The organism is Candidatus Pacearchaeota archaeon, from assembly GCA_038874355.1.
Classification (GTDB): domain Archaea; phylum Nanobdellota; class Nanobdellia; order Pacearchaeales; family GW2011-AR1; genus JAVZCO01.
Genome location: JAVZCO010000001.1, coordinates 383,761 through 441,126, shown reverse-complemented (window position 1 = coordinate 441,126; position 57,366 = coordinate 383,761). Strand labels below are relative to the sequence as shown.

At 25.9% G+C, this 57,366-nt stretch carries 64 protein-coding genes, 5 tRNA genes, 2 rRNA genes and 2 pseudogenes (2 of these 73 cut by a window edge); 34 read left to right on the top strand and 39 right to left on the bottom strand.

Annotation, left to right across the window (positions count from 1 at the left end):
- Positions 1-162: the final stretch of a hypothetical protein gene (locus QW117_02710; GenBank protein ID MEM3405855.1), read on the top strand. It extends 519 nt beyond the left edge of the window; only the last 162 of its 681 coding nucleotides appear in the window; its start codon lies off the left edge, out of view; it ends in the stop codon at positions 160-162.
- 10 nt (positions 163-172) lie between these two features.
- Here QW117_02710 and QW117_02705 read toward each other — a convergent pair whose 3' ends face one another.
- From QW117_02705 to QW117_02685, 5 genes are all read right to left on the bottom strand, one after another.
- Entirely contained in the window at positions 173-1,531 is a 1,359-nt protein-coding gene (locus QW117_02705) for a radical SAM protein (GenBank protein ID MEM3405854.1), read from the bottom strand.
- 33 nt (positions 1,532-1,564) lie between these two features.
- Complete coding sequence (locus tag QW117_02700) at positions 1,565-2,032, bottom strand: iron-sulfur cluster assembly scaffold protein (protein MEM3405853.1); 468 nt, start codon at positions 2,030-2,032, stop codon at positions 1,565-1,567.
- The gene (locus QW117_02695; protein MEM3405852.1) at positions 2,029-2,259 is read right to left on the bottom strand and encodes a DUF1858 domain-containing protein; all 231 of its coding nucleotides are present in this window, start codon (positions 2,257-2,259) and stop codon (positions 2,029-2,031) included. Before QW117_02695 ends, QW117_02700 begins: the two co-directional genes overlap by 4 nt.
- 73 nt (positions 2,260-2,332) lie before the next feature.
- A complete protein-coding gene (locus tag QW117_02690; GenBank protein ID MEM3405851.1) occupies positions 2,333-3,019 on the bottom strand; it encodes a polysaccharide deacetylase family protein in 687 nt (228 codons plus the stop codon).
- Between the two features lie 21 nt (positions 3,020-3,040).
- A tRNA-Ile gene (locus QW117_02685) sits at positions 3,041-3,162 on the bottom strand.
- A 64-nt stretch (positions 3,163-3,226) separates the two neighbouring features.
- Between QW117_02685 and QW117_02680 the strand changes: the two genes are divergently transcribed.
- Together QW117_02680 and QW117_02675 are read left to right on the top strand one after the other, a co-directional pair.
- Positions 3,227-4,405: a redox-regulated ATPase YchF gene (locus QW117_02680; GenBank protein ID MEM3405850.1), complete on the top strand. Its 1,179-nt coding sequence runs from the start codon at positions 3,227-3,229 to the stop codon at positions 4,403-4,405.
- A 66-nt stretch (positions 4,406-4,471) separates the two neighbouring features.
- Positions 4,472-4,762 (top strand): hypothetical protein, encoded by a 291-nt coding sequence (locus tag QW117_02675; GenBank protein MEM3405849.1) that lies wholly within the window; start codon positions 4,472-4,474, stop codon positions 4,760-4,762.
- Here QW117_02675 and QW117_02670 read toward each other — a convergent pair.
- The 6 genes from QW117_02670 to QW117_02645 form a co-directional block, all read right to left on the bottom strand.
- Positions 4,759-5,625 (bottom strand): hypothetical protein, encoded by an 867-nt coding sequence (locus QW117_02670; protein MEM3405848.1) that lies wholly within the window; start codon positions 5,623-5,625, stop codon positions 4,759-4,761. The two genes, QW117_02675 and QW117_02670, sit on opposite strands and share 4 nt — an antisense overlap.
- Before the next feature lie 105 nt (positions 5,626-5,730).
- Positions 5,731-7,014, bottom strand: coding sequence for an LUD domain-containing protein (locus QW117_02665; GenBank protein MEM3405847.1), 1,284 nt, complete (start codon positions 7,012-7,014; stop codon positions 5,731-5,733).
- Between the two features lies 1 nt (position 7,015).
- Entirely contained in the window at positions 7,016-7,573 is a 558-nt protein-coding gene (locus QW117_02660) for a GNAT family protein (protein MEM3405846.1), read from the bottom strand.
- On the bottom strand, positions 7,570-8,298 hold the full coding sequence (locus QW117_02655) for a (Fe-S)-binding protein (GenBank protein MEM3405845.1): 729 nt from the start codon (positions 8,296-8,298) through the stop codon (positions 7,570-7,572). The genes QW117_02660 and QW117_02655 overlap by 4 nt, the downstream gene beginning before the upstream one ends.
- 43 nt (positions 8,299-8,341) lie before the next feature.
- Positions 8,342-9,466: a hypothetical protein gene (locus QW117_02650; GenBank protein MEM3405844.1), complete on the bottom strand. Its 1,125-nt coding sequence runs from the start codon at positions 9,464-9,466 to the stop codon at positions 8,342-8,344.
- A 69-nt stretch (positions 9,467-9,535) separates the two neighbouring features.
- Entirely contained in the window at positions 9,536-10,015 is a 480-nt protein-coding gene (locus QW117_02645; GenBank protein MEM3405843.1) for a hypothetical protein, read from the bottom strand.
- A gap of 73 nt (positions 10,016-10,088) precedes the next feature.
- On the opposite strand from QW117_02645, the gene QW117_02640 reads away from it, so the two are divergent.
- A complete protein-coding gene (locus QW117_02640; protein ID MEM3405842.1) occupies positions 10,089-10,850 on the top strand; it encodes a thermonuclease family protein in 762 nt (253 codons plus the stop codon).
- A gap of 32 nt (positions 10,851-10,882) precedes the next feature.
- Here the strand turns inward: QW117_02640 and QW117_02635 are convergent, their stop codons facing one another.
- The 4 genes from QW117_02635 to QW117_02620 are packed head-to-tail and all read right to left on the bottom strand — an operon-like array spanning position 10,883 to position 14,352.
- Positions 10,883-11,626, bottom strand: a complete 744-nt coding sequence (locus QW117_02635) for an NAD(P)-binding protein (protein ID MEM3405841.1) — start codon at positions 11,624-11,626, stop codon at positions 10,883-10,885.
- 54 nt (positions 11,627-11,680) lie between these two features.
- Positions 11,681-13,060 carry a hypothetical protein gene (locus tag QW117_02630; GenBank protein MEM3405840.1) on the bottom strand — a complete coding sequence of 460 codons (1,380 nt, stop codon included), beginning with the start codon at positions 13,058-13,060 and terminating at the stop codon, positions 11,681-11,683.
- 45 nt (positions 13,061-13,105) lie between these two features.
- Positions 13,106-13,606, bottom strand: coding sequence for a hypothetical protein (locus tag QW117_02625; protein ID MEM3405839.1), 501 nt, complete (start codon positions 13,604-13,606; stop codon positions 13,106-13,108).
- 47 nt (positions 13,607-13,653) lie between these two features.
- Positions 13,654-14,352 carry an ABC transporter ATP-binding protein gene (locus tag QW117_02620; protein ID MEM3405838.1) on the bottom strand — a complete coding sequence of 233 codons (699 nt, stop codon included), beginning with the start codon at positions 14,350-14,352 and terminating at the stop codon, positions 13,654-13,656.
- 103 nt (positions 14,353-14,455) lie between these two features.
- On the opposite strand from QW117_02620, the gene QW117_02615 reads away from it, so the two are divergent.
- The gene (locus QW117_02615; GenBank protein MEM3405837.1) at positions 14,456-15,319 is read left to right on the top strand and encodes a hypothetical protein; all 864 of its coding nucleotides are present in this window, start codon (positions 14,456-14,458) and stop codon (positions 15,317-15,319) included.
- Complete coding sequence (locus QW117_02610) at positions 15,319-16,536, top strand: ABC transporter permease (protein ID MEM3405836.1); 1,218 nt, start codon at positions 15,319-15,321, stop codon at positions 16,534-16,536. The genes QW117_02615 and QW117_02610 overlap by 1 nt, the downstream gene beginning before the upstream one ends.
- On the opposite strand, the gene QW117_02605 is transcribed toward QW117_02610, so the two are convergent.
- A complete protein-coding gene (locus tag QW117_02605; GenBank protein ID MEM3405835.1) occupies positions 16,537-17,787 on the bottom strand; it encodes an SLC13 family permease in 1,251 nt (416 codons plus the stop codon).
- Between the two features lie 105 nt (positions 17,788-17,892).
- Positions 17,893-18,483 (bottom strand): CBS domain-containing protein, encoded by a 591-nt coding sequence (locus tag QW117_02600; GenBank protein MEM3405834.1) that lies wholly within the window; start codon positions 18,481-18,483, stop codon positions 17,893-17,895.
- A gap of 138 nt (positions 18,484-18,621) precedes the next feature.
- On the opposite strand from QW117_02600, the gene thsA reads away from it, so the two are divergent.
- On the top strand, positions 18,622-20,217 hold the full coding sequence (gene thsA / locus QW117_02595) for a thermosome subunit alpha (protein MEM3405833.1): 1,596 nt from the start codon (positions 18,622-18,624) through the stop codon (positions 20,215-20,217).
- A gap of 1 nt (position 20,218) precedes the next feature.
- Positions 20,219-20,629 (top strand): hypothetical protein, encoded by a 411-nt coding sequence (locus QW117_02590; GenBank protein ID MEM3405832.1) that lies wholly within the window; start codon positions 20,219-20,221, stop codon positions 20,627-20,629.
- Positions 20,630-20,647: 18 nt separating this feature from the next.
- On the opposite strand, the gene QW117_02585 is transcribed toward QW117_02590, so the two are convergent.
- The 3 genes from QW117_02585 to QW117_02575 form a co-directional block, all read right to left on the bottom strand.
- A complete protein-coding gene (locus QW117_02585; protein ID MEM3405831.1) occupies positions 20,648-21,016 on the bottom strand; it encodes a putative metallopeptidase in 369 nt (122 codons plus the stop codon).
- An 83-nt stretch (positions 21,017-21,099) separates the two neighbouring features.
- Positions 21,100-21,237: a hypothetical protein gene (locus QW117_02580; protein MEM3405830.1), complete on the bottom strand. Its 138-nt coding sequence runs from the start codon at positions 21,235-21,237 to the stop codon at positions 21,100-21,102.
- A 46-nt stretch (positions 21,238-21,283) separates the two neighbouring features.
- Positions 21,284-21,604 carry a hypothetical protein gene (locus QW117_02575; protein ID MEM3405829.1) on the bottom strand — a complete coding sequence of 107 codons (321 nt, stop codon included), beginning with the start codon at positions 21,602-21,604 and terminating at the stop codon, positions 21,284-21,286.
- Between the two features lie 53 nt (positions 21,605-21,657).
- On the opposite strand from QW117_02575, the gene QW117_02570 reads away from it, so the two are divergent.
- Together QW117_02570 and QW117_02565 are read left to right on the top strand one after the other, a co-directional pair.
- A complete protein-coding gene (locus QW117_02570; protein MEM3405828.1) occupies positions 21,658-21,909 on the top strand; it encodes a DUF357 domain-containing protein in 252 nt (83 codons plus the stop codon).
- A gap of 9 nt (positions 21,910-21,918) precedes the next feature.
- Entirely contained in the window at positions 21,919-22,362 is a 444-nt protein-coding gene (locus QW117_02565) for an NUDIX domain-containing protein (GenBank protein MEM3405827.1), read from the top strand.
- On the opposite strand, the gene QW117_02560 is transcribed toward QW117_02565, so the two are convergent.
- Positions 22,354-22,737, bottom strand: a complete 384-nt coding sequence (locus QW117_02560; GenBank protein MEM3405826.1) for an NFACT RNA binding domain-containing protein — start codon at positions 22,735-22,737, stop codon at positions 22,354-22,356. The genes QW117_02565 and QW117_02560 overlap by 9 nt on opposite strands.
- 1 nt (position 22,738) lies before the next feature.
- Positions 22,739-23,098 carry an HTH domain-containing protein gene (locus QW117_02555; GenBank protein ID MEM3405825.1) on the bottom strand — a complete coding sequence of 120 codons (360 nt, stop codon included), beginning with the start codon at positions 23,096-23,098 and terminating at the stop codon, positions 22,739-22,741.
- Positions 23,099-23,632: 534 nt separating this feature from the next.
- Here QW117_02555 and QW117_02550 point away from each other — a divergent pair.
- The 4 genes from QW117_02550 (at position 23,633) to QW117_02535 (ending at position 28,134) form a co-directional block, all read left to right on the top strand.
- Complete coding sequence (locus QW117_02550) at positions 23,633-25,972, top strand: hypothetical protein (GenBank protein MEM3405824.1); 2,340 nt, start codon at positions 23,633-23,635, stop codon at positions 25,970-25,972.
- A 126-nt stretch (positions 25,973-26,098) separates the two neighbouring features.
- Positions 26,099-26,236, top strand: a tRNA-Tyr gene (locus tag QW117_02545).
- Between the two features lie 134 nt (positions 26,237-26,370).
- Entirely contained in the window at positions 26,371-26,655 is a 285-nt protein-coding gene (locus tag QW117_02540) for a hypothetical protein (protein MEM3405823.1), read from the top strand.
- 225 nt (positions 26,656-26,880) lie between these two features.
- On the top strand, positions 26,881-28,134 hold the full coding sequence (locus tag QW117_02535) for a hypothetical protein (GenBank protein ID MEM3405822.1): 1,254 nt from the start codon (positions 26,881-26,883) through the stop codon (positions 28,132-28,134).
- Between the two features lie 5 nt (positions 28,135-28,139).
- Here QW117_02535 and QW117_02530 read toward each other — a convergent pair whose 3' ends face one another.
- The 3 genes from QW117_02530 to QW117_02520 all read right to left on the bottom strand — a co-directional run bounded on the left by QW117_02530 (position 28,140) and on the right by QW117_02520 (position 29,917).
- Positions 28,140-29,066, bottom strand: coding sequence for a matrixin family metalloprotease (locus QW117_02530; GenBank protein MEM3405821.1), 927 nt, complete (start codon positions 29,064-29,066; stop codon positions 28,140-28,142).
- Positions 29,067-29,096: 30 nt separating this feature from the next.
- Positions 29,097-29,537 carry a hypothetical protein gene (locus tag QW117_02525; GenBank protein ID MEM3405820.1) on the bottom strand — a complete coding sequence of 147 codons (441 nt, stop codon included), beginning with the start codon at positions 29,535-29,537 and terminating at the stop codon, positions 29,097-29,099.
- Positions 29,538-29,833: 296 nt separating this feature from the next.
- Positions 29,834-29,917 (bottom strand) — tRNA-Leu (locus QW117_02520).
- 98 nt (positions 29,918-30,015) lie between these two features.
- On the opposite strand from QW117_02520, the gene QW117_02515 reads away from it, so the two are divergent.
- From QW117_02515 to QW117_02470, 10 genes and pseudogenes are all read left to right on the top strand, one after another.
- Positions 30,016-30,207 carry a protein translocase SEC61 complex subunit gamma gene (locus QW117_02515; protein MEM3405819.1) on the top strand — a complete coding sequence of 64 codons (192 nt, stop codon included), beginning with the start codon at positions 30,016-30,018 and terminating at the stop codon, positions 30,205-30,207.
- A gap of 60 nt (positions 30,208-30,267) precedes the next feature.
- Positions 30,268-30,735: a transcription elongation factor Spt5 gene (locus QW117_02510; GenBank protein MEM3405818.1), complete on the top strand. Its 468-nt coding sequence runs from the start codon at positions 30,268-30,270 to the stop codon at positions 30,733-30,735.
- A 9-nt stretch (positions 30,736-30,744) separates the two neighbouring features.
- Positions 30,745-31,239 (top strand): annotated as a pseudogene (locus QW117_02505) (50S ribosomal protein L11).
- 240 nt (positions 31,240-31,479) lie between these two features.
- Positions 31,480-31,553 (top strand) — tRNA-Pro (locus tag QW117_02500).
- Positions 31,554-31,578: 25 nt separating this feature from the next.
- On the top strand, positions 31,579-31,794 hold the full coding sequence (locus tag QW117_02495) for a 50S ribosomal protein L37ae (protein MEM3405817.1): 216 nt from the start codon (positions 31,579-31,581) through the stop codon (positions 31,792-31,794).
- 46 nt (positions 31,795-31,840) lie between these two features.
- The gene (locus tag QW117_02490; protein ID MEM3405816.1) at positions 31,841-32,047 is read left to right on the top strand and encodes a hypothetical protein; all 207 of its coding nucleotides are present in this window, start codon (positions 31,841-31,843) and stop codon (positions 32,045-32,047) included.
- 8 nt (positions 32,048-32,055) lie between these two features.
- On the top strand, positions 32,056-32,193 hold the full coding sequence (locus QW117_02485; GenBank protein ID MEM3405815.1) for a DNA-directed RNA polymerase subunit P: 138 nt from the start codon (positions 32,056-32,058) through the stop codon (positions 32,191-32,193).
- A gap of 2 nt (positions 32,194-32,195) precedes the next feature.
- Complete coding sequence (locus QW117_02480) at positions 32,196-32,519, top strand: prefoldin subunit beta (protein ID MEM3405814.1); 324 nt, start codon at positions 32,196-32,198, stop codon at positions 32,517-32,519.
- An 88-nt stretch (positions 32,520-32,607) separates the two neighbouring features.
- The gene (locus tag QW117_02475) at positions 32,608-32,997 is read left to right on the top strand and encodes a cell division protein SepF (GenBank protein MEM3405813.1); all 390 of its coding nucleotides are present in this window, start codon (positions 32,608-32,610) and stop codon (positions 32,995-32,997) included.
- A gap of 64 nt (positions 32,998-33,061) precedes the next feature.
- Complete coding sequence (locus tag QW117_02470; GenBank protein ID MEM3405812.1) at positions 33,062-33,685, top strand: diphthamide synthesis protein; 624 nt, start codon at positions 33,062-33,064, stop codon at positions 33,683-33,685.
- A 79-nt stretch (positions 33,686-33,764) separates the two neighbouring features.
- Here the strand turns inward: QW117_02470 and QW117_02465 are convergent.
- The 4 genes from QW117_02465 to QW117_02450 form a co-directional block, all read right to left on the bottom strand.
- Positions 33,765-36,601 (bottom strand): 23S ribosomal RNA (locus tag QW117_02465).
- Between the two features lie 68 nt (positions 36,602-36,669).
- Positions 36,670-36,740: transfer RNA gene (locus QW117_02460), tRNA-Ala, on the bottom strand.
- A gap of 70 nt (positions 36,741-36,810) precedes the next feature.
- Positions 36,811-38,253 (bottom strand): 16S ribosomal RNA (locus QW117_02455).
- The 16S and 23S rRNA genes sit together here with 1 tRNA gene alongside, the layout of an rRNA operon.
- Positions 38,254-38,484: 231 nt before the next feature.
- Positions 38,485-39,306 (bottom strand): 30S ribosomal protein S2, encoded by an 822-nt coding sequence (locus tag QW117_02450; GenBank protein MEM3405811.1) that lies wholly within the window; start codon positions 39,304-39,306, stop codon positions 38,485-38,487.
- A 323-nt stretch (positions 39,307-39,629) separates the two neighbouring features.
- Between QW117_02450 and QW117_02445 the strand changes: the two genes are divergently transcribed.
- From QW117_02445 to QW117_02430, 4 genes are all read left to right on the top strand, one after another.
- Complete coding sequence (locus QW117_02445) at positions 39,630-39,803, top strand: hypothetical protein (protein MEM3405810.1); 174 nt, start codon at positions 39,630-39,632, stop codon at positions 39,801-39,803.
- Complete coding sequence (locus QW117_02440) at positions 39,793-40,572, top strand: hypothetical protein (protein MEM3405809.1); 780 nt, start codon at positions 39,793-39,795, stop codon at positions 40,570-40,572. Before QW117_02445 ends, QW117_02440 begins: the two co-directional genes overlap by 11 nt.
- Before the next feature lie 290 nt (positions 40,573-40,862).
- Positions 40,863-41,939: a nucleotidyltransferase domain-containing protein gene (locus tag QW117_02435; GenBank protein ID MEM3405808.1), complete on the top strand. Its 1,077-nt coding sequence runs from the start codon at positions 40,863-40,865 to the stop codon at positions 41,937-41,939.
- A 4-nt stretch (positions 41,940-41,943) separates the two neighbouring features.
- Complete coding sequence (locus QW117_02430; protein MEM3405807.1) at positions 41,944-42,696, top strand: hypothetical protein; 753 nt, start codon at positions 41,944-41,946, stop codon at positions 42,694-42,696.
- A gap of 54 nt (positions 42,697-42,750) precedes the next feature.
- Here the strand turns inward: QW117_02430 and QW117_02425 are convergent, their stop codons facing one another.
- The 9 genes from QW117_02425 to QW117_02385 all read right to left on the bottom strand — a co-directional run bounded on the left by QW117_02425 (position 42,751) and on the right by QW117_02385 (position 50,109).
- Entirely contained in the window at positions 42,751-43,269 is a 519-nt protein-coding gene (locus tag QW117_02425) for a response regulator (GenBank protein ID MEM3405806.1), read from the bottom strand.
- 2 nt (positions 43,270-43,271) lie between these two features.
- Positions 43,272-44,147 carry a hypothetical protein gene (locus tag QW117_02420; protein MEM3405805.1) on the bottom strand — a complete coding sequence of 292 codons (876 nt, stop codon included), beginning with the start codon at positions 44,145-44,147 and terminating at the stop codon, positions 43,272-43,274.
- Between the two features lie 229 nt (positions 44,148-44,376).
- Positions 44,377-45,567, bottom strand: a complete 1,191-nt coding sequence (locus QW117_02415) for an enolase C-terminal domain-like protein (protein ID MEM3405804.1) — start codon at positions 45,565-45,567, stop codon at positions 44,377-44,379.
- A 205-nt stretch (positions 45,568-45,772) separates the two neighbouring features.
- Positions 45,773-46,174 (bottom strand): DNA-directed RNA polymerase subunit K, encoded by a 402-nt coding sequence (locus QW117_02410; GenBank protein ID MEM3405803.1) that lies wholly within the window; start codon positions 46,172-46,174, stop codon positions 45,773-45,775.
- 225 nt (positions 46,175-46,399) lie between these two features.
- Entirely contained in the window at positions 46,400-47,209 is an 810-nt protein-coding gene (gene rrp42 / locus QW117_02405) for an exosome complex protein Rrp42 (protein MEM3405802.1), read from the bottom strand.
- Between the two features lie 2 nt (positions 47,210-47,211).
- Positions 47,212-47,913, bottom strand: coding sequence for an exosome complex exonuclease Rrp41 (locus QW117_02400; protein MEM3405801.1), 702 nt, complete (start codon positions 47,911-47,913; stop codon positions 47,212-47,214).
- A 14-nt stretch (positions 47,914-47,927) separates the two neighbouring features.
- Entirely contained in the window at positions 47,928-48,674 is a 747-nt protein-coding gene (gene rrp4, locus QW117_02395) for an exosome complex RNA-binding protein Rrp4 (protein MEM3405800.1), read from the bottom strand.
- Between the two features lie 16 nt (positions 48,675-48,690).
- Positions 48,691-49,371 (bottom strand): ribosome assembly factor SBDS, encoded by a 681-nt coding sequence (locus QW117_02390; GenBank protein MEM3405799.1) that lies wholly within the window; start codon positions 49,369-49,371, stop codon positions 48,691-48,693.
- A gap of 9 nt (positions 49,372-49,380) precedes the next feature.
- The gene (locus tag QW117_02385; GenBank protein ID MEM3405798.1) at positions 49,381-50,109 is read right to left on the bottom strand and encodes an archaeal proteasome endopeptidase complex subunit alpha; all 729 of its coding nucleotides are present in this window, start codon (positions 50,107-50,109) and stop codon (positions 49,381-49,383) included.
- A 395-nt stretch (positions 50,110-50,504) separates the two neighbouring features.
- Here QW117_02385 and QW117_02380 point away from each other — a divergent pair.
- The 6 genes and pseudogenes from QW117_02380 to QW117_02355 all read left to right on the top strand — a co-directional run bounded on the left by QW117_02380 (position 50,505) and on the right by QW117_02355 (position 53,906).
- A pseudogene (locus tag QW117_02380) lies at positions 50,505-51,074 on the top strand (class I SAM-dependent DNA methyltransferase).
- A 76-nt stretch (positions 51,075-51,150) separates the two neighbouring features.
- Positions 51,151-51,699: a nucleotidyltransferase domain-containing protein gene (locus tag QW117_02375; GenBank protein ID MEM3405797.1), complete on the top strand. Its 549-nt coding sequence runs from the start codon at positions 51,151-51,153 to the stop codon at positions 51,697-51,699.
- Positions 51,696-52,148, top strand: coding sequence for a hypothetical protein (locus QW117_02370; protein MEM3405796.1), 453 nt, complete (start codon positions 51,696-51,698; stop codon positions 52,146-52,148). The genes QW117_02375 and QW117_02370 overlap by 4 nt, the downstream gene beginning before the upstream one ends.
- 81 nt (positions 52,149-52,229) lie before the next feature.
- Positions 52,230-52,742: a nucleotidyltransferase domain-containing protein gene (locus tag QW117_02365; protein MEM3405795.1), complete on the top strand. Its 513-nt coding sequence runs from the start codon at positions 52,230-52,232 to the stop codon at positions 52,740-52,742.
- Position 52,743: 1 nt separating this feature from the next.
- Entirely contained in the window at positions 52,744-53,148 is a 405-nt protein-coding gene (locus QW117_02360) for a hypothetical protein (protein ID MEM3405794.1), read from the top strand.
- Complete coding sequence (locus QW117_02355) at positions 53,145-53,906, top strand: hypothetical protein (GenBank protein ID MEM3405793.1); 762 nt, start codon at positions 53,145-53,147, stop codon at positions 53,904-53,906. Before QW117_02360 ends, QW117_02355 begins: the two co-directional genes overlap by 4 nt.
- A gap of 93 nt (positions 53,907-53,999) precedes the next feature.
- Here QW117_02355 and QW117_02350 read toward each other — a convergent pair whose 3' ends face one another.
- Positions 54,000-57,366, bottom strand: partial view of a hypothetical protein gene (locus tag QW117_02350; protein MEM3405792.1) — the 3' portion only. 50 nt of this gene lie beyond the right edge of the window; only the last 3,367 of its 3,417 coding nucleotides appear in the window; its start codon lies off the right edge, out of view; its stop codon occupies positions 54,000-54,002.

Below are 57,366 nucleotides of genomic sequence, written 5' to 3'. Positions count from 1 at the left end.
GCTCATGAAATAGGACATGTTTTAGGTTTAACAGATAAAAGAGAAGATAATAAATTTAATCTAATGAATGACAGATGTAAAATTTCTAAACCTTATTTCCTAAATCAAGAACAAGTTAATAAAACAATATTAACAATTAAAAGTTTAAATAAAGAAAATTAAAAATCTAAGTTTATTTTAAATATTCTTCCCAAATTTTAGAAAATAATTTTTCACATTCTTTATTATATTTTTCCATTAATCCTGTTTTAATTATTTTTTCCCTGTATTCTTTTGTTGGAGAATCATATTTTCCGTATTTTTCAATAATTTCCGAATAAATATTACTTCTATCTCTAATTGTGCAAGGCAAACATAAATTACATTTATTTTTTTGTGTTGCTTTAATTTCTCTTATTTTTTTATGAAGAACTGTATCAAAAGCATCTTTTAGATTATATTCGTTTTTGTATAAATTATAAACATTATTTTTTGTTTCATCTTTATCTTGATCAGGCATAAAAACACAAGAGTAAATATTTCCCGTCCAATCTATATAACCATAACTTCCTCCATCACCTCCAGAAGCCATACAACCAGCAACTGTTCCTAAATCCCAAAAATCTGCAATAAAATATCCTTGTTTTAGTAATTCTCTTATTCTCTTGAAACTCCATAATCTTTGTTCTGGTGTTATTAATAAATCAAAAGAAGGATTTTTTCCTATAGGCATATAATGAAAAGACCAAGCATAAACGGCTCCTCTTTTATCAAACATTTCTTTAATAAATTCGTCACTTAATAATTCTTCTATATTGTATTTATTCATTGTTAAAGAAATCCCAAACGGAATTCCTTCTTTTCTTAAATTATCCATTGCTTTAATTATTTTTTTATACATTCCTTTTCCTCTTCTTAAATCCGTTTTTTCTTCAAAACCTTCTATGCTTATAGCAGGAGTTAAATTTCCTAACTCACTTATTCTTTTAACAAAAGAAAAATCTTCTGCAATTCTTCTTCCATTAGTATACATTAAATGATAAATATCTTGATTTTTTTCTAATAAATCTTCTAATACATATTTTTTTCCTTTTTCTTCATACTCGTATAAAGTAGGCTCTCCTCCAGAGATAACCATAAAATTAGTTTTAAAAATATTTTTTATATCCTCCCATATTCTTATTAGAATAGAAAATGGTAAAGTTTGTTTATTTTTTATAAAGCCTGCATAACAATCTTTACAGGATAAATCACATATATTTGTTGGGCTAACTGTTAAAAATCCAATCTGATAATCTTGATAAGGCAATTTTCTTTTTTTTATAACTCTTAAAAATTGCTTTTTTATGAAGATATTTTCTAATTTATCTTTACATCCTTTAGAAATCCCTTGATTATATTGTTTATCAATTGCTTTTAAAACAGAAGAAGTTATAAGATATTTATCTTCTGCAATTTTTTTTGTGTTATTATCAAGATTATAAAATTTAAATTTTATAGTTTTATCTAATGTGTAAAAAATAAGTTTTCTTATTAATTTATTTTCTAACATAATATAAATAAAAAAATAAGGAATATTAAAAATTTATCGATTAGAAAATTTCTTTTTATAAGCTTGTTTTTCTCTCATTATTAATTTATGTTTTTTTTCTAAAAATTTAGGAATTTTCTTTTTATTTTTCACAAAGTAATTATATATTGCTTCAGTAAGAGCTTGCTCTCCTAAAATAGAACAATGAATTTTAATTGTTGGTAAATTACCTAATTTATTTAATATATCTTTATTTGTTATTTTAATAGCTTCGGTTAATTTCTTTCCAATGGCGATTTCTGCTAAAGCAGAAGAAGAGGCAATTGCCGCGACACAGCCAAAAGTTTTAAATTTTATATTTTCAATATATTCTTCTTTATTCTTTTTACCAACTTTTATATAAACTTTCATTATGTCGCCACATATTATATTACCCACTTCACCAACACCATCTGCATTTTTTATTTCTCCTACATATTTCTTCTTAGTAAAATATTCTATTACTTTTTTATTATAATTCATTTTTTCTTTTTGTTTTTGTTTAATTCTTTAATTAATTCTTTTATATCAATATTATGTGATTTAGCACCTTGTTCTAAAGTTTCTTTTGAAGCAAGAGGACAAAAAGCACAATTCATTCCTTTTTCAAAAAAAATTTTAGCAGCTTTGGGATTTTTTTCAATTAATTCTGAAAAAGTCATATTTTCTATTTTTTTATTTTTTCTTTTTCTCTTTTTGTTTTTTTTCATTATATCTTAAAATAAATTATATTTTTAAATTTACTTAATTAATTAAATTACAAATTTTTTAATTTTATAAAAATTATTTTTCAAACATTTCATTTATTGTAACTAATTCGTATCCTTTTGATTTTAAAAGATCAATTATTTCTGGAAGAATCTTATAGGATCCCACTATTGTTTTTGTATGCATTAAAATTATACTACCACTCCCTTTTTCATTATTAGTTTGTTCATTAATCATTTTTATAATATTTTCTCTTGCTTTTTTGTATTCCTCTTTTTTATATTCCCAATCTCTTGTATCTATTGTCCAAAAAATAGATTTTTTTCCTAATTTTTCTATTGTTTCTAATTTTTCATTATTTGCCTTTCCGTATGGAAATCTAAAAAATCTTGGAATATAACCAGTTATATTATAAATTTCAGAATCTGTTATTACTACTTCATTAATCAAAGAATCTAATGATATATTAGTACAATTAGGATGAGTATAAGTATGATTTTCTATTTCATGGCCTTTTTCATATGCTCTTTTTACTTCTTCTTTTCTTTTCATAATATAATTTCCTGTTAAGAAAAATGTTGCTTTAACATTTTTTTCTTCAAGTACTTTTATCACACTTTCTAAATTATCTCCATCATCAAAAGTTAATGCTATTTGTTTCTTATCTTTTGGTCCTCTTACTATGTGTTGTGGTTCTGCGTATAAATTTAATTGCAAAAAAAACAAAAATAATCCACTATATATTAATTTTTTTAACTTCATATTAACAAGATAAATTTTATATGAGCCCGCTCGGATTTGAACCGAGGACCCCCGCCTTTCCTAGCATTTAGCCTGGAAATGAAGATTCTATTGAATCTTCTTCATATAAGAGCGGTGCTCTAACCGGGCTGAGCTACGGGCTCTATTAATATTTTTAAAAAATATTGATTTATAAAAGTTTTTATATATTACCCTTTTAATTAGAATATGTTAATAGGAATAATTGGAAAACCAAATGTAGGAAAAAGCACTTTTTTTAAAGCAGCAACATTAGCAAATGTTTTAATAGCAAATTATCCCTTTGTTACAATAAAACCGAATCATGGAATTGGTTATGTAAAAATAGATTGCATTGATAAAGATTTTAATGTCAAATGTAATCCGAGAGAAGGATATTGTATTAATAGTAAAAGATTTGTTCCTATTGAACTCTTAGATGTTGCTGGGTTAGTACCTGGAGCTTCAGAAGGAAAGGGTTTGGGTAATCAATTTTTAGATGATTTAAGACAAGCAGATGCTTTTATACACATAGTTGATTTATCTGGAAAGACAAATGCCGAAGGTAAACCAACAAATAATTATTATCCCGGAGAAGATATAAAATTTTTAGAGAAAGAAATTGATTTATGGTATTCTAATATATTAAAAAAGGTTTGGAAAACTTTTTCTAAGCAAATAGAATCAACAAAAGAAAATTTTATACAAGCAATAACAAAACAGTTTTCTGGATTAAAAGTAAAGGAAGAGGATGTTAATAAAATTGTATTAAAATTAAAATTGGATATTGAAAAGCCTACACAATGGACAGAAGAAGAAATTTTTTATTTTGCAAGTAATTTAAGAAAAGAAACTAAACCAATGATTATTGCTGGAAATAAGATAGATTTAGAAGGAGCTGAAGAAAATTTAAAGAAAATAAGAGAAGAATTTAATTATCCTATAATACCTTGTTCTACTGATGCAGAATTAGCTTTGAGAGAAGCTTCAAAAGCTGGATTAATAGAATATATACCTGGAGAAAATAATTTTAAAATTTTAAAAAATTTAAATGAAAATCAAAAAATTGCTCTAGAAAAAATAAAAAAAATATTAGAAAAATACGGTTCTACTGGAGTTCAAAATATTTTAAATTATGTTGTTTTTGATTTATTAAAATATGTAGCAGTATTTCCAGCAGGAACATCTAAACTTACAGATAGTCAAGGTAGAGTCTTGCCTGATTGTTATTTAATGCCCCCTAACAGTACAGCGTTAGATTTTGCTTTTAGATTACATACCGATTTGGGAAATAATTTCATTAAAGCAATAGATGTAAAAACTAAAAAAGTAATAGGAAAAGATTATATTTTAAGACATAAAGATGCTATAGAAATTTTAACAAGATAGCAGTATTTTTTAAAATATATATACTAAAATATAAATTCTTTTATATTTCCTTATACTTTTTTATATATGAAAAAAATAAGAGAAGTTGTAATAACCAGCGATATAGATAAAGAAGAAATGATTTATAATGCAATAACTTTGTATAATGGAAGTAGAAAAAGAATTAAAATAAAGCTTGATCCAACAGTATATAAAACAAAAGTCCCTAAAAACGAAAATATAGATAATTATATTACAGACTATATAAATAAAACAAATAAAAGATTATATCAAGAATATGATGTTTTTGTTGAAATTAATAGAAATGGAAAAAATCTTGAATATAAATTAGGTAAAATATTAAATTGCAATTATTAAAACTCTTTATTTTTAAGAATAGTATTAATACTTTCTAGTTTATATTCTTCTGAATCTTCTCTTTGTTTTCCTGAGATAATGTATTCATTAATTTTATTTAAGAATGGGTTGCCTACAAAAAAAATTCCTCTTAATAAATGAGATTTTATATCTAAAATATTTTTTTCTATTTCTGCCTCACTATAAGATATTAAAGGCATCTCTATATATGGATAAAATATATCTTCTTTTATTTCTGAAATAGGGTTGTATAAATAAACATTTAATATATTTTTATTCTCTCTATTATTTATATTCTTCATTTTATTTCCAAAATTTTCCCATTTATATACAATATAATTATCTTTTAAATTAAAAAGATGATTTCTTTTTTCAACTATATTTTTTTGTGAATCTGTTTGAAAAAGAAAATCAATAAGGTTTTCTGATATAAATTTGTAAAAATTTATGTAATGTATATCTAGTGGATAAGGAAACTCTCCTTTTTTTATAGAATTAAATAAAGTGTAACATGTAGGCATACATAAAATTGCTTCAGGAATATTTGAGAATATATTTAATTTAAGATTATTATTTTCTTTTATTAATCCCGCTTTTAATTTTATTTTATCTTTTAAAGCATGATCCATAATTCTTTCCAATTCTAAAACTTTTTCTTCTAATCCTATCTTTTCTCTACTTTCTAATTTATCATACAAATCAAAAAATTCTTTTTTACAGAAAGTATCATTACATGTTAAATTAAAAAAATAAGAATTAGCATATGGGAGTGGGAAAAAGTTATAAGATTCTAAACCGTACTTTCCATTCCTTAAATTTTCATTGATTTGTCTTAAGATTGAAAATATTTTTTCTCTTTCCATTTTTCTATTTATCTTTATTATTTATAATAAATTAGGGTTTTTAAATCTTTCGTTTTTGTTATTACTATAAAGTTATAAAATAATAGAAATTTATTTTGTAAAAATTTAACAACAATATAATTTTGTTGGTTTTTTTCCTTTTTGTATTTTACCAAAAGGATTTCCATAATTTGAAATATTAATAATCATTTCTTTAACTGAAGGAGGTTCTAATTTTCTTTTAACTAGTTCTTTTCTTATTTTTTTTATTAAATCTGATAAATTAATCTTAACTGGGCAATTTTCATAACATTGTTTACATGTAGTACAAAAGAAAGCTCCATTTTCATATGCTTTTTTAGGATATTCCTGAAAATAAGAAGAAATTACTCCTTTTGCACCTAAGAAATAATTTGAACCATATCTTGAAAATATTTGATGATATACAGGACAAAAATTTAAACAAGCACCACAATTTATACAGTATAATAATTCTTTAAATTCTGAATTTAAAATTTCATTTCTTTTATTATCTAATAAAATTAAGTAAACTTCTTTTGGCCCTTGTGCTCCTTTTATTATTTTATTTTGTATATCAGCAGTTTTGCTTGGTCCAGAAATAATGCTAACATAAGATGAATATTCTTGTGCTGTTCCGAATATTGTTGAAGCTTTAATTATATCCAACGCTTGTTCTTTAGTTTCAACAATCTTATCAAAACCTACTAATATTATATGTTTATCCACAATCCTAGAAACTAAAGAAATATTTCCTTCATTTTCTAAAATAAAAATGCTACCATCACTAGAAATAACATTCGCTCCGCTAATCCCTATTTTAGCTTTGTAAATTTTTTCTCTTAAGTACTTTCTTATAAATTTTATAATTTCTTCTTCTTTTTTTTCAACATTTACTTTAAATTTTTCATTAATTTTTTTAGAAATATTATCTAAAGTTAAATGCAAAGATGGCAAAACAGGATGAATTTCTTTCTCTTTATCATCTTTAAATAATTGAATTAAAAAATCTCCTAAATCGGTTTCAATAATTTCTTTATTCTTAAGAAATTTTTTTAATTCTATTTCATTACAAGTATTAGATTTTGATTTTATTATTAATTTTTCTTTTCCTACAATTTTTTTTATAATTTTTATTGCTTCTTTAGAATCTTTGGCCTCAATAACTCTAATTTCATTTTTTATTAAGTTCTTTATTGTTTTTTCTTTTAATTCTTTTATGTTATTTATTGTTTTTTCTTTTATTTCTCTAACTTTATTTCTTAATTTTTCTTTTTCTTCTTCATTTAGTATTTTATCCCTTTTTTCTTTATAAGAATAAATAATTGGCAAGATTATTTTTTGCTTTTCTTCATTCTTTTTTATTTCTTTTTTTAAGTTGATATTTTTCATTTTATTTTTTATTTGAAAAAAATTCTTCTTTTAATAAACCATAAACATATTCATCTTTAATCTTTTTATCTGCTTTGCATATATAAGATTTCCTTCTTATTCCTTCAATTTTTGCTCCAAACTTCTCAAGCAATTTTTTAGAAGGGATATTCCCAACGAAGACTCCCGCTTCTATTCTTCTTAATTTTAGTTTTTTGAAAGCAAATTCTAAAACAGCTTTAAGGGCTTCACTTCCATATCCTTTATTCCAATATTTTCTTCCTAACCAATACTTAACCTTAGCTTTTCTTTGAAACCTATCAACTTTATGAATTCCTATACCACCAATTACTTTTTTTTCTTCTTTAAGTTCAATCCCAAAAACATATTCTTTTTTATTTCTTTTTTTCCACTCACATTGTGTCTCCTTTATCCACTTTTTTGCATCTCTTAAATTATAAGGGTAAGGAACAACCAATAACCATTTACTAACTTTCAAATCATTTATATTTTCGACTATGCTTTTTGCGTCTGAATTTTTTAGAGGTCTTAAAATCAATCTTTTTGTTATTATTCTCATTTTTTCTCTAAACTAATTAATTGACTTATTTCTTTTACTTCTAAATCTTTTGAATTTTCTTTTAAATTTAAATAGCACATTGGGCAAGAAGTACATAATAATTTCGCATTTGTTTCTTTTGCCATTTTTACTCTCTCTTTTGCAATTGAATTTGCTAATTCTGGATAGTTGGATTTTACTCCGCTACCACCACCACAACAAAAGGAATAATTTTTTGTTAATTTCATTTCTTTTAAGTTTCCTATACTTTTTATTATGTTACGAGGCTCTTCATAAACATTAGAATACCTACTTAAATGGCAAGGATCGTGATATGTTATAGGTACATTTAACTTTTTAATATCAATTTTTCCCTCCTTTATAGCTTTATCAATTGATTGTGTTATGTGTTCTACTTCTATATCCCACTTATTGATTAATTTAGGGTAATTATTTTTAAACATATAAAAACATGCAGGACAATTAGTTATTATTTTAGAAACGCCTCTTTCTTTAAATAAATTAAAATTCTTTTGTGCTAATTCTTTAGCTTCTTTTTCATGGCCAGAATTTAATATAGGATTTCCACAACAAACTTCTAAATCTTTAAGCATAATAAAATCTATTCCTATTTTTCTTAAAATTTTTTTATAATTCTCTTCTATGTCATTTAAAACAAATTTTGTTAAACATCCCGGATAATATAGAATATTTCCCCTATTTTTTAAAAATGATAAGATTTTCATTTTTTTAATTATTGTACATATTAATTTTTAGATTTTTCTATACTCATCTGAATATTGAATTTAATAAATAAAAAGACAATAATAACATTAATATTCCTGCACTCAATCTCATATTTCTTTTATTTTTATCTATCCATTTATTTATTTTTTCTGTTTTAGTTCCATAGCAAATAAAAAAAGTTATTATAAGTAATGGTAAAACAAAAATAATATTATAAATTAATAAATAAAAAATAGAAAAAGTTTTATTTATATGCATTAAACTTAATATTGCTAAATATATACCACCTGTACAAGGCAATTCTACTAAAGCAACAAGAAGTCCTAATATTATTACTGCAAAAAATGTTCCTTTTTTTGTAATTTTTTCTAAAGTTGGTTTAATTTTTTTAGGTATGGCAAGAGAAATTCCCTTTCCATAAAAAAAGAAATCTTTTATTTCAATTAAACTGCCAAAAAAAACTAAAATTGCAACAAAAATAATAAAGTATTTAATAATTCCTGAAAAAGTATTTATTGCTTTTATAATCCCAAGACCAAATAAAAAGTATACTATAAATATTATAAAAGTATACATAATTCCATATTTTAATGCCCTTTTAGTAGAGGCCATAGATATCAAAATAGTAAGCAAAAAAATTAAAACACCAAAGGCGCAAGGATTTATAGAATCTATTAAAGCTGCTATAATTATACTTCCAAAAGTTAGTGCTTGAGAATTTGGATTATCTGAAGAAACTTCTGATGAAATCTCTTTCATTGGAGTGCAGTTTGTAACTGCATTTTTTAAATTATTAATTATCGGGGTATCTCCAATAAAATAAGAGTATCCTTTTTGACATTCAATAACTAAAAATGGAACTCCTCTTTGATATTGACTAATGCCTAATTTATCAGCAAATTGATTATATTTATCTCTATTAGATTGATTATAATAGACCTCTAATTTATATATATTAACATTTTCTATTTTACTAACTTCTTCTAAAATTCCAGAAGAAATAACATTTTCGCAATGTGGACAACCTAAACCATAAAAAAAATAAATATTTATTTTATTACTATTTTTATTTACATCTTTTGCGTAAGATATGTTAAGAAAAAGTATAATAAATAATGAAATTAAAATTAATAACTTTCTAGTTGGAAAAATTCTTAATTCTTTCATAGTTTAAAATATATTGAAACTGCTTATAAATGTTTGTTTCAAAAAATGAAACTATTTATAATAAGATAATTATCTTATGAAAAGATCTTTTATTTCTTCATCTAAACTTATTCTATTAGTCATTCCTAATCTTTCTTTTTTTATTATACCTTTGTTTATCATTTTAGAGATTATTCTTGATACTTTTACTTTATTCAAATTTAATAACTTAGTCAAAGAATTCTGATTTATTACTCCTTTATTTTCTATTATTTTATTTAAAATTTCTCTTTCATCTTTATCTAACAAATCTAGTATTTTAATTAAATTTTTTTCGATCTCTTTTTTTTCTTTTATAAAATTATTGGAAATTATATAATAAGTTATTATTCCAACAAATAAACCCAAAGAAGAAGCTATTACAATAACTAGCCAAGGTGGTAGTTTACATCCACAAACAGGAGAAAAATTTTCTGTTGTGTAAAATACAATAAAAGAAATTACAAATATAAAGAAAGTTATTATTCCTAGAAGTAAGAGAAACGGTCTGAATTTGTTCTCTTTTTTCATATAAACTTATAGAAAAAATGAATTATAAATCTTTCTAAAAAAAATTTATATATATAAATTATTTAAATTTTTTATGAGATTAATAAAAATACTTTTATTCTTATTAATTTTTAATTCCTTTTTATTAATGGGCGTTTTATTCTCTACAGAAGAAAAATATTCCGAAAAAAATGATTTGATAATAGAAGAGTATTGTAATGCAACAAGAATATTGGATGGAGATACAATAGAAACAAATTTAGGAATAGTAAGATTATTAGGAATAAATGTTCCAGAAAAAAAAGAAAGACTATATGAAGAAGCAAAAAATTTTACCTCTCAATTAAAAGATAAGGAAATAATTTTAATAAAATTAAAAGGATATGAAAATAAAGATAGATATGGAAGATTATTAAGGTATGTTTATTATAATAATTCCTTATTTAATAAATTAATATTAGAGAAAGGTTTAGCAAAAATATATTATTATAAAAAGGATATTTATTACGAAGAAATGCTAAAAGCAGAAGAAGAAGCAAGAAAAAATAAAATAGGGATATGGGAAGAATCAAAAAATATATGTAAAGATTGTATTAAATTAGAAGAATTAAATAACAAAGATCCTTATGAACACATAGTTTTAAAAAATATTTGTAATTTTCCTTGTGATCTAAATGGCTGGAAGATAAGAGATGATTCTTCTTCTAATAAAGATATATTAAATTTAACTTTAAACCCGCAAGAAATAATTAAGATAAGTTATAATTTTTCTTTTTGGAATGATGATAAAGATAGTTTTTATCTAATTGATAAAGAAGGATATTTAGTAATTTTTTATAGGTATGGGTATAGTTAAAAAATATTTAATTAACAGATTTACAGGAATAACTATATATCTAAATCAAAAGCTATTTTATCTGCAGCAATTATTTCTGGAACTATAACTATTTTTGCTCCTGCTTTTTTTAATTTTGAAACTAAAGAAGGATTTTCGCATCTTGAATAAATTTCTAATTTTGGATTTAATTCTTTTGAAGTTAATGTTATTAATATATTTGTTTTTCCTTCTGGTGATGTTATAATTAATTTTTTTGCTGTTTCAATATTAGCTTCTTTTAAAATAGATTCGTGAGAAGCATCTCCTAGAATAGTTAGATACCCTTTTTTTCTTAAACTTTTTACTAAATTTTCGTTAGATTCTATTATTAGAAATTTTTTGTTTTTTTTACTTAATATTTTGGCTATTTCTTCTCCAAAACGACCACCGCCAACAATTACTATATGATTTTTCATTTTTTTTATGATAAATGAATAAGTTTTGGTTTTTAAATATTTTTGTAAATTTCCTTCTAGCAATAAATCTGCAAAACTCCATAAAACCCACCAAACTAAGAAAACTCCAACTAATGCTAAAAAAACTTCTAATAATCTTTCTGAAATTGTACTATTTTCTTTAAACATAAAAACAAGAGTTTCTAATGTTCTTAAAAGAGAAGATTTAATTGTTTCTTTTGTTAGTATTTTAAAGCCAAATGTTCCTACAAAAAGAATAGAAAGAATAACAAAGAAAAATATTTTAATTCTTCTCGGAAATTCTTGAATATCGGTTAATTTTGATTCCCCTCTTGGCATTATTATAAGAAATTTTTATTGTTTATAAATTTGTCTGCAGATAAAGAAACTTAATTAATGAACAAAAAATGTTTTGTTACTTATTGCTTCTTTTATCCTTCCTTCTCTTTCATATATTGCTTTTGCAGGAGGTAATTCAAATTTTCCTACAGGTGCAATTCTATTAAATATTATATAACTATATACTCTTTCTTCTCCTGGTTGTAAACTTTCAATGTACCATTCGATTCTTTTATTTTGTTCGTCTATTCTTTTTGGCATTTCTCCTTTCAATTCTTTGAATAAATTAAAAGAATAAGGTAATTTATCAAAAATTGTTATTCTTTCAACAAATTTCTTTGCTCTAACAGAAAGTTTTATTTGTAATGCAAATTCTCCGCCTTTTGTTTTTACATATTTTACATTTTTTCTTAATATTATTTGAGAAGAGCTATAAACAAATAGTATCCTTAGTAAAATGATTAAAATTATAACAATAATAATCAAATAAATATAATTTGTTGTTGCTGTTACATTAAATATTGTTGATGGTAAAACTTCTTTTTTAAATGTATAATAAATAAAAAATCCTTCTCTTTTTACTTGAGAAGGATCTGCGTTAAAAGTTGTAAATAATCTTGAAAGAATATCCTTCTTCATTATTATCTCTGTTACTATAGGTGTATTTCCTAAATTTTCTTTTTCTATTTTATATTTTTTTATTAAGAATCCTTCTTTATGTTCTCTTGTTTCTAAGATAGATTTTTCTTCGAATTTAAAAGAATTTTTTAATATGAACTTATTTTCTTCTACAGAAACTTCTGCTAGAACAGTATATATTCCTGCTTGAAGTACTTTTATTTTTTCTTTATCTAAAGGAACTATAAATTCTTTTGTTTCTAATGGTTTTAGGTCAAATTTTTTTTCAAAATCAAAAAAGCTAGAATAAATTCTTGCATTTATGTTATTTATAGGGATATCTGCGTTATTTTTTATATATATTCTTGCTTGATTATCATCTAAATAGATATTATTAACACTTAATATTAATGCCCTATCTAATGTAAAAATTTTAATATTTAGTATTTCCTCTTTTATTTCATTTTTAGTAAGAGATTTTATTTTTAATACAAATGGATATATTGTTTCTTTTTCTAAAACACTTTCTGTTGGATAAATGTTCAATGTTAAAGTCTTTTTTTCTAATGGAGATAAATCAAATTTTTTTTCTTCAAAGTTTACTCCAGCTAAAGAATAAACATAGAAAGTATCATAACCATCTAAATTTGTTATTTCTATAGAAAAAACAGCAGGATTATTAAATTCTTTTATTACACTTTCTGTAATTGTTTGTTTTTTTATTTCTATTTTAGCTAAAGATAAATTTATAGAAAAAAGTATTATAATTAATGAAAAGAAAGTTAAAAAAAAATTCCTTTTATTTTTTATTTCCATTTTGTTATATTATAAAAAGATTTATCTCTATGTTTATAAACTTTTTTATCTAGTCCCTTGATGAGCTAAAAATGCTTTTGCTTGATTTAAAAATTCATCTCCTTCTTCAAAAATATCATTTTCATAATCTTCTATTCTTGCTCTTATAATATATCTGTCATAAACAGATCTTAACCATTTCATAAAAGCTGAGGTTTCCCATCTTGATTCATAATCTTTTATAAGAATACACTGTAAAGTTAATTCTAATAACCCTTTGTCCATTTCTATTTTTTTTCCTTCATATTCTACCTCTACTTTTTTCATTCCAAATAATCGAAATTCTATTTTTAAATAATATTGAAAGTAATCCGAAATTCTTCTTTTTGCATCCCATTTAACTACTATTTCTTTTCCTGTCTGAGATTGTTTTTCTGAATATTCTTTTTCAACAACCCAATATTCTTTTGTTATTAACCAATTATATAAAAAACCATAAAGTTCTTTCCAATCAAAAGGCCCGGAATGTTTTATTTTACCTTTAAATATAAAATCTTTTTCTGCCATTTTTCACCTTTTTTCTTAAAATATATAATAAGGAATGTTTTTAAATCTTATTTATTTTTAACAACATTTTCTATTTTTCCATCTTTTATATAATATATTTTATTTACATATTTTTTTGCTAATTCTATATCATGAGTAACAAGTATTATAGTTTTTCCTTGTTCATTTAATTTTTTTAAAAAATCCATCACCAAAATACCTCTTTTTGTGTCTAAATTTCCGGTTGGTTCATCTGCTAAAATAATTTCTGGATCATTGGCTAATGCTCTAGCTATAGCAACTCTTTGTTGTTCTCCTCCAGATAATTGATTTGGGTAGTGATTTTCTCTTCCCTCTAAACCAACAATTTTTAATAACTCTAAAGATTTTTTTTCCCTCTCTTCTTTTTTTATTTTTTGGAATATCATTGGAAGCATCACATTTTCTTTTGCTGTAAGATTATGGATTAAATTAAATTGTTGAAATATAAAACCAATTTTTTTTCCTCTTAAAGACGCTAATTCATCATCATTTAATATAGAGACATTATAATTGTCAATATATATATCTCCTTTACTTAGTTTATCTAAAGAACCAATTATATGCATTAATGTGCTCTTCCCAGAACCAGAAGGGCCAACTATAGCAATAAAATCTCCTTTTTTTATCTCTATACTAATATTATCTATTGCTTTTATAATTTCATTACTCATAAAATAATACTTTGATACATTTTTTAAAGAAATTAAATTTTCTTTATGGATCATAAAAGGGAAAAATATTTTATCCTTATAAATCTTGCGAATTTGTAATAACTAAAAAGATACGACAAAAGAAAAAATTTATAAACTCTTTACATTAAGAATTAAAATGAAAAAAGTATATTTTTTTGTTTTAATTTTATTTATTTTTTTGTTAGAAATAACAACAACAGAAGCATTAATAATAAAATCTTTTGAAGTAGATAAAATTTATCCAGGGAAAGAAGGAATATTATCAATAACTTTAAAAAATGACGCTTCTGTTGATATAGAAGATGTTTCGATTAGTTTGGATTTTTCTAATATACCTTTAATAGCAATCGATTCTTCTGAAGCAAGTACAGAGGAAATTCTTGAAGGAAAAACAAAAACTTTTACTTTTAAAATAAAAGCTAATAATGATGCAAAACCCTCAAATTATAATATACCTTATATAATAACATATAATGATGGCTCAACCAAAACAAAAAAAGGTGTTATTGGATTAACAATATATGGAAATGTAGATTTATATTACATAGTTTCACAAAAAAATAATATCTTAAATAATAAAGGAAAAATTGATTTAAAAATAATAAATAAAGGAACAACAGAAGCAAAATTTGTTGTTGTTTCAATTATACCTAAAGGTTACTCTTTATTATCAGAAAATGAAATTTATATAGGGTCAATAGATCCTGATGATTATGAAATAGCGAGTTTTGATGTTATCTATAAAAACAGAAATGCTATTTTAAAGGCTATAATAAAATATAAAGATTTTGAAAATAAAGAAATAACAAAAGAAATAGAATTACCTTTAACTGTATATACTGAACAACAAGCAAAAGAAATTGGTATAATTAAAACAAACAATAAATTAATATTTTTAATATCTCTTATTTTAATTATTTTTATTATAATTATAATAAGAAGAAGAAATAAAAGAAAAAAATTATTAAAGAGAAACGAATTAATAATAAGTAATTTATAATGATAAAAGATTATTTCTTTTTAGCTTTTAAAAATTTAAAGCATAGAGGAATAAGAAGTTGGCTTACAATTTTAGGAATTTTTATAGGAATAACTGCAATTGTAACTTTTATAACTTTAGGCCAAGGAATGAATAATTATATTAATGAACAATTTTCTCAACTAGGAACAGATATAATAATAATTATGGGAAAAGCTGGACAAATAGTATCTCCTATTGCTTCTTCTGTGAGTTCAAAACCATTAACAACAGAAGATGTTGATTTAATAAAAAAAATCCCTGGTGTTAAAATAGTCTCTCCTATGAATGTTTATCCTAGCAACATAAGATATGGAAAAGAATCAGTAAGTACATTCATTTATGGCATAGAACCAAAAGATATAGAGGAATTATTTATGACATTAGAATCTTTTAAAATAGAAAGTGGAAGAATGTTAAAAGAAACAGATAAGTATTCTGCTATTGTAGGAGCTAGATTTCATGAAGAGTTTAATAAAAAAATTGGAATTGGAAGCAAAATAGAAATAAATGGAACTTCTTTTGAAATAGTAGGAATATTAAAACAAGTAGGGAATCCTCAAGATGATAAATCTATTTATATTCCAAATAAAGCATTAAAAGAAATTAAAAAAAATCCTGATGTAGTTTCTGTTATATATGTAAAAACAGAAAATCAAGACAATGTAAAAGATATAGCAAAAAAAATAGAAGAAAAACTTATGAAAAGTAGAAAAGAAAATGAAAATGAAAAAAGTTTCGCTGTTTCTACATCAGAACAATTGTTAGAAATAATAAAAAATATTTTAACAGTAATAAATGTTGTTTTTATAGGAATTGCGGCTATATCTCTATTCGTTGGTGGAGTTGGAATTATGAATACAATGTATACTTCTGTCTTAGAAAGAACAAGAGAAATAGGAATAATGAAAGCTATTGGTGCTAAAAATTCTGATATAATGATAATATTTCTTATAGAAGCTGGTTTATTAGGATTAGTTGGAGGGATATTTGGAATAATTTTAGGTATATTAATAAGTAAAGGAATAGAGTATATAACTATAAATTTTTATGGAATTACTTTGTTAAAGATTGCAACTAGTTGGATAACAATCATTTTTGTTTTGCTTTTTAGTTTTTTAATAGGTTGTTTATCTGGAACTTTACCTGCTATAAAAGCATCTAAATTAAATCCTGTAGATGCCTTAAGATATGAATAATTAAAATATTTTAAGATATAAAAAATAAATTAAAGCATTAATTATTGTTAATGGAATCCCTATTTTTGCAAAATCCCAAGAAGTAATTTTTTCTTCTCCTCTTGTTCTTTGTTCTGCATTTTGTATTATTATAACATTACTTGCAGCTCCTAAAATAAAAAGATTTCCGGCAATTGTAGAAGATGCTGCTAATGCTATTATTTCTTTTGTTGTTGCTCCTTCATGAAGCAACAAAGGTAAATATAAAGCCACAAGAGGAACATTGGAAATAAATTGACTTAAAAATATTCCTACTACAAATATCATAAATAATGATAAAATATTAATGTTTGTTTTTTCTAAAAAGGATTGGAAAAATCCGGAGTTCCAAACAGATTGCATTAATATAAACATAGAAATAAAAAAAATTAAAGTTTTATAATCCACTTTTTTTAAAACTTTTTTTCTTTCTTTACTGAATAATACCGGAATACAAGAGATTAAAGCTATGTAAGTTAATTTAAAATCAAAATTTATCTTTAAAAATATTAAAAGTATTTTTAATAAAATCATTAAAAATATTAAGATTAAAGATATTTTAGATAAAATAGATAAATAATGGGATTTTATTGGTTCTTGAGAATGATTTATTTTTTTTCTATGAAAATGTTCTTTATAATATATCTTCAAAATAAAAAAACAAGCAAATAAATTTAAAATTGTTGGAAAAAAAAGATATTTAAAAAATTCATAAAAAGGGTTTTTAATATTACTATTCATAGCTATTAATAAATTTTGAGGATTTCCTATAGGACTCATAACACTGCCAATTGTTATAGAGAAGGCTAAAGCAAGTAATAAAATTTTTGCATGAATTTTATGTTTTCTTGCTAATAATAAAACTACAGGAACCCCTATTATTGCAATTGTATCATTCATTAAAATAGAAGACAAAAAAGCAAAAAGAAAAATAATAAAAAGAAGAAGTTTATTAATATTATCTGCTCTTTTAAATATTTTATAAGATAAATGAGATAAATAACCTGATTCTTCTAATGCTACTCCAATAACAAACATACAAAATAAAAAAATTATTATATCAAAATTAATAGAAAAAAAGGCTTCTTTTAAAGAAATTTGATTAAATAATAAAACTAGTAAAGCTCCTCCACTCATTATTTGCCATATTTCCAATTTCACATTTTTTATCCTTCTTATCATTATTAAGAAAAAAACTAGAAATAAAATTATGATTGATAAAGGTATCATAATTTTTCTTTAAAAATATGAATTATAAATCTTTCTAAATAAATTGTAAAAGAATTATTTTAATTTTTCTTATTATTTTAAATTTGAAGAATAATCTATGATATACAATTATAAACAGTTATTACAAACCCACGTTCCAGAATTATTTTCATAAAGAATATCGAAATTTCCACATGATTCACATTTACCTTCAATAAATCTTTTTCCTTTTTTTGATTCTTTTATTCTTTTCAATTTTTCTGATTTTTCTTTTATATCCATAATCTCGCTAACAGATTCGAATAATGCTGGTTCTAATCTTAATATATCTTTTAAAGTTATAAAACCAACTGGCTTATTTTTAACTACTACTGGTAACCATCTTATTTTTGTTTTTCTCATTTTAAAAAGAGCTTCTGCAACATCTGCACTTGGCTGTATAGTTATTAATTTTTTTCTTGCTAATTCTATAACCTTTATTTTAGAAAGATCTTTTGGTTTCTTTGCTAAAGCATAAATTATATCTCCTTCTGTTATTATTCCTAAAATTCTATCTTTTTCTTGAATAAGTAAACTACCAACATTTTTTTTAACCATTGTTTTTGCACAATCTAAAATAGAAGTTTCTGGAGAAACATAAACATAATTTTTAGTCATTATATCTCCTACCTTGATTCCTGTTTTTGGCTTTTCTTTAAAGAAAAAACTTCCTATTGACATATGAATAATAAATTTTTTTATTTTATAAAAAATTATATACTACAAAATATATTTTATACAATAATATTTACAAAAAAATTTAAAAAACATAAAAGATAAAATTATAAATGAGATTATTTTAAAATTCTAAAAGGTAAAATGACAGACAAATCACCAATGATAATAACACCTGAAGATGTTCAAAGAATGTTAGGAAGAGATGCTCAAAGAAATAATATATTAGCAGCAAGAATAGTAGCAGAAACAATAAAAACTACCCTCGGCCCAAAAGGAATGGATAAGATGTTAGTTGATTCTTTAGGAGATATAACAGTTACGAATGATGGAGTAACAATATTAGAAGAAATGCAAATTGAACATCCTGCTGCAAAAATGATAGTAGAAGTAGCAAAAACTCAAGATAAAGAAGTTGGAGATGGTACTACTAGTGTTGTAATGATTGCTGGTAAACTTCTTGAAAATGCAGAAAAATTATTAGATAACAAAATACATCCAACAATAATAACAAAAGGATACAGATTAGCTGCTGAAAAAGCAAAAGAGATATTAAAGGATATTGCAATAAATATAAATGATAATGAAAGTTTACTAAAAGAATTAGTTTATACTTCATTAGCAAGTAAAAATGCTTCTGCAAAAAAAGAAAAATTTGCAAATATAATAGTTAAAGCGATAAAACAAATTTCCCAAAATGGAAATATAGATTTAACAGACATAAAAATAGAAAAGATTAAGGGAGAGGGTATAGAGGATACAGAGCTTATAGAAGGAATTGTACTTGATAAAGAAAAAATTTCTATTGATATGCCTTCTATTGTAAAAGATGCAAAAATAGCTTTAATAGATTGTGCTTTAGAGATAAGTTCACCTAATACAGAAACTAAAATATCTATAAGTACACCGGAACAATTACAAAGTTTTTTAGAACAAGAAGAAAAAACATTAAAGAATATGGTAGAAAAAATAAAAAAATCAAAAGCAAATGTAATTTTTTGTCAAAAGGGTATAGATGATATTGCTCAATACTATTTAGCAAAGGAAAAAATTTATGCATGCAGAAGAATTCCACGAAGTGATATGGAAAAATTATCAAAAGCCACAGGAGCAAAAATAATTTCAAATTTAGACGAATTAAATGAAAAACAATTAGGTTATGCTGCTCTGGTTGAAGAAAAAAAAGAAGGAGAAGATAATTATACTTATGTAAAAGGATGTAAGAATGCAAGAGCTTTAACAATTCTTATTAGAGGAAGCACAGAACATGTTGTAAATGAAATTGAAAGAGCAATAAAAGATGGTTTAGGCGTAGTTGCTTCTGCTTTAAAAGATAAAAAAATAGTTCCTGGCGCAGGAGCAATAGAAGTTGAATTAGCAAAAAGATTAAGAGAATATAGCAAAAGTTTAAATGGAAGAGAACAGCTTGCAGTAGAAGAATTTGCCTCTGCTCTAGAATTCATACCAGCAACTTTAGCAGAAAATGCAGGATTAGATCCTATAGACATATTAACAGAATTAAGAGCAAAGCATGAAAAAGGCGAAATTAATGCAGGAATAAATCTTTTAACAGGAAAAATAGAAGATTCTATAAAAGCAGGAATAATTGAGCCAGTAAGAATAAAAAAGCAAGCAATAGATTCTGCAACAGAAGTTGCTATTATGATTTTAAGGATAGATGATGTTATTGCTGCAAATACAAAAAGTAAAAATAAAAAATTACCAGAAGAAGAATATTAAAATGAATTATAAAAATTTTATTTTATTTTCTGTACTTTTGTTTTTGTTTATAAATTTCTCAATTATAAGTGCATTTGATGTAAGTTCTATAAAAGAAAAAGAAGGAGAAATTCCAGAAGAAATAGGAAAATTATTGGGAAATCAAAGAATTAATGTGTATGTAGATAATTCTTTTGTTCTTGCTGTTGAAATTATCTCTTCTAAATTCTATATAAAAGAAAAATTTGAAAAACCAACTTTAGAAATATATACTACTTCTTTTATTACAGAAAAAATAGAAAAAAGTGATAATCCAACCAAAGCTTTATTAGAAGCTTATAAAAATGGGGAAATAAAGATAGTTAAAAAAACATTCTTAAATAAAGTTAAATTCTTTTTTGGTAAATTTTTTTTAAGGAAATTTGTTTCTTAAATAAGTAGTTGATTATTTTCATATTTTATTATTTATATATTTTTCATATAGTTTATTAACATTTTTTTCATTTACAAAATTATGATGTCTAAATCCACCACCTTTATTTTTTGGTATATGCATTAATTCATGAATTATTATTTTTATTTTTTCTTTTTCATTAAGCTTGTCAAATCTTTCGCTTAAAAATTCTAAAACATATACTGGATTTATATTTAAAGCCAATTGTAAAACCTTACTTGTTCCGTGGCATCTTGCTATTGTTCTTTTTGTTGAAGAGCCGTAACTTCTAACACAAAAAAAATCCTCTTCTTTTATCGGCAAATTTAATTTTTTTATTATGTCTAAAGATCTTTCTTTTAAGTCAATAGCTATTTCGTATCTCATTTTTAATCTGCTTCTAAAATTTTATCTTTTGATTTTAAACCAAAAACAATTCTTATCTTTTTTGGAGGAATACCTAAATGTTTTTATAATAAATTTATTAGTTCAATATTTGCTTCATTATTTTTTGCTTCATTTTTTAAATAAACTAAATATCTATAATTACCAAATTCAACAATCTCCTGTTTTGAAGAATTTGGTTTTACTTTTACATAAATTTTCATAATCTTTTTATAAAAGAAAGATATATAAATTTATTCTAAAATAATCTTAAATTTTGTATTCTCTTAAAATTAGATGAAAAATCTTCTCCATATTTTCTCTAGAAGAGTTCTCATTTAAACTATAAATTTCTTTTTCCAAAATTTTCAAAAGAGAATTTCTAACTTTAAAACGATACCAATTATTATTGATAGCATCTTCTAAGTTTTCTTCTAAATCCTCTTTGTCTTTAGAGATAATTACATCTACTCTATTTTCAATAAAAAGATAATTAATTAAAATTCTATAAGGAATAAGTATACAAAAACCTTTATAATTATCTTCATATTCAAAATTTAAAGCAAAGCACGGATAATAATTTTTATCCATAATTATTAAATTAATAAATAATATTTAAATACTATTGTGATAAAATATATAAAATGAGTAATACTGAAAAAAGATTAATTCAAGAAGCAGAAAAGTGGTTTAAAAAAGCTAAAGAAAAAAGAAAGAATATAAAAGTAAAAAATAAAAAATATGAAGATTTTTTAGAGAATATAGATGCTTATCTTGCTGATTATAAGTATTTTCTAGTTGAAAATAAATTTATAGAAGCTTTTGAAGCTGTTATTTGGGCTTGGGCATGGATTGAAATAGGCTTACAAAAAGGTTTTTTAAAAGAGGATGATTAAAGAATAAAAATGATGAAAGAAAAATCTTCTGGAATAATTTTATACTATCTAGATAATGAGATACCTTATTTCATTTTATTGAAATATAAAACTTACTGGGGATTTCCTAAAGGGATAATAGAAAATAATGAAAATGAATTAGAAACAGCATTAAGGGAAACTATAGAAGAAACAGGAATAAATAATATACAACTAATTAAGGGATTTAAATATAAACAAAAATGGTTCTTTAAAAGAGAAAATGATTTTATAAATAAAGAAGCAACATTCTTTTTAGGTAAGACAACTAAAGAAGATGCAGCAAAAACAAAAATATCTTATGAGCATGAAAGTTTTGTTTGGCTACCTTTCAATAAAGCTTTAGAGAGATTAAAAATAAAAACTAATAAAGAGATGTTAGAAAAAGCTTATGAGTTTATTAAAAAATATGAAGGACAAAAGAAATTAGCCTAAAGAAATAATATCTTGTTTTTTTATGATTATTTTTTTATATTTCTTTACACCAAATGTTCCTATTGCCATATATTTATCTTTAAAAATATCTTTTCCTAAAAAATAATGAACTTCTACAAAAGAAGGTTTAATTTTTGGTTTTTTCCATGCTTGACTGTATTTAACACAGAAAATAGCAGCTTCTTTTAAATCTTTTTTTGTTACTTCTTGTTTTTTTGCTTTTATATTAACAAAAGGGCTTCCTTTTTGTTTTGTATGCAACACATATTCATTTTCATTAACTTGCTTTATTAATTCTTCATTGCTTAGTGCATCTCTTCCGGCAAGCAAGATTTTTCCTGAAGAGAGTGTGAGTTTTCTGAATTTTATCTTCATTTTAATCAAAGTTTATATTTATCTGTAAAGTATCTAGAGCTATTTCTGGTTTTAAGCATCTTCTCTTACCTTTAATTATACTTCTTAATTCTATTAAACCAAATTTTTCTAAAAGTTTAACATCTTCTCTTACTGCTTTAAAATCCCTTTTTAGTTCTTTTGCTAAATCATATATGCTGCTTGGAGATTTTGTTTTAATAATACTTAATATTTTTGCTTTTTCATTATTTAGAACTTTTCTTAAATCTTCTAATTCTGAAAAATCGTATTCTTCTTTATTCCCAGATATTCTTCTAAAGAAAAAAGCAAAATTTCCTGGTCTTACATATAAATTTACTATTCTTTCTCTTTTTCTTGCCATTTTTAGGTACTACATCTATCTTTTTTTATTTTATTTAATATTAGTTTTTTATTTATTTTATTAAAACTTAATCTTTTATAATTTAATTTTTTATCTCTATTATCTATATTTTATATTATTTCGCTTTGCAATTTAGATCGCATAAGCAAATTTATTTGTATATTTTTTTATATAGAGTATATTTTCAAACATATATATTTAATATATATTTTTTATTTATATGTTTTAATTTTGTATATATGTTTTATAATAACATATATCTATTTAAATCTTTCTATTTTATTTATTGTCACTTTAAGTGATAACATAATATTTATAAATGAAAATGGGAAAATCGAGGTATTTTTTATATTTTTTTGTATAAAAAATAGAAAGATTTAAAAATACTAAAATTATAATATAATTACGCTTTATGCGTAGGCCTAAACTCCCCTTATGGAGTTGAATGTCTGTAAAAAAAGGCAGCCAATCTTATCTATTAATGTTGCCTAATACAGACAAGGCCTTTAATTAAGTGAAAGGAGGTCAAAGAAAATGAAATTTAATTTTAGAAAAGTAGCTTCAGTTGTAGCAAGCGCTTTAATGTTGGGAAGTACTGCCGGATTTGCTTTAGCTGCTAATTACCCAGCACCATTTGTTGTTAATGGAGTTGCTGATGCTGCTATAATAGTAGGTTCAAATGCTCCATTAGATAGTGGTGCTGCAACAGCTATCCAAAGCAATTTGAATAGCAAGGTTACTACAAATATTGGAGAAATAAGTGTTGGTGAAGGAGATAAATATCCAATTGAAAGAGCAGCTACTAAATTCAGCATTGGAAAAGGTATATTAGATGTTGTTTCTGGCACAATAACAAGCGATGATTTAGGTACTATACTTAAAGATGGAGAGTACTTGGATGATGATAATGACGCTTTTGAATACACACAAAAGATTCAATTAACTAATCTTACATTATCATTATTCGAGGATTCTGATTATAAATCAGATGTCCCTACAGTTGGTATAAGAGTACCTTCTGGAACAACAATTCTTAATTATACCTTAGAATTTTCAACTAATCCTGAATGGGCTGATTTAACAAATACAGATATTGAAATAATGGGAAAAGATTATTTCATAAGTAGTGTTACAACAAACACTACTATTAATTTACTGGATGCAGCAAATACAATATTGATAAATGAAGGAGAAACAAAAACAGTAACTGTTGGAGGAAAAACATACACTATATCAATAGCTACACTAAGTGGAGCGGCTTCTAATCCAGAAGTAAAGTTGAGTGTTAATGGAGAATTAACAAATAGTTTAAGAGAAGGACAAACATATAAGTTATTAGATAAAACTTATATTGGAATAAAAGATATAGCAATGAGAGATGTTGCAGGAACAATTGCAAGTGTAGAATTCAGCATAGGAAGCGGAAAAATTGAATTAAGACATGGATTGCCAGTAAAAGTGAATGATGTAACTATGAATGATTTAACAGCTTATTTCACAAATTCAGGAGCAGGACTTAATAAGATAGTTCTTGAATGGAAAGCAGATGAAGATGTTTTTGCAACAGAAGACCAAGCATTAACAATGCCTGTATTTGAAAATGTGAAAATTATTTTTAATGGAATGCACTACCCAGCTAATGAAGAAATAAAAGTTGAAAAAGGTTCAAATACCTACATTAGATTAAAATCTTTCCCTCTTAAAGATGGAAATGCAGATATAGATTTAATGTATGGTAATGGAACAGTATGGCAAGGAACAGGAAGAGAAGCAGGAAAGGGGTTATTAACAGCAAATTCAACAACAACAACCATAACCTTTGATAGTGACTTACACCAATATTTTGTTGCTTCATATGATGATGGATTAAATAAAGAATCTTATCTTATGAGAGCTACAAACTTTGGTGTTAAATCTGACGGAACAACAAACACAACATCCATACAATATTACAAGGATGGAAGTTGGGTAGATAAAAAAGCAGAAGCAGTTCAAGGAGATACAGTAAATTTAGGAAGTGTCTCTTTAACAATTGGTGCTATTGACAGAAATGGAAAATCAGTAGTTATTAATTCTGGAACAAATGTCTATTTTGATAGATTGTTCTCCAAAGAAGGATTAAAAGTTTATTTGCCAATAGCAAAAGATGCTGCTAATTATACAGCCACACCAGTTAAATGGCCTGAATTCCAAGCAAATGCTACTGCTGATGGTTATACTGCAGTAACTTCATATCAGCTTGGATTTAGAGAAGAAGATAAAACAGGCTCTACAACTGCAGGAAAGCAATTCAATGTAACTCTTGGATGGACATCAGATAAAGCAACAGTAAGTGGAATTGTAGGAGAAACGCCTGATGGAGGATTAGAAATTGAAGATACAGATGTATTCAGAAGTTTTATTTATGGAGAATTAGCAACAGAATTGTTACATGACACAAGTGGAGACCAAGATTCATTGAAAATAATTTATCATGGAGACGAATCTTACGGTAAGGTTTATGTAACAGAAGCAAAAGCAGTATCAACAACAAGTGGTGCTTCATCTGTTCAAATAATAAAAGACACAGACACAATACCAACAGACAAAAACTTAATTGTTGTTGGTGGAAGCTGTGTAAACAGCTTAGCTGCAAAAATACTTAATGTTGCATATCCATCTTGTGGTGAATCAAGTACAATCCAAAAAGACAAATATGTAATAAAAGTAGTTGCAGCAAATAGTGTTGTAACTGGAGCTCAATCAGGAAAAATCGCTGTACTTGTAGCAGGTTGGGAAGCAGCAGACACAAGAAAAGCTGCTGACAAACTATTAGAAGGAATATCAACTGATGTTGGTGCTCCCCCATTAATAGGACCTGCAACAGGTGCATAAAACTGTGAATAATTTTTTCTTTTTTCTTTTTTCTTTTTATTTTTTAATAGCAAGATAGAAATATGCTTCTTGAAATAATTTTAAATTAAGATAATTTTAAAAATAGTTATTCATAATTATATTTATCCCCGCGTAGCTCAGTGGTAGAGCGCTCGGCTGTAGAAATTTAGAGCAGACATTCCTAAAGGAAAAGAATGAAGCTTGATAAGCCGGATGCTCATTACAGAAACCGAGAGATCGCAAGTTCGATTCTTGCCGCGGGGATTTAAATTTAAAAAAGAAAAATATAAAAATAAAAAATTAATAAATTTACAAAATAGAAAGATATAAAAAAGATATTAACAAAGATGATTAAGATAAACTGTTATAGAAATAAATTTAATAAAGATAAATAAAAAATGGTAAATGTTGATATAAAAATTAATATGATAAATGCGGTTAATGAAGTTCTAAAATATAGGAAGGAAAATCCAAAAATTGATTTTGTAATTGATTATGAAAAAATAATTAAATATGTTTCAGAAAAATCTAATAGTGTTAATGATTATAAAACAAGAATGGCAATGATTGCGGCTGCTTCTAAAGCAATAAATATTTTACAAAAAGAACCAAACTTAAAAGATAAAGAAGTAATAAATAAAGTTATGAAAGAATTTCCTAGCATATTAGAAAAGATAGAATAAAAAATTTACAAGATTTAATAAAATAGATTCTATAAAAGTAAAATTAAAAAAGCGATTAGATTTTAAAATTTATAAAAGAGTCAGAAAAAAATAATTAATAGAAATATTATCAAAAAATTATACCTAAACATAATGAGTTAAATTTTTGGTAAATAAAACTTCAATAAAATATTTATTATATTTCATTATAGTAATACTTAAAAATACATTTTTATTTTTCTAAAAATGAAAAAAATATTTTTATTAATAATACTTTCTATTAATCTTATAAGTTTGGTTTATGCAGATTGTATAAATTCTTTAGATGATTATGCTATAGAAATATTATTTAATAAACAGGATATAACAAAAGATTTAAGTTTACTAGAAAACGCAAAAAATGTTAATTATATAAATGGAAATTTTATATTTAAATCTTCTGTAAGTGATAATATTGCTTTAATATTAAAAAAAGTTTCTTATCCTTTCTGTTATGACTGTTTGTCTTTAAGAATACAAGTTCCTGTAAATAAAACTTCTGAAGAAGTCTCTTTTTTTGAATTTTCCACAGTACTAAAAAATAAAAGTTTATCTTTTAATGAGAGTATATTTAATAATGCGTCTTCATGGGATTACGAATGTTTTTTAAATTTCTGTTCATTTTATAAAGAAAATCTCTTTATTTATTTAGATAATTCCATCTCTAATTCCACAAAAATAAACATAGAAATTTATGGAGAAGATATAAGAGATTATAATTGTGATGGAAAGAAAGTATATTACTCTACCGGGGTTTTTTGCATAAATAATAAAAATAAAGAAGAAATAGAAAACCTATTAAAAAACTTAAAAATTATAGATAAAGTAGATGAACTTTTTTTAAATTATAAAATAGAAAATAGTGGAAAAAAAATAATGGAAAAATTTTATCCGGATTTAAAGAGCGATTTTTTTTATTCTTTACAAAAACAAAATCTAACAAGAAATTATAAAGAAGATTTAAGTGATATAGATTGGAATTTAATAACAGAAAAAGAGATAAGATGGATTAGATTTAATAATTTAATAACAATTTCTAATAAGGATATTTTAGAGATTTCTAATTTAGCTAAGTTAGGATATGCTGGAATAAATAAAAGAATATATTATGGTGAAGATGATAATGGCAAAAAGAGATGGTTATATTATTATGAATCAAAAGATGCGAAATTAACAAAATTTAATAATTGCGAAGATTTTTCTTTAAGCATAATACCAAAAGAAGATTTATTTATTAATTATCCTAAAAAAGGAAACATAAATTTGTATTATTTATTACCGATTATTGTTACATCAATTCTTTTTTTAATCTTAATTATTCTTATTATAATAGCAAGGAAAAAATTTTCTTATGAATTAGAAAAAGGTAAAGAAATTGAAGAAGAAAAAGAAATAAAAGAAGAAAATGAAAAAAAAGAAGAAGAGACAAAAGAAAAAAATTTAAAAGAAAAATCTGAATAAATTTATTATAATTCTACTTCTAAAAAATTATTTTCTTTATCTATTTCTTCTTGAATAGAGAAAATCTCAAAAATTAATTTTTTTGTTTTTAAAGGAATTCTTAAATTCTCTACATTTATAGATTTTCCAGCACCATATTCTATATCAGATAGTTCAAAAGAATCGATTTTTTTATAAGATGGATATTCTTTTATTAATAAAGAAACATTTTTTGCTTCTATTAATCCAGAATTTTTAATTTTTAAATTAAAATCTATATATAATCCGTGTTTTTTTATTTCTACATCCTCAAAATATAATTCTGGAAGATTCTTTATACTATATAATCTTTTCATTTCATCTATTATATCCTTTGTTAAAATTTGATTGCAAAATGAAGTATTAAACATTATACTTCTTTCATTATCTGAATGCCCAAAGCCAAAAACATGTAAAATCTCATGTAATTCTACATTAGGATAATCACAATAATCTTTTTCCTTATATAATAAAACCTTCCCTTTTTCTATAATACAGAATAAACTTGTGTTAATCAAAGATGTTGGCCCACCTTCTCCGGCAATAAAGTATCCTTTTGTTTCTGTTGGGATTTTTATATTTTGACATATTACATCTATATCAGCATCGCTATTTACTCTAATAAATTTTATTTCTCCAACTTCCTTTTCTATAATTTTAAAAGCTTCTTCTATTCTTTTTATTTTATTTTCTTTGCAGTTAGAATCAATAGAATATGTAATATTATTATGGTTAAATTTTGTATTTTGACAAATCTGTAATTCATTTTCATAACTTGAGATTTGATTATTATAATTTATTTGAGTTTTGTTAACTTCTAATTTTTTTGGTTCTGTAAAGAAATTTAGTTTTAGAAAAAAATAACCAGAAGAAATGATAATTAATAAAAAAATAAAAAATATATAATTTTTCATATAATTTAAATATTTCCCATATTTTTAAAATTATTTCTTATAATACTTTTTCTTATTTATGAAATTTCTTAATCTTAAAAAATTAATTTTTCTTCTTATATCTTCATTATTTTTTAAAAAAACTGTTCCTTTTTTATCTTCTAATAGAAATATATTCTCCTTAGGAGTTTCTAACAATCTTATTAAATTTTTTATGTTCCTTTTTAAATTACCTTCTAATATGAAATGAATATATCCAGCTTCTTTTTCAAATTCTTCTCTTTCCTTTTTTGAAGGAAAAAATAAAAATCTACAATATCTTAATTGTTCAGTATCGTTTATAATATTTTTTTTGTAAGCTTCTCCATACATTACATCTTGATAAATAAAAAAATGTACATAGAAATCCTTATATTCAAAATTAACCATACTATTATTTAATATTTTTAAATTTGATAAATTTTGTTTTTTTAAAATTTTTTCCAATTCCATTAATTTTTTAATAATTTTTATTTTAAAAGGATTATTATTTTTCAATATAATATTTTAGAAAAATAATTGTAATAAGAAAAATTTAAAAATCATTTTATGCTTAAAATTAATATTCTGCCCACATGGTCTAACGGCTATGACGCATCCCTGTCACGGATGCAATCCGAGTTCGACTCTCGGTGTGGGCGTTTTTATTTTTTAAGAAAATTTTTTATTTTTTCTTTTAATGAATAATTTTCTTTTTAATTTATAAAATTATTATAAAATTTTAAAGAAATAAAAATAAAAGTGAAAAATGCGGGAGAGAGGATTCGAACCTCTGAAGGCACTAAGCCACAGGATCTTAAGTCCTGCCCGTTTGACCACTCCGGAACCCCCGCATATATATTTTTTATATTAATTTAATTTATAAAATTTATTGTAAGTTAAATTTTATAAAAGATGTAAGATTTATAAAGTTAAAAATTTTTTTGATAATATGAAATTTATTAATAACTTTATTAATAATACCAAAAATTTTTTTATTAAATGTGGGAGAGTATGGAAAATCATGAAAAAACCTACTTTAGAAGAATTCAAAATAATATCAAAAGTTTCTATAATTGGTTTACTTATTATTGGGTTTTTAGGATTTTTAATAAATTTAATAATCTATACCCTTATGCACTAAACGAAGATTTTTTAAATACAAAAAACAAAAATTTTTAAACTAATTTCTTTATAAATAAAAATGTTATTTGTAATAAAAATAACAACGAATAAGGAAGATACAGTAATGAAGGCAATAAAGGAAAGAGTAGAAAAAAAACAGTTACAAGTATATTCTATAATCAGACCTCATGGCGTGAGAGGATATATTATATTAGAAGCAGAAGATAAAGATTCTGCAGAAGAAGCTGTTTTTAATTTTAGATATGTTAAAGGAATATTAAGAAAAAATGTAACTTATGAAGAAATAAAACCAATGATCGAGCCAAAAATAGAAGAAATAAACATAGAAAAAAATGATATAGTAGAAATAATATCAGAACCTTTCAAAAAAGAAAAAGCAAAAGTTGTTAGAGTAGACAAACAAAAAGGAGAAGCTGTTGTTGTTTTATTGCAAGCTGCAATTCCAATTCCGGTAACAATAAGCTTAGATAATTTAAGAGTAATTAGAAGAGAGGAAATTTCCGAAGAAAAGGAGGAAAATGAATAATTTTATAAAATGATAATAAAACTTTTAGTAGATGGTGGTAATATGAAACCTGGCCCAACCTTAAGCCAAAAACTTGGTCCTTTGGGAATAAATATTGGAAAAGTTATTTCAGAAATAAATGAGGCAACAAAAACTTTTTCTGGATTAAAGGTTCCGGTAGAATTAGATGTCAATGTAAAATCAAAAAATTTTAAAATTAAAGTTTTATCACCTCCAGTAGTAGAATTATTAAAAAAAGAACTTTCAATAGAAAAGGGTTCTCCAGACATGAAGAATGTAAAAGTTGGTAATTTATCGATAGAACAGATAATAAAAATAGCAAAAATGAAGCAACAAAATATGCTTTCAAAAACATTAAAAGCGTGTGTAAAAAATGTTTTAGGAACTTGTGTTTCTGCTGGAATATTAGTAGAAAATAAAGACCCTAAAGAAGTAATAAAAGAAGTGGATAAAGGTTTATATGATGATGAAATTTTAAATGAAAAAACTATTCCAGATAAGGAAAAATTAAAATTTTTACAAGAAACTTTTTCAAAAATAAAAGCAAAGCAAGAAGAAATAAAAAAGAAATTAGAAGAAGAAAAAACAGCAGAAGAAATAAAAAAACAAGTTACAGAAACATCTACAACCGGGGTTGGAGCAAAAGCAACATCTACAAAACCAACTCAAATAGAAGAAAAAAAATCTACATCCAAAAAATAACAATAAATTTATATAATAAAGAAAGATTAAATTTATATTTAAGGGGATGTAGTATAGCCTGGTTAGTATTCGTGCCTTGGGAGCACGCGACCCCGGTTCAAATCCGGGCATCCCCATCTTTATCAAATTTTAATTTATAAAATGGGAAAAACAAAAAAAATAAAACATGCAGGAAGATTTTCATCTAGGTATGGAACTAAAGTAAAAGAAAAAATAAGAAAAATTGAATCTATTCAAAGAAAAAAACAAAAATGTCCTTTTTGTAATAAAAAAAAAGTAAAAAGATTAGCAAAAGGTATATGGTATTGTAGAAAGTGTAAAAAGAAATTTACTTCTGGATGTTATTATATACAATAGATTTATAAACATATAAATATAAAAGATTATTATTTTTAATTAAAAAATGGATAATAAAAAAAGGAATTATGAATTTTTTCCTTTACCTTATTGGAAGTATATAGGAAATATTGAAGGAAAAATTATATATTATAATATAAAGAATAAAAATTTTGCAGAAGAAATAGATGGAATGTACGTTGTAGAAATAAATGATAATATAGTTTTAGAAAAAGCAAAATGTTTAGTAGATAAATTAAATGAAGATAAATAAAATAGAAAATGGCAAATTATAAATGTTTTAAGTGTGAAAAAAGTATATCTTCTAAAACATTAGAAAAAAGATTTGTTTGTCCTTATTGTGGATGTAAAATATTTTATAAAACAAGAAATGTCATAAAAAAAGTGAAGGCAGAATAAATATGGAAAGAGATGATAAGAAAAAAGAAAAAATAAGAGAAATACAAATTATAGAACAAAATTTACAAAATATTCTTTTTCAATTACAGTCATTACAAATAGAATTAAATGAAATAAATTTTTCTTTAGAAGAAATAAAAAAAGCTAATAAAGAGGTTTATAAAATTATAGGGAACTTGATGATAAATTATGATAGAGAAAAGATTATTGAAGAATTAGAAGAAAGGAAAAAAATAATTGAATTGAAAATAAAATCTTTTGAAAAACAAGAAAAATCCTTAAAAGAAAAATTAGAAAGTTTAAGTAAAGATATAGAAAAGAATTGATTATCGTCGAATAAAATATAAATTTTAAATAAAAATTATAAATATTAAGAATAGAAATATTTATAAACCACCTAAAATTAATTTTTTTATGGTATTTGGAAGGTTAAAAAGAAGATTAAGAAAAGGTGATGAAGAATATATTGAAGTTGATTTGGGACAAGAAATAAAAAAAGAAAAAGTTATGGTAAGACCTTTTGTTCTTAAAAAATTTGATGATGTTAATGAGGTTTTGAATGCTTTGAGAGAAGGTTATAATATAGTTGTTATTGATATAAAACAAATGAAGGGAAAAGATATGATGGATTTAAAAAGAGCAATTTTAAAGATAAAGAAAACAGTAGAAGCAATTGAAGGGGACATAGCAGGATTCGGAGAAAATATAATAATAGCTACACCATCTTTTGCACAAGTTTACAAACCAAAAAAGCCTTCTTTTAATTCTCCACAAAAACAAGAAGATAAATATTTAGAGTTGTGATTTTAATTAAAAATTACCTTTTAAATTAAGTTATATTTAAAAAATTAAGTTTCTTTTTTTAATAATGAAGACTTTATTTATTCCTTTGTTAAGAAGAAATATTTATTTTAATAAAAAAATATTAAATAAATTTGTAGATGAAATTGGATCAAAAGAAAATATAGATATTTTTTATACTATACAATATAAAAAGTTAGCAGAAGCTGTAAAAAAATATTTAGGATTGAAAAGTGAAATAAAACAAGTTTTAGGTTGTTCTTTAATAAAAACAAAAAAAAATGTTTTATTAATTTGTGATGGAAAATTTCATGCTTTAAACATAGCAATTAATTCAAAAAAAGAGATTTATTTTTTTAATGGCTATTGTATAGAAAAAATTTCGTATGATGAAATTTCTCATTATGAGAATAATAAAAAAGCAAAAATAAAAAAATTTTTTCTTTGTGACAAAATAGGAATTATTGTATCAATAAAAAAATACCAAAATAAATTAGATTATGCTCTACTATTAAAAAATAAAATAGAAAAGTTGGGAAAAAAAGTATATATATTAATTTGTGATAATGTAACTAAAGAAGAAATAGAAAATTTTTCCTTGCCTTTATATATTAATACAGCTTGCCCGGGATTAGATAAGGATGACAAAAAAATTTTGAACTATTTGGATATTTTAGAATTTTTAAAATAAAATAAATATATTTTTTAAAGTTATTATGAATAATTCTTCTTTTTAATTTTTTATAATTTTAAATTAAAGCAGATAGAAAGATCTTACAGATTGATGCTTTTAGTAGGTCGTGACTAAACATCTCGTTGCCTTGATGCTTACATCCGACCTCTATCGACGTCATGTTCTATGACGGCATTAGTTGAGTCGTTTTGCGGATGGCTTCGAGCTTAGATGCTTTCAGCTCTTATCCACACAGCGCGTAGCTTCGCGGCTTGCTCATTACAACCGCTTTACCAGAGGCGCCTGAGTCTAGTTCCTCTCGTACTATAGACTCATTCCGCTCACTCAACGACACGTCTAGTAGATATCATACAAACTGTCTCGCGACGTTCTTAACCCAGCTAACGATCCCTTTTAATGCGTGAACTCCGACACCCTTGGGTGCTTATGCACACCCAGGATAGGAAGAGCCGACAGCGATGTACCAAACCGCGCCGTCAATATGAACTATCGGGCGCGACAAGCCTGTTATCCTTAGAGTACCTTTTCTGTCATCTACGGGTCCCATTAAAAGACCTCGTAGGTTCGCTAAGCCCCACTTTCATGCCTGTTTTCCTTGCTGTTCAGAAAACAGTCAGGTAAGCTTTTGCCTTTGCACTCTACTCCGGGTTTCCAAGCCGGATGAGCTTACCTTTGGGCCCTACCAATATTTTTTCGGCAGGAACTACCCCAGCCAAACTGCCCACCTGTTGGTGTCCTCTCTTCCGAGAGTAAGTATTTTCACAAAGAATAAGTAGTATTACACTTTTGCTCCGTTTTCGCCGAAGCTAAACATCTACGCTCCTACTTATTCTATGTATTCTTTGTAAAAATACAACAACAAGCTGCAGTAAAGGTTCATAAGGTCTTCGCTTCCCACTAGACGTCTCTGGCATCTGCACCAGAAAGTGTCTTCAGAAGGACCTGGATAGGGACAGTGGCAACCTCGTTGATCCATTCATGCACGTCGCCATTCAGACGACAAGGCATTACGCTACCTTAAGAGGGTCAGAGTTACCCCCGCCGTTTGACGGGCATTAGCTCCCTTGAAAAGGAGTTTCAGACACCGTCACTGGGCAGGACTCACCGGGTATACAAATCTTTTCAGATTAGCACCCGGCTACGTTTTTGGTAAACAGTCGGGCCACCCTTGTTACTGAGATCTACTCTTGCAATTATATTTCAAATTACAAGAATAGACACCCCTTCTACCGAAGATATGGGGCCAATTTGCCGAGTTCCCTTATCCAGTTTATCCTTACACGCCTTAGCCTTCTCAGCTAGAGCACCTGTGTTGGTTCTTGGTACAGCTAATTATTTTCTATGTATAGAGTTTTCATGGGTTCTTGGAATCAGCAAATTTAATCCTTACATTCATTTGTATCTTAGCATTACGCTCCACAAACTTCTGTAAGGAAATTCCTTTCGGAACTTTGCTTATCCAAAAACTAACTCTATACAATAATTGAAAATAATTAGTACAGGAATATTAACCTGTTACCCTTTCCCAACTCTCGGTTAAGAGGTTGGTTAGGTGCTGACTAACCCTCGGTTAATTTTTATTGCCGAGGAAACCGTGCTCTTTCAGCGCTTGTCATATCTCAGACAAGTACGATCTTACTAACACCAGGATCTTCACTACTTCTCGCTCCATACTTTCTCACGAAAGTACTTCGCAGCAAGAAGCACGCCTGCCTACCCCACTACTCTTTCGAGTAGGGCTGGAGTATCGGTGTTATGTTTAGCCCCGTCCATTTTCTCCGCCGAGAACCTCGATAGGTGAGCTGTTACGCTTTCTTTAAAGGATGGCTGCTTCTAAGCCTACCTCCCTACTGTCTCAGGGTCTCGACAAGATTTGATACACTTAACATAAACTTTGGGACCTTAACTCCAGTCTCCGTTTTTTCGGTCTCGGAACAGCACCTTACGCGCCGCCCCTGATTCCTTTCCTTTGCAGAATATAAGTTCTGAGTTGGAAAAAACCCCGTAGGAAAAATCCTCTGCAGGTTTTATCCGTACTTTACCTCATATTCTAGCAGGAAAAGACTATACTAAGGCATATTTCGGCAGGGACCAGCCATCGCCAGATTCGAGTGGCTTTTCACCCCTATTCCCAAGTCATCCAAGTGCATGCACACAACACTGGTTCGAGCCTCCATCTCTCTTTCGAGAGACTTCACCCTGCTCAGGAATAGATCATCTGGCTTCGGGTCTAAGACTAGTGACTAATCGCTCTTTCGAACTCGCTTTCGCTACGGCTACATCTCAGAGAGACTTAACCTCGCCACTAATCTTAACTCCCTGGCCCGTTCTTCAAAACGTACGTTACAACTCTTTTCGAGCCGTAACAACCTGTCACTGCTAGATTTCAAGTCTTTTAACTCTCTGCCAAGAGTTCTTTTCAGCTTTCCCTCGCGGTACTAAGTTCGCTATCGGACTTAAGTCTATATTTAGGGTTAGCAGTTAATTCTGCTATTTTCAGACTCTCAATCCAGAGAGCCTTACTCTTTGAGATAAGAGCATATTATCTTTGTCTACGGGGCTATCACCCTCTAAGGCTTCTTATTCCAAAGAAATTCGACTCGATAATTTAGCTCTTATTTATCTCACCACATCTCTTATCGCCTTTCGACGAAAGATTCGGTTTGCCCTCTATCCTTTTCACTCGCTGTTACTAAGGATATCACTTTTTGTTTTCTTTTCCTCCAGGTACTAAGATGTTTCAATTCCCTGGGTACATCTATCGCTAGATATTCTCTTTCGAGAAAGTTATCTCATTCGGAAATTCCAGGATCAAAACTTGCGTGCAGTTACCCTGGACTTATCGCAGCTTGCCACGTCCTTCATCACGACTTAAGCCAAGCTATCCATCTAGCAGTTTAACTAAGTAAGATCTTTCTATCTGCTTCATTTTTGAACATCAGCTATCCTTTGAGAATTTTTTTCTCAAATTCATTTGAAAATGGACCTGCCGAGAATCGAACTCGGACCTCGTCCGTGCAAGGGACGCATTCTACCATTAGACTACAGGCCCTTTAAAATTTTTGTAGTATGTAAGGCAACAAATTATTATGATATTTCTTTTTTTAACTCCTTTTTAATTTAGGAGGTAATCCCACTGCAGGTTCCCCTACAGTGACCTTGTGACGACTTAACCTGCCTTGTCTTGCAAAGATTCGTCTCTTTCGAGCCTCACCAATGCAAAACTCGGTTGGTTTGACGGGCGGTGTGTGCAAGGAGCAGGGACCTATTCACCGTTCGCTGCTAACGAACGATTACTACGGATTCCAGCGTCATGAGGATGAGTTTCAATCCTCAATCTGAACTGAGTTACACTTTATGAGATTAGCTTCTCTTTTCAGAGTTGCATCTCATTGTATGTAACATTGCCGCGCGCGTGTCGCCCAGGGCATTCGGGCCGTACTCACCTAACGTAGCCTGCACCTTCCTCCTAGTTACCCAGGCAGTCTGTTTAGAGTGCTCTCTCTCCGAGTAGCAACTAAACACGCAGGTCTCGCCTGTTAACGGATTTAACCGGTCATCTCACGACACAGGCTGACGTCGGCCATGCAACTCCTCTCAGCGTGTCAGGTAAACCCTTCAGATTGACCTTCATTCTGCTGTCGGTCCTGGTGAGGTTCACGGTGTAGAATCTAATTGAACCGCACGCGTCACCCGTTGTAGTGCTCCCCCGCCAATTCCTTTAAGTTTCGGCCTTGCGACTGTACTTCCCAGGTAGCGCACTCTTCGCCTTCGCTACAGCCCTGCAACCTCTCGAGGAGGTCACAAGGTTTAGTGCGCAGTGTTTACTGCTAGGACTACAGGGGTATCTAATCCCTTTTGCGCCCCTAGCCTTCATCCCTCACTGTCAGAGCCGTTATTGCAAGATGCCTTCGCTATTGTTAGTCCAACCAAGATTAACATATTTTACCACTACCTTGGTTGTACTTCTTGCATCCCCCGGTCTCTAGCTATGCAGTATTTCTTGCAGCCTTATCTTCAAGAGATAAGATTTAACAAGAAACTTACATAGCAAGCTACGGATGTTTTAGACCTAATAAAGTTGGTTGCGACTTGGACTGCCGGGATTACCGCGGCGGCTGGCACCGGTCTTGCCCAGTCCTTATTCGTCAAGCTTTTTACACTTGACAAAAGTCTCTCAAAGAGAGACACTTTGGCTCGCTTTGTCACGCTTTCGCGCATTGCAAAAAACCCCAGACTGCTGCACCCCGTAGGGCTCGGATCAGTGTCTCAGGATCCGTCTTAGGGCTCCCCCGTTAAGGGCCCTTACTGATCATCGGCTTGGTGGGCTTTTACCCCGCCAACAACCTAATCAGCCGCAGCCTCCTTCTATGGCGTTTCCTTTTAAAGATAATTCTTTCCAGAAATTATCTTCTATCGAATATTAACCTCAGTTTCCCGAGGGTATCTTCGACCATAGAAAGGATTAACTACGTGTTACTAAGCAGTTCGCTCCTCTTTCGAGGTAACTTGCATGTCTAAGTGCAAGCCAAATAGCCGCAACCTCCAGCAGGATAAACTGGATTTAACAAGGTCGAAATATCATAATAACCCTGGTAAATATTACTATCTATAAGTTATTAATTTTAATTACTTATTTCATTTAGAAATATTTACCAGAATGTTGCCTTACATACTTCATGCCTTAAACTTCTTCTTTTTTAAGGCACTCATTCTGATAAAATTTATCATTTTTGAATAGTTTAATGAATGAAATATTTATTTATAAATCTTTCGGAAATTTTATTTAAGAAATCTTAAATTTTCTCTCCAACAAAATCTTCTATTGATGGAAGATTTTTATTTATTTTTTTCTCTTTTAAATATTCTTTTGCTATTATATAAAATATTAATCCTATGCTTTTATTACTTTTGTTATTACATGGTATAAATAGATCAATATCAAATGTATAATTATTTGTGTCGCATAAAGCAAAAATTTTCTTTTTTGTTTTTTTTGCATCATTTAAAGCATTTTTATCTACCCAAGGATCACAAATAAAAACCATTTTAGGATCAAAAAAATCCACAAGATTTGTGTTTGTTATTATTCCTGCTGGATATTTTTTTGTGAATACCTTTACTCCGGTCAACTGAGAAAATAAATTCACAGCTTTCCAACCAGCTTCTCTTTTACATACAATAATAAAATCTTCTGGATCATATTTCACTAATTCTTTAATAAAATTTTTTAATGCTTTGTCTATTTGATTTACATCTATTACTGCAATTCCGTCGGCTCTTCTTTTATAAACAAATTTTCTCATATGGGGAGTAATCACTTTGGTTCCTAAATAAACAGAATATTTTAAGTAATCTTCAATAGGAACAAAAGTTTTTGATTTTTTTAATTCTTCTTGTAATTCTTCTTTTATTTTTTTCTCTTCAATTGTTTTTTGTAATTCTGCAGCTCTTTCAAGTAATTTCTTTTTTGTTTCTGTTATTTCTTCTTTATCTTCTTCTGAAATTTTATTTAACTCTTCATTTTCTAATTTTTCTTTGATTTTTGTATTTTCAATTAAATCTGAAATTTTTTCTTCTTCTTTTTCTTCTTGCAAAATTTTTTTCTTTCTTGGCATTTTTATTTAAACGTTTAAGTTATAAATAGTTCGGGAGTAAAAGCTACTTTCTGCAGAAAAAATAAATCTGCAAATTTTGCACCCGATAATAAGTGATAAATAGTAATTAATATTTAGAGTTTTTAAATTTTTGTTTTTATTTAATGTTTCTCTTAAGACTTCGCATTTATAAATATTTTCATAAAATTTTAATAAATATTATAATTACTATTTAGTAATTACAAAACCGAAAGATTTAAATACTAGTGTTACTACTATATAGTATAACATAATACAAAATAAAATGAAAACAAGAATAAATATCACAATAGACAAAGAGAAAAATGATAAAGGAAAAATATGAAAGAAAAATAGAGGAAGAAAGAGATTTTGATTACGAAGATCTAAAAAATTACCCTCTCTTACCAAAAGAAAAAGGTGAATTAGAAATCATACTTAATAAAAACGAGCATGACGCGATGAGGCAAATGGAAGGAGGTAAGAAAAATGGAAAATAAAGAAACAAATTTTGAAGAATATGTAAAAAAAGTAATGGACGATGTTGTTAAAACTCACCAACACAATCATCCTTTATATAGAGAAACACGTATAACAAACTATATTGTTGATAAAGAAAAAGAAAGAGCAGCATTTGTTCTTTTCGAACAAATAGATACAGATAGATGCTCGCAAGAAGGAGCAGGATATTTTGGTAATCAATATCGTTATAGTGTTTGGTATATACAAGGATATGAAAAGCCAAAACAGATTTATGAAGATCATGCATGGATAAATGAAAGAGTTTCCCCATCATCAGACGTTCGTGGAAGAGAGGCTTATATTGGTTTAGAAAAACTATTAGAAGATGGAGTAATTGCTCAAATATCACCTAAAGAAACAAAAGGAATCTCATACAGTCCTATGAAGAAAAAAATAACTCTTGAAGGAAAAATAGAAGAACCAGAAGATTTTATGGAGCAGGCGAGAAATCTTGTAATAAGTGTTGGTTCAAGACTGGGATGTGATTATTTAAGTGGAGAAAAAAGAATACCTGGAAAAGATATAGCAGCTATTGTATGGTCGGCAGAAAATGGAAGAGATTACGGACATGATACTGTATATTTAGTTTGGAGAAAGAATGGAAAAGTAAATTATAAGAGAGTTACAGATTCGAGCTTTGATAAAAGTTATCTTCATATTCGTGATTTGAGGGATGATGGAGACGAGATAGTAATAGATCTAGGTAAAAAGGGTAAGGTAAAAATAAACAAAGAAGAATTGGAATAGAGATAGATAAGAAATAAGGAAAATAAAAACAAAAAGCAATATATGATTGTAATCTGCCAAGTTTGGAATATTTAATTCCAGATATTACAAGCCTAGAACAATAAAGCTTTAGAATTAAGTCTTTTCTTATTTTTCTTTATTTTTTTATAAATAAAATCTATATAATATTATTCTTAAAGAAATAAAAATATTTATAATCAAATAATATTAAATATAATAAAATTAAAGAAAAAACTTATCATTATAAAAATAATAGAAAGGTTTATTAATTCTATTAAATTTTTGCTTTTATGGAAGAAAAAAAAGAGGATAATAAAATAATAAAAACTCCTGAAAATATAAAAAAAATATTAAAACAACTATGTTCTCCTATTTTTGAATTAAATATTGTTAAAAGTGTTTTTTTTTATGGTAGTGCTGTAAAAAAAGGATTAGTAAAAGGCCATGATATAGATATTTTCATTGCAATTGATGAAACAATCCCAAACTTTGAAGAAGAAGAAAAGAAATTAGATATACTTCTTATAACTATACAAGAAAAGGCAAAAAAAGAGGGAATAGAAATACATTTTCAACCTCCAAAAACAATTGGATTAATCTGGCATTTAATTCATATTGCTGAACCTTGGACTATTTCTGCAATAAGAACTTCTATTATTTTATATGATAAAGGAGATTTCATTAGATTAATAAAAAATTTATTAGCAGAAGGAAAGATATATAGCATTAATGAAAAATCAGAAAGATTATTTTATAGAGCAATCAATTATTTTTTATCTGCGAAAAAAAAGCTTCTAGAAATTCCCTTTGCTTTATTAAATATTTTAACAATTATTTCACAAATAATTTTGAGTTATTTAGAAATTAGAACAAGTTCTGCAACAGATACCTTAGAAAAATTAAGAGCTAATAAAAAAGAAATAGGGATTTCAAATTACTTTTTAGAAACTTATAATGAATTGATAAAAATAAATGAAAAAATATACAAAGGAACATTTGGGGAGTTCTCTGGCGAAGAAATTGATTTATGGATGAATAAAATAAAATTAATCTTAAATGAAGCAAAAAATATAATTAAAAAACTTGAAGAAGAAAGTAAAAGAAAAAGATTAGAAGAAGCATATAATTATGGAATAAGTTTATGTAAAAAAGTTGTGAAAGAAAAAGATAAAAATGATAAAAAAATACTTTATTTATTTGAAAAAGAGTTTGTTAAAAAAAATAAAATTCCCGAATCTTATTATGATATACTAAAAAATTTATATTCTTATATACATTACAAAAAAACAAATAAAAAATTAATAAATATAGATAAAAATTATTTTAAAGGAATGGAAATATTATTAAATAAGTTAGAAAGAAAATGATAAAATGAAAAAAGAAGAAAAAATAAAAAATAAAGAAATTTTAAAGAATACCTTAAAAAAATTTTTAACAGATTGTTTAAAAAAATATAGAAAAGAAATAAAAGCAATTTGGTGTGTTATTAATAAAGAATCGGAAGATATATTAATTTGTGTTTTATTAGATAATCTAAAAGAAAAAAAAGAAAAAATAAAAAATATTCAAGATTGGTTGTTAAATTATAAATTTTCATTGGAGATAAAAATCTATTCATATTTATTAACAGACTATTTCGAAAGAATAATGAAGAATGATTTCTATATTATAAATGAAATAAAGAATTCTTTAGTAATATACGATCCTTCGAGTTTAATAAATCCTTTAAAAATATTAATTAATTTAGGAAGAATAGGAAAATCAAGCGATTCTTTATTACATTTGATAATGGATACTGGAAGTAAAATGACAGAAATAAGAAGAATAAAAATAGATATTCTTTCTAATATTTATTCAGCAGTTATAGACTCTGCTCAAGCGTTTTTATTGTTAAAAGGATACACGGTTATAATTCCTTCTTCTATCCCAGCATTATTAAAAAATATAGAAAAAAGAAGAGAGATAACAAAAATTATTATAAGTTATTTTGAAGATATTTTTAATACTTATAAAAAATATGAGCATGGAGAAATAAAAGATATTTCTGGAAAAGAACTAGATAATTTAATAAAAAAAGCAGATTACTTTATTTCTTATATGCAAGAATTGGCAGCAAGATTATAAATATTAATTTCTTATATTGTTTAACTATTTTATCAATTATCGATTTCGATATTTTTATTTCTTCTTATAAGATTTTCCAGTATATTTTTTATATCTTCTTCTTGCTTCTCTTATTTCTTCTGCATTTTTTAAAATACCTAATTCTTCTATATTTTCATAAACTTTTTTCCACTCCATAACTTCTTTTTTATTTAAACCAATTATTCTACAATCATGTTTTGGATTTCCATTATAAAATTTGTTATATTCTTCTTCAAAGTTTTCATAAGGTATAATATTATGATTATTAACTACATTAAATGAAGTAGCAAACACATAAGGAATACCTAATTCTTCTGCTTTTTTTCCTATTTCAAAGCCAATAAACTCTTCTTTTCCTCCTTTTTCTCTTGGCAAAGATAAATCACTAATTAAAAAAAGATAATTTTCACGCTCTTTTCCTAATTTCTCTAAAGCTTCATTTCCGGTTTGAGCAAAATCTAATTCAAAACCAATATTCTCAAAATATTCTTTTGCAGCCCCAATATTTTCTTCTCTATCTTCAACAATAAGTATCTTTAGTTTTTCAGCCATTTTTAAAGATAATAATTTAAAATCTCATTTGCAATCTTTCCAGCAGCATAATACCATTCTTTCTCATCAGCTGCTTTCTTTGCATACTCCAAAGCTTCTTTCTTTGCTCCTACTTTAGCTGCAATCATTCCAGCATCAGAATACCATTCTTTCTCAGCTGCTATCTTTGCATACTCCAAAGCTTCTTTCTTTGCTCCTACTTCAGCTGCAATCTCTCCAGCAGCATAATACCATTCTTTCTCATCAGCTGCTTTCTTTGCATACTCCAAAGCTTCTTTCTTTGCTCCTACTTTAGCTGCAATCTTTCCAGCATCATAATACCATTCTTTCTCAGCTACTTTCTTTGCATACTCCAAAGCTTCTTTCTTTGCTCCTACTTTAGCTGCAATCATTCCAGCATAATAATACTTTCCTTCCTCAGCTGCTTTCTTTGCATACTCCAAAGCTTCTTTCTTTGCTCCTACTTTAGCTGCAATCATTCCAGCATCAGAATACCATTCTTTCTCAGCTGCTTTCTTTGCATACTCTAAAAGTTCTTCTCTCTCGCTTGGAGAAAATAATTCTTTAACTCTTTTTTTTATTGGTATTTCTATATCTTTTAATTTTGCATATTCTATTATTTCTTTAATTCTATCAAAATCATTTGTTTTTAATGCTTCTTGGATCTCTCTTTTAAGTTTGTATCCTTCTTTTTCCCGCCATTTTTCATAATCTTCTTTAGCAATATCAATAATTTCTGGCAAATTCTCCTCGATAAAAGCTGTTTCCTTTTCGAGATGCTTAGCAATTTTCTTTTCTGTCGCCTCTTTCTCACGAATTAATTTTTTATATTCAGAAATCCCTTTTGCTAATTTTTTCTTCAAATTCTTTTCTTCCATTTTTTTATTAAATTTTTAGAGTTTATAAATCTTTCTATATAATAACCTTTAAATTAACTCAAACATTTATTTTTAAGTATGTGTAATATCTTTATTTTTTATTATAACTCCAATCAATTTTTCTTTATTCATTGTAAGAAATGAAATATTTTCACTATAAATATAAGTCATTGTATTTATTTTTTATGTCTTTTAAAAGAAATTTTATTTTATCATTGGTTTTATTTTTTTATTTTATTTCTTTTTCTATATTAATTAATCTATTCAATTTTATTTCACGCTCTTTTCCATAAATTCCTGTTTTTATAAAATCTGCACCAGAAGCAAATGCTAAATCTGCAATAGTATAATCTAAAGTTTCTCCACTTCTATGAGAAAATATCACTTTTAAATTGTATTTTCTTGCTAATTTTAAAACCTTATTTACTTCAAGTAGCGAACCGCATTGATTTGGTTTTATTATTATTGCATTTATAGAATCAAATTTTATAGCACTTAGTAATCTATTTATTTGTGTTACTGTTAAATCATCTCCTACAACAAGACAATTTCCAACTCTATCTTTTACCATACCAAAACCTTCAAAATCATTTTCTTCCAAAGGATCTTCTAAATAAGATAATTCGTAATTTTCTACTAAACCAGAAATATATTCAATTTGTTCTTCTCTTGTTAAAGAGGTTTCAGGATTTTTATAATTATATGTTTTAGAAGATTTATCATAAAAAGAATTTGCCGCAACATCTAAGCCAATTTCTATTTTTTCATTATGCTCTTTTTCTATTTGAAATCTTATTTTATTTAATAATTCGAGAGTTTCTTCATTATTTAAAGAAGTAGTTAAAGCATTTTCATCATTTATTTGACCTAAAACTCTTCTTGCTTTTAGAATATCTCTTAAGGTATTATAAACTTTTTTCATTAAATATACAGAATTAGAAAAATTTTTACATCTAGGGATAATTAAAAATTCTTGAAAATCAAGTTTTTTCCCTTTGAAAGGTAAAGAATGTGAACCACCACCAACACAATTTCCTATAGGAATTGGAAATTTCTTTGCATTTGGGTTTAAAAATTGCCATAAAGATTTTCCTTGTTCAGCTGCTGCTGCTTTTAATAAAGCAACTTCTAAAGAATAAATTGTATTTGCACCAATAAAACCTTTTAATATATTTTCTACATATTGCAAATCAGTAAAATGTTCTATATTTATTTCACATATTTTATTAGAAAAAGATTCTAATTTTTTTGCTTCTTTTTCGATCACATCTTTGTAATAATCTTTTTCATAACTTCCTTTACTTCTTCCTGTTGGAGCAGATGCAGAGAAATTTCCATATTCTGTTTTTACTATAACCTCAATTGTTTTCTCTTTTCTAGAATTAAGAATTACTTTTGCTAAAATCTGTTTTGGTTTCATTTTTATAATTATTTTTTATTAATTAATTATATAAATTAAAAAAAAAGTATTTTTAAATATTTCTTATTTTTATTTTTAATAAATAAAGATTATGACAAATAAAAAATAGAGAATTTTTATAATAAAGATTTAAAAAATTTTTATTTCTAATATTTTAACACATCATCCTAAATATTTATTTCAATTTTCCCATTAAAATTTTATTTTACATTCCTTCTTCTTCTATAGAAGTTTCTTCTGAAGTTTCTTCTGTGTCGCTAGCAAGTTCCATAATTTCGCCTTCTTCTTTTATTTCTTCTTCTTCTTTTTCTTCAATTTTTTCTATATTAATTTTTTCTTCAATTTTTTCTTCTTTTTCAATTTTTTTTCTTTCTATTTCTAGTTTTGATTCTATTTTTTTAGGAAATGGTCTTTTTACAGAAATAGGCAAAACATCTTCTTCTAATTCTATTTTAGCAATTTCTATAGGATCATATCTTATTTCTTTTAATTTTTCTTCAGATATCTTAACTAAAATTGGAGCATTCATTGCAATTTGTAATGCCCTTGCTCCTAATATTCTTGCTATTTCATATTTTGTGAATTTTTCTTCTATTTCTTTTTTCATTTTTTATTTTCTTTTTTACTATTTTTCAAATAATCTTTTGCATTTATAAATATTTTCATATGATGTATTATAATAAATTCCTCATAAACTACATAATAAAATAAAAATTTATTCTCTATTTTTTAACTTTCATTCTATTACAAAGATTATTTTAACATACACTATTCTTTATTTTTGTATTTTACTGCTTTTTTATAAAATCTACATTCTTCTTTTTTTATTTTCTTATTTTATAGCTTTCTCAATTTTTTTCAAAATTTCTTCTGCTTTTTCTTTCACTAAATTAAATATGTTATCTAAATCTTTTTCTGTCAAAGTACCTTCTCCACCTTTTTGGATCGCATTAATTTTAAATTCCTTTTTTTCTTTAGTAACCGCTATACTTAATCTTAAATTAGAAGCATCTTCTTCTTCTAATGTAGGATCTATTATTATATTATTTTCAATCTTCCATGAAGTTATCATTACAGGTATTTTGTCTGATAATGGAACATTTTTATTTGTTAGTTCTCCATATTTTATCTTTTCTTTTTCTTCGTCATATTTCGGCATTTTTGCTGTTAATAAAGCACAAACAGAAGCTATAAAAGAAGCGTCTATTAAATTTCCGTCATAATTGATAGGATAAATATCTAAAAATACGCAATAAACTTTTTCTCCTTTTTTTATGCATAATTTTTTAAAATCAATAAATTTGCTTTCTCTTATTCCTCTATCTATTATTCTAGCTAATTCTACTGCTTCTATTCTTGGTGGGCCTAATTCAAATCTATCTGAAGCTAAAGGAATTAATTCTGCGCTAGTAATTAAAGTTCCTTCATCTTCGTTATCTGTGTAAGGTTCAGAAACATCTATTTTTACTCCCACTATTACTTCTGTATTTCCTAATTTTACTCTAGAACTTCCTTCGGCATTTTTGCTAACATTAGTTTCTATTTCTATATTTCTATATTCATCAAACTTTCTTCCGTCAAATCTCTTCCCTGTATTAAGATATTCTATTATTTTTTCTTTCATTAAATTTGATATTTCCATTTTTATATTATTCTTATTTTTTTCAATGCTTCTTTTTGTTTAATATAAATTTTCTCTATTACTTTTTTTGCTAATTCTATTGCTTCTTTTAATTCTTCAAAAGAGACTTCTCCATCTAATTGTAATAAACTTATTTCTTTTGTATTATGCAACATAGCAATTGGAATATCTGTAGCACCACCTTCTTCGTCATAATCTTCTTCTTCTTTTATTAAATCTGCTACTATTTTATCTCCTATTTTACCTATTGAAACAGCACTAATCATATCTTTCATTGGCAATCCTGCATGGGCCAAAGCCATTGCCGCTGCATTTATTCCCGCACATCTTGTAGAAGCATTTGCTTGAATAACCTGAATAAAAACATCTATTACTGTATTTGGAAACTTATCTAAATCTATTACAGGAGTTAATGCCCATTCTGTTACCTTACTTATTTCTTGACTTCTTCTTGATATACCAGGTTTCTTCCTTTCTGGTACAGAAAAACTTAACATATCATAATTAACTCTTAATACGCCCTTAGTTGCATCTTGCATATGTTGAGGGTGCATTACTCTTGGTCCATAAACTGCTACTATTGCAATTGTATCTCCAAAAGAAAATAAAGCAGAACCATCCGCATTCTTAACTACACCAACCTCTGCTCTTATTTCTCTTAATTCATCTTCTTTTCTTCCATCAAATCTTTTTGTATATGCCATTTTATCTTTTTATTTCATTCTTTTATTTTATACTCTTTTAAAAATTTTTCTACTTCACTTGTCAAACCATCAATAAATGGTTTTTCTGCAATAAAGAGAATAGCAGATTTTGCTTTAATTTCATCTTCTACGCTATTTCCTCTTATCCAAATAACTCCATTCTGTCCAACAATAATATTACAATTAGTTTCTTTTTTTATTAAATTTATCATACTTCCTTCTCTTCCTATTACTCTAGGAACTTTATTTGAATTTATTGTTATTACTAATCCTTCTTCTAATTTTCCTAAACCCCTTAACCTTGTTGTCAAGGTTACACTTTTTCTTTTTACTTCTGTAATTTTACATGCAACTAAATCTCCTATTTCATATATTTCTTCTAAATCATTCTCATCTTTATATCTAGTTGTATATTCTTTTAATGGTAAAAATCCTAAATAGAGAGATTTTATATCCATAACCCAACCAGCAAAATTTATATCACTAACTCTTCCTATAACTATATTACCAACTCTAGGTATATAAGCTCCTGAAAGAGGAATTATTCTAACCAATCTATCAGAAATTTCTGCTAATCCAAATCTTTCTGATATTATATTATCATTTTCTTTTCGTGTTCCTTCTCCTGGAAGATATTCTTTTCCTGATATTATTATTTCTCCTGGTATTACTACAAATCTTTTTTTATCTTCTTTATGTTCATTTCCTGTTACTTCCATTTCTTCTTCTTTTTCTTCAGATTTTTCTTTTTTTGGTGTCATTTTTATTTTTTCATATTTATTCTTTTATTTCTTGGCTTATTACATTTCCATGACAAACATGATTTATTTTATCATAAAACTCTATTTGTAATCCTGCTGGTATATTAACTATTACTTCTAAGTCTCCGTTATTTAACCATTCTTCTTTTTCTTTATACTCTTTAATTAAATTATAAACTTGACCTGTATAAATTGCAGGAATTCTTAATTTTATTTTTTTAGTTTCTATTCTTAAAGGTAAAATTTTTCTTAATTCTTCTAAAACTCTAGGAATTTGCTCTTGTACTGGTTTGTTATCTATTTTTATTCCTATCTTCTTAATAGCATCTTCTATTCTTGTTAAAGAATGTGGTTTATTTGTAGTAGGATCTATAGCATTTCTTGCTATGAAATCAATTATTTGTTTCATTTTTTCATCAACCATTTTTGCTTTATATTCTGAAGGCAATTGTATTTCTCCTTCAAGAATTATTTTTTTAGCAGCTTCTCTTACATTATCTGTAGAAAAATAATTTTGCAAATCTGCTTTTGAAACTTTTAATCCTTTTTTTACATCATAAAAAATTTCATCTATAGCAAGGATATTTTCTATAGAAACATTTATTCCTTTTCTTAATTGTAAAGCTTTATCTAAATCTACTAAAATTTCAAAGTTCTTTCCTTTAATTTTAATCCGAGCTTCTACATTAGTGGCCATAATAATTAATTAGATTTTTACTAGTTTTTTTAATTCTTCTTCTTTTAATCTTTTAATTTTTTTCTCATCTAATTTAATATAAGCAGCTTCTATTCTTGATATATCAAAATTTTTTTCTAATACCTTTTTAAATATTTTTAATGCGATTTTTATACCATCTTCTATTTTTAAATTCTCGTTATACTCTTTTCTTAATTCTTCTTTTATTTTTTCATCATTTTCTCCTATTGCAGTTGCTTTATAAGAAAGATAATTTCCTGTTACATCTGAAACAAATATTTTTCCTTTGCTTTTTGATATTCCGGCAATCATTATAGAAACTCCAAATGGTCTAGCACCACCATATTGTGAATATGCTTGTTTTATGTTTGCTATTTCTCTCATTACACTTTCTACTTCTATGCTTTCATTATAAGTTACACGATTTTGTTGTGCTATTAATCTTGCTCTTTCTATTAAAACTCTTGCATCTGATAGAATTCCTGCTGCTGTAGCCATAATATTTGTGTCTATCTCATAAATTTTTGATGCAGAGTTATCTGCTATTAACTTATCTTTAATTCTCTTATCAGAAACTATAAGAACACCATCTTTGCATATCATTCCTATAGAAGCAGAACCTAATCTTACGGTTTTTTCAGCATATTCTACTTGTAATAAATGCCCATCTGGAGAAAACATAGTAGATGTTCTATCATAACCCATAATTTGATTATGCATATCTCCTTGTATTTCCATTTTAATCTTAATTTTAATTTATTTTATTTAATATTTTTAATTTTTATAATAATCTTAATTTTAATTTATTTTTTATTGTTTTTATTTCAAAAAAAGAGCTAATCCTTTTTTTGTTTTTTCTCAACATAATATACTCTTTTTATAGATTTATAAAGATTACGTTTTTACTCTCTTTCGTATTAAAGATCATTTTTAATATTATTTTTTTTCTTATTTGATTGATTAAAACTTTGTTTTAATAAGCTCAGCCACTTTTTATATTGCTAATTGAATATCAATTTCTTTTATTTGAAAAGGAGTTGCTCTTTTTATAGTTATTTGCTTGTAAAGTTATGATAGATTTTTAAATATAAAACTCTTATTTAAGTCATCGAGAAAGAATAAGGTGAAATAAAATGAAATCTAATGGTGCAAATTTAGGTTTTGAACAAAAACTTTGGCAAGCAGCAAACAAATTAAGAAGCAATATGGATGCTGCAGAATATAAGCATGTTGTTCTTGGTTTAATTTTCTTAAAATACATCTCAGATTCCTTTAATGAAGTTTATGAAGAATTAAAAAAAGATCCAGAAGCTGATCCAGAGGATGTTGATGAATATATTGCAAGAAGAGTTTTTTGGGTTCCTAAAGAAGCAAGATGGGATTATTTACAAGCTAATGCAAAAAAACCAGAGATAGGCGAGTTAATAGACCATGCGATGGATATTATCGAAAGAGACAATCCATCATTAAAAGGAGTTCTTCCAAAAATTTATGCTAGACCTGCATTAAGTAAACAACGCTTAGGAGAGCTAATAGATTTAATTGGTACTATTGGTTTAGGCGATAAAGAAAATAAAAGTAAAGATATTCTTGGCAGAGTTTATGAATATTTTCTTGGACAATTTGCAGATGAAGAAGGCAAGAAAGGCGGACAATTTTACACTCCAAGATGCATTGTTAAGTTACTTGTTGAAATGATAAAAGAGATGGAAAGGGAGATTGAAAAATATGCTTAAAGCAAAAGATTTAAATATTAACTAAAGTTAACATATATTAACTATGGTTAATAAATATAAACAAAAGTTAACATTATTACAACAAGAAATTTTGTCTTTGTTGTTTAGAAAAACAGGATTGTCTTTAAATCAGAGACAAATAGCAAAACATTTAGGAGTTAGCCAGACAGGTATAACAAAAGCATTGCCTTTACTTGAAAAACTTAATTATATTAAAGTCAAGAAGGATAAGGAAACAGGTAGATGGTCAATAGAACTAAATAGAAACAATAAAAGAGTTTGGCAGTTAAAAAGAGTGGAGAACTTAAAAAATATTTACGAAACAGGTTTTTTTGATTTTTTAGAAAAAGAATTTCCTGGAACAACAATAATTTTGTTTGGTAGCTATTCACGAGGAGACGACACAATAAATTCAGATGTTGATATTGCTATTATCGGAGCAAAGAGAAAAGAAATTGATTTATCATCCTATGAAAAATTTTTTGAAAGAAAAATAAATCTTAATTTCTACAGCTCTTTTTCAGAAATTCATAAAAATCTAAAGGAAAATCTTGCAAATGGAATATTACTAGCAGGGGGATTTGAATTATGAGAGACTTTAAAGAATTTGTTAAAGAAGGTGTAGTCAAAAAACAAAAACCTGACAAATCAAGAGCAGAGTATTTAATTAATGAAGCCAATAAATCTTATAATTTACTTTTAATAAAAATTGAAAAATTAGGTGTTAATGATGAAACTGCAAATGATTTAATCAAAACCTGTTATGATATTATAATGGAGCTAATCAGAGCAAAAATGATTTTGGAAGGTTATAATGCATCGGGCCATAGTGCGCATGAAGCAGAAGTTTCTTATCTTTCTTTGATTAATTTTAATGAAAGAGACATACAATTTCTTGATCAGTTGAGATATTTCAGAAATGGAATAATTTATTATGGAACTAATTTAAACAAAGATTATGCTAAGAAGGTTATAGATTTCACAAAAAGGATCTACCAAAAATTGAAGAATCAAAAATACAAAAATGTTAATATTTTTTAACACTTGTTAATTATTTTTAACATATATTTTGCGGTTTATTTTTCAAAAGATTTAAATATTAATGTTAATTATTCTTAACATATGTTAGAAATATTTAACACTTTAAAGCCTTTCTTTGAAGATTGTTATAGACGTATTAATGTTCGCGAATATGCAAGAATCCAAAAAATAAGCCCGCCGACAGCTTCAAAGATTCTTGAAAAATTGCATAAAGAAGGTTTGCTCAAAAAAGAAAAAGAGAATCTTTATAATTATTATTTCGCAAATAAAGATTCCGAGTTTTTTATCGAGCTTTTAAGAATTTATTGGAAAAGAATATTAGAAGATTCAGGATTATTAGAAGAACTAGAAAAAAACCTGCTAAATCCTATAGTTTATCTTTTTGGTTCTTTATCAAAAGCAGAAGTTAAAGGTGATTCTGACATTGATTTAGCAATTTTTACACCAAAGAAAAAAGAAATTAATCTTGAAAAATTTGAAAAACTTCTAAAAAGGAAAATACAGATTTTTGTTTTTAAGGATATGAAAGATGTGAAAAACGAAGAATTGCTTAAAAACATATTAAATGGATTTAAAATAAAAGGAAGCTGGTAAAATGGACTGGAAAGAATGTTTAAAACAAAGAATTGTGAAAGAAACAAAAGAAGATAAAAATCTAGTAAAATCTTTATTAGAAACAGCAGAAATAAAATTAAAGTCTGCTGATTTTTTGGCCGATGAATTTTTTATAAGTAAAATTTCTTTATTATATGATTCTCTAAGAGAAATTCTAGAAGCACTAGCTATTAAAAAAGGATTTAAGATTTATAACCATGAATGCTATGTTGCTTTCCTAAAGGAGATAATGGGTTTATCAAGAGAAGCAGATATTTTTAATGATTTGAGAAAAACTAGAAATGATATAAATTATTATAGAAGAAAACTTGAAAAAGAAGAAGCAAAAGTAATTATAGAAAAATTAAAGAATTTAATTTCAAAATTTAAAAATAGGATAAAATGAAACACCATATTTTAACACAAAAAGAAAGAAAGAAAGGAGGCAAAAGATTGCAAGAAATTTTAAAAAAGAATAAAGAATTGAATGAAAAAAGAATTTTAGCAATAAAAGAAGCTTATAAAAATAAATTATATAAATTAAAATTAAGCAAAGCACAAAAAGCAAGATTTAGAAAAAAACAGGAAAGAGAAAAAATATCAAGATCTTTAAAGATATATCATGAAAAACATCCTGATGCAATAGAACAAGTTTATAAAGAACATCCTAACTTAAGGGAAGAAGCAAGGAAAAGATTTATTGATTGGATAAAAAAGAATAGAAATGCTTTAAAATATATCAGAAAAGGAGAAGGAAATAAGCTAAATCTTTCATACATTACAAAAAATAAAGAAAGAGTAAGAAGCACTTATGAAGTAATTGTTGCTAATTATTTAAAAGAAAATAACATTAGATATGAATATGAAGCAAAAATGTTGGTTTTTCCTGATTATGAAAAATTAAAAATAGTTTTTGCTATTCCTGATTTTTTTATCCCAGATTATAATGCAATAATAGAAGTTTATGGTCAATATCCTGGAGCAAGAGCAAAGACAATAAAAAAGAATAATGCTTATAGGTATTATAAAATACCCTTTTTAGGAATAACTCCTTCAAATATAAATAGAATAGAAAGTATAATTCCAAAATTTTTAAATAATCTTAAAAAGAACCCAAAATTAACAAAACAGGCAAGAAGTATAATGTGGGGTACTTTAAGTTAATTAATTATTTATTTTTAAAAATAAGAAAATATTTTTTTATATTTCCCTATCTTATATTTTTAATATAAAGTAAAAAGAAATTCTTATTATATTTTAGTATCCCTTATTATAATATCTTCTTTTTTTATAAAAATAATAAAATATAAAAAAAAGAATAACAACCAGAATGATAATAGAGATTAAGATCATTTTTTCTTTGCTAATTTTTTCTTTTTTACTTTTTTCTATATCTTTGTTTTCAGTACCAACAGAAGTTGTTTCATTTTTTGTTTCTTCTGGAGATGATCTCTCTGTTGAAATTGGCTGTATTATTTTTTGTATAAATATTTTTGCTTTTCCTAAAGCCATACCTTCATATTTAACCTTAATATCTTTAATAGAATCATTATTTAGGTCAAATTCATAAATAACATTTTTTTCTATATATGTTATTATTGTATTAGATTCTATTTTTATTTTTGCTGTAGTTGTATTAAATGTTAATAAAGTTAAAGTATGATTTTCATTAGCAAGATAAAATCTTATCTTGTCATTATAAGATAAATTATAAATTATTCCTTCTAAGAAAGAAGATTCTGTAGTATAATATGTTATGATTCCTGTATTAGTTCCGCTGTTTGATGTTCCACCATCATTTTCATTTTCTTCTTCTTCGCTTTCTGTAATTATTGCTTGACCAACAATAGAAGGTTCTATTCCAGAAAAGTGAGGAATTTTAAACCATATCATATTGTGTATTAAATCTTTGTAACACAATCCACTTGTCAAGTTTTCATCAGTTTCGTTACAAAAAACAGCACTTCCATTAATATACTTAATATAATCAGAAGATTTGTAATCTTCATATTCTGTTCCATTTAAATTATCTAAACTATCTCCCTGTTCCCATAAAGCATTCCAATCTTCATCATGGAATTTTGTTATATTAATCTTTATTTCAGAAGATTCGTTTATTGCAGAATCATTATAAGGAACTCCTATTATAACATAATCATAAATGTTAGGGCCTGCACTACCAAAACGCCATGCTTCTTTCATTATATTCCCACTTGTAGTTTTATTTGCATTTTCTTCGAACATAGCATCTGGTGGTTGACTTGCCAATAAATCAACATTTACATAATGAATAGTTATGTTCGTTGTATTTTGTCTTATTTCTAAATCATATTTTCCACCACTTATAACCCATGTAAAAGGATTTACAGGACCTCCGCCAGAACCAATCCCATCAGGCAAACATCCTTGTTCTCCTGGTTGTTCATTTGGCCAAGGAACAGAACAAGAGCTATCCTCTTTGTATTTAAAATTCCTAAATTGGACATTTTGTATTTCTTCACCATTTGGTTTTTTTGCCTTTAATTGCTCTAAAGTTATCTCATAAGTATCATTTTGTAGATTCTCTATTTTTATTGTTCTTTTTATAGGAGGAAATTGTGGAGAAAATATTTTTATATTAACACTATTGTTTAATAAAGGGACTTTAAGAAGATTTTCATTTCCTGAATCTACCATCCATGAAAAAGAAACATTTGAGCCACTAAAATGGGAATAATCAATAGAAATTTCTGAATGAACGTTTGTAACATCTGTTTTATTTCCATTTTCTAATAAGCTTGTTATATTAAATGTAAAAAGAGAAACATTAACATCATCTCCTGCCCCCATTGTTCTTTCTAATATTGATTCTTTTCCTACTAAAGGATATAAAGTTATATTTAATTCATCTGGCGTTTCTCCATAATTTAATGTTATTATTTTGAATCCTCCATACCAAACATTATCTTTTTTCGCATTAGCAAATAATAAAATGTTTGCTCCATAAACTGCTGATGGTAATGTCATGTTATAAAAACCGTTTGTTTTATTAAAAACATCTTCAAACCCATTTTCGCTAAATTGTCCTATATTTTGAGGCAACATTGCTTGTGAAAAGACAATGTTATTTGATTCAATTAAATAAGCAACAATAGTATAATCTGTAAAATTTTTTTCATCAGATCCATTTAACTTTGAATAACCACTTAATTTTACTAATTGTGTGGTTAAATTTAAGTTTGTAAGATTTAAGTATAAAGATTGATTTATTGAAGTAATAGTTCTATTTTCTGCTGTTCCTAATGAAATTTTGCTATTATGAACTAAATTATTTAATTCTATGCTTACAGGAAAAGCCGGGCCGCCTTCTGGGTAAATCATAAAAGAATAATTTCTATCAGCAGGAATATATATTCTGTCAGAATATTTTAAAGAATCAAAACTTTCTTTTATACTATAACCAAGTTTTTTATCTTTAAATTGGTATCTAAAGTTGTAATCAGATGTAAAAAAATTAATTTGTGTTAAGTTTGTTGTCCCACTTTGATTAGAAACAATATAATATTCATTGCCAAAATCTGCTTCTGTATCAAATCCTTTAACAATCATTCCTTCTGTTAAATTTAACAAATTAGAACTACAACTAAATCCTTCTTGCTCATTTAATATAAATTTATAAAAAACATATCTTCCTGAGTTATTTCCTATACCAAAACCACCCCCTGGTTGAAAAATTAATTTGCCAATAGGACAATCAGGAGTAGAAATTGATTTTATAAAACTTAAATCACTATAATTATAAACATAAACATAACTATTTCCACTTTCGTTTAGAGCAGAAATAAATAATTTTTCATCTCCGTTGATGAATTTATTAAATGAAATTCCTCCAGTTTTAGAAAGATTTAATTCAGATATATCTGTAGAATTTCCTTGTTCTTTATTACAATCTGCACTACCAGTTGAAAGATCAAAAAAGCATTTTTGTATTTCTGTTAGATTAATAAAATAGATTTCTTCTTCAAGACCGAGAGTAAAATCATCTATATTTGTTATATTTAAATCACAAAAAGAAGAATTTAAATCAAAACTTTCATTTAATACAATTAGACAATCGCTATTGTTTATATAAGCATATTGTTTTTCTCCAGAATTATTAATTATTTCTAAACCTGTTTTATAATCTTCTGGGAAAGTATTAATATCATTATATTTAATTCTATTTTCATCATCTGTAACATGTTCTATTCCTATTGCAGAAATGTCAATTGTTATGGCTGGCCTTAAATAAAAATAAACTGTTCCTAAATTGCTTAATTGGTCAGAAGGAAAATAAGGCAAGTTTGGGCCGATAAATCTTGCTAAATCACTATTATTTTCATTGTACTTAATAAGAATTATTTTATAAAAGAAATTATCGTTTGAATAATCTTCAGGAATTTCTATATTAAAATATCCGCTTTCATTTGATAAAGTTGATAAAGTTGTGTTTAAATAATGGGGGCCATTCATATTTTTTTGATAAATTTCAATTGTAATATTAGTTGCGTTTAATGCTGCTTTCCAATTACCTTCAATTCCGTAAGTATAGCCAGTAATATTAAATGCAGCACCTAAAACAAAATTAAGATTACAAAAAATAGAA

Coding starts and splice junctions, on each gene's coding strand:
- QW117_02525 (MEM3405820.1), bottom strand. CDS start 29,537: ATGGAATTGGAAAAAATTTTAAAAAAACAAAATTTATCAAATTTAAAA.
- QW117_02495 (MEM3405817.1), top strand. CDS start 31,579: ATGGGAAAAACAAAAAAAATAAAACATGCAGGAAGATTTTCATCTAGG.
- QW117_02575 (MEM3405829.1), bottom strand. CDS start 21,604: ATGGATAAAAATTATTATCCGTGCTTTGCTTTAAATTTTGAATATGAA.
- QW117_02610 (MEM3405836.1), top strand. CDS start 15,319: ATGATAAAAGATTATTTCTTTTTAGCTTTTAAAAATTTAAAGCATAGA.
- QW117_02425 (MEM3405806.1), bottom strand. CDS start 43,269: ATGGCTGAAAAACTAAAGATACTTATTGTTGAAGATAGAGAAGAAAAT.
- QW117_02705 (MEM3405854.1), bottom strand. CDS start 1,531: ATGTTAGAAAATAAATTAATAAGAAAACTTATTTTTTACACATTAGAT.
- QW117_02530 (MEM3405821.1), bottom strand. CDS start 29,066: ATGAAAAATTATATATTTTTTATTTTTTTATTAATTATCATTTCTTCT.
- QW117_02660 (MEM3405846.1), bottom strand. CDS start 7,573: ATGAGAATAATAACAAAAAGATTGATTTTAAGACCTCTAAAAAATTCA.
- QW117_02655 (MEM3405845.1), bottom strand. CDS start 8,298: ATGAAAATCTTATCATTTTTAAAAAATAGGGGAAATATTCTATATTAT.
- QW117_02510 (MEM3405818.1), top strand. CDS start 30,268: ATGTTATTTGTAATAAAAATAACAACGAATAAGGAAGATACAGTAATG.
- QW117_02560 (MEM3405826.1), bottom strand. CDS start 22,737: ATGAAGATAAAATTCAGAAAACTCACACTCTCTTCAGGAAAAATCTTG.
- QW117_02365 (MEM3405795.1), top strand. CDS start 52,230: ATGTTAGAAATATTTAACACTTTAAAGCCTTTCTTTGAAGATTGTTAT.
- QW117_02420 (MEM3405805.1), bottom strand. CDS start 44,147: ATGGAAGAAAAGAATTTGAAGAAAAAATTAGCAAAAGGGATTTCTGAA.
- QW117_02360 (MEM3405794.1), top strand. CDS start 52,744: ATGGACTGGAAAGAATGTTTAAAACAAAGAATTGTGAAAGAAACAAAA.
- QW117_02370 (MEM3405796.1), top strand. CDS start 51,696: ATGAGAGACTTTAAAGAATTTGTTAAAGAAGGTGTAGTCAAAAAACAA.
- QW117_02625 (MEM3405839.1), bottom strand. CDS start 13,606: ATGGCAGAAAAAGATTTTATATTTAAAGGTAAAATAAAACATTCCGGG.
- QW117_02470 (MEM3405812.1), top strand. CDS start 33,062: ATGAAGACTTTATTTATTCCTTTGTTAAGAAGAAATATTTATTTTAAT.
- QW117_02690 (MEM3405851.1), bottom strand. CDS start 3,019: ATGAAGTTAAAAAAATTAATATATAGTGGATTATTTTTGTTTTTTTTG.
- QW117_02540 (MEM3405823.1), top strand. CDS start 26,371: ATGGTAAATGTTGATATAAAAATTAATATGATAAATGCGGTTAATGAA.
- QW117_02445 (MEM3405810.1), top strand. CDS start 39,630: ATGATAAAGGAAAAATATGAAAGAAAAATAGAGGAAGAAAGAGATTTT.
- QW117_02435 (MEM3405808.1), top strand. CDS start 40,863: ATGGAAGAAAAAAAAGAGGATAATAAAATAATAAAAACTCCTGAAAAT.
- QW117_02620 (MEM3405838.1), bottom strand. CDS start 14,352: ATGATCCATAAAGAAAATTTAATTTCTTTAAAAAATGTATCAAAGTAT.
- QW117_02665 (MEM3405847.1), bottom strand. CDS start 7,014: ATGAAAAATATCAACTTAAAAAAAGAAATAAAAAAGAATGAAGAAAAG.
- QW117_02650 (MEM3405844.1), bottom strand. CDS start 9,466: ATGAAAGAATTAAGAATTTTTCCAACTAGAAAGTTATTAATTTTAATT.
- QW117_02640 (MEM3405842.1), top strand. CDS start 10,089: ATGAGATTAATAAAAATACTTTTATTCTTATTAATTTTTAATTCCTTT.
- QW117_02590 (MEM3405832.1), top strand. CDS start 20,219: ATGAATTATAAAAATTTTATTTTATTTTCTGTACTTTTGTTTTTGTTT.
- QW117_02680 (MEM3405850.1), top strand. CDS start 3,227: ATGTTAATAGGAATAATTGGAAAACCAAATGTAGGAAAAAGCACTTTT.
- rrp4 (MEM3405800.1), bottom strand. CDS start 48,674: ATGACACCAAAAAAAGAAAAATCTGAAGAAAAAGAAGAAGAAATGGAA.
- QW117_02355 (MEM3405793.1), top strand. CDS start 53,145: ATGAAACACCATATTTTAACACAAAAAGAAAGAAAGAAAGGAGGCAAA.
- QW117_02695 (MEM3405852.1), bottom strand. CDS start 2,259: ATGAAAAAAAACAAAAAGAGAAAAAGAAAAAATAAAAAAATAGAAAAT.
- QW117_02440 (MEM3405809.1), top strand. CDS start 39,793: ATGGAAAATAAAGAAACAAATTTTGAAGAATATGTAAAAAAAGTAATG.
- QW117_02675 (MEM3405849.1), top strand. CDS start 4,472: ATGAAAAAAATAAGAGAAGTTGTAATAACCAGCGATATAGATAAAGAA.
- QW117_02670 (MEM3405848.1), bottom strand. CDS start 5,625: ATGGAAAGAGAAAAAATATTTTCAATCTTAAGACAAATCAATGAAAAT.
- QW117_02570 (MEM3405828.1), top strand. CDS start 21,658: ATGAGTAATACTGAAAAAAGATTAATTCAAGAAGCAGAAAAGTGGTTT.
- QW117_02580 (MEM3405830.1), bottom strand. CDS start 21,237: ATGAAAATTTATGTAAAAGTAAAACCAAATTCTTCAAAACAGGAGATT.
- QW117_02490 (MEM3405816.1), top strand. CDS start 31,841: ATGGATAATAAAAAAAGGAATTATGAATTTTTTCCTTTACCTTATTGG.
- QW117_02485 (MEM3405815.1), top strand. CDS start 32,056: ATGGCAAATTATAAATGTTTTAAGTGTGAAAAAAGTATATCTTCTAAA.
- rrp42 (MEM3405802.1), bottom strand. CDS start 47,209: ATGGAAATATCAAATTTAATGAAAGAAAAAATAATAGAATATCTTAAT.
- QW117_02600 (MEM3405834.1), bottom strand. CDS start 18,483: ATGTCAATAGGAAGTTTTTTCTTTAAAGAAAAGCCAAAAACAGGAATC.
- QW117_02645 (MEM3405843.1), bottom strand. CDS start 10,015: ATGAAAAAAGAGAACAAATTCAGACCGTTTCTCTTACTTCTAGGAATA.
- QW117_02480 (MEM3405814.1), top strand. CDS start 32,196: ATGGAAAGAGATGATAAGAAAAAAGAAAAAATAAGAGAAATACAAATT.
- thsA (MEM3405833.1), top strand. CDS start 18,622: ATGACAGACAAATCACCAATGATAATAACACCTGAAGATGTTCAAAGA.
- QW117_02700 (MEM3405853.1), bottom strand. CDS start 2,032: ATGAATTATAATAAAAAAGTAATAGAATATTTTACTAAGAAGAAATAT.
- QW117_02585 (MEM3405831.1), bottom strand. CDS start 21,016: ATGAGATACGAAATAGCTATTGACTTAAAAGAAAGATCTTTAGACATA.
- QW117_02515 (MEM3405819.1), top strand. CDS start 30,016: ATGAAATTTATTAATAACTTTATTAATAATACCAAAAATTTTTTTATT.
- QW117_02535 (MEM3405822.1), top strand. CDS start 26,881: ATGAAAAAAATATTTTTATTAATAATACTTTCTATTAATCTTATAAGT.
- QW117_02555 (MEM3405825.1), bottom strand. CDS start 23,098: ATGGCAAGAAAAAGAGAAAGAATAGTAAATTTATATGTAAGACCAGGA.
- QW117_02400 (MEM3405801.1), bottom strand. CDS start 47,913: ATGGCATATACAAAAAGATTTGATGGAAGAAAAGAAGATGAATTAAGA.
- QW117_02415 (MEM3405804.1), bottom strand. CDS start 45,567: ATGAAACCAAAACAGATTTTAGCAAAAGTAATTCTTAATTCTAGAAAA.
- QW117_02635 (MEM3405841.1), bottom strand. CDS start 11,626: ATGCCAAGAGGGGAATCAAAATTAACCGATATTCAAGAATTTCCGAGA.
- QW117_02630 (MEM3405840.1), bottom strand. CDS start 13,060: ATGGAAATAAAAAATAAAAGGAATTTTTTTTTAACTTTCTTTTCATTA.
- QW117_02385 (MEM3405798.1), bottom strand. CDS start 50,109: ATGGAAATACAAGGAGATATGCATAATCAAATTATGGGTTATGATAGA.
- QW117_02615 (MEM3405837.1), top strand. CDS start 14,456: ATGAAAAAAGTATATTTTTTTGTTTTAATTTTATTTATTTTTTTGTTA.
- QW117_02375 (MEM3405797.1), top strand. CDS start 51,151: ATGGTTAATAAATATAAACAAAAGTTAACATTATTACAACAAGAAATT.
- QW117_02475 (MEM3405813.1), top strand. CDS start 32,608: ATGGTATTTGGAAGGTTAAAAAGAAGATTAAGAAAAGGTGATGAAGAA.
- QW117_02550 (MEM3405824.1), top strand. CDS start 23,633: ATGAAATTTAATTTTAGAAAAGTAGCTTCAGTTGTAGCAAGCGCTTTA.
- QW117_02410 (MEM3405803.1), bottom strand. CDS start 46,174: ATGAAAAAAGAAATAGAAGAAAAATTCACAAAATATGAAATAGCAAGA.
- QW117_02430 (MEM3405807.1), top strand. CDS start 41,944: ATGAAAAAAGAAGAAAAAATAAAAAATAAAGAAATTTTAAAGAATACC.
- QW117_02390 (MEM3405799.1), bottom strand. CDS start 49,371: ATGGCCACTAATGTAGAAGCTCGGATTAAAATTAAAGGAAAGAACTTT.
- QW117_02450 (MEM3405811.1), bottom strand. CDS start 39,306: ATGCCAAGAAAGAAAAAAATTTTGCAAGAAGAAAAAGAAGAAGAAAAA.
- QW117_02565 (MEM3405827.1), top strand. CDS start 21,919: ATGATGAAAGAAAAATCTTCTGGAATAATTTTATACTATCTAGATAAT.